The organism is Adlercreutzia muris (genome assembly GCF_008831045.1).
Lineage (GTDB): Bacteria > Actinomycetota > Coriobacteriia > Coriobacteriales > Eggerthellaceae > Adlercreutzia > Adlercreutzia muris.
Map to the genome: position 1 here is coordinate 1 of NZ_WAJS01000003.1, position 57671 is coordinate 57671.

General features: G+C 65.2%; 40 protein-coding genes and 1 pseudogene (1 of these 41 running past the window's edge). 20 read left to right on the forward strand and 21 right to left on the reverse strand.

What is annotated here, in order from left to right:
• Positions 1–1943, forward strand: a pseudogene (locus F8D48_RS12070) (N-acetylmuramoyl-L-alanine amidase family protein); the annotation flags it as partial.
• A gap of 123 nt (positions 1944–2066) precedes the next feature.
• On the opposite strand, the gene ngr reads toward F8D48_RS12070, so the two are convergent.
• Entirely contained in the window at positions 2067–2675 is a 609-nt protein-coding gene (gene ngr, locus F8D48_RS01385) for a nigerythrin (RefSeq protein ID WP_016309632.1), read from the reverse strand.
• Positions 2676–2948: 273 nt separating this feature from the next.
• On the opposite strand from ngr, the gene F8D48_RS01390 reads away from it, so the two are divergent.
• A complete protein-coding gene (locus tag F8D48_RS01390) occupies positions 2949–4421 on the forward strand; it encodes an aminopeptidase (RefSeq protein ID WP_151429662.1) in 1473 nt (490 codons plus the stop codon).
• Between the two features lie 167 nt (positions 4422–4588).
• Here the strand turns inward: F8D48_RS01390 and F8D48_RS01395 are convergent, their stop codons facing one another.
• Both F8D48_RS01395 and F8D48_RS01400 read right to left on the reverse strand, forming a co-directional pair.
• Positions 4589–5386, reverse strand: coding sequence for a hypothetical protein (locus F8D48_RS01395; protein WP_151429663.1), 798 nt, complete (start codon positions 5384–5386; stop codon positions 4589–4591).
• A 1032-nt stretch (positions 5387–6418) separates the two neighbouring features.
• A complete protein-coding gene (locus tag F8D48_RS01400) occupies positions 6419–6724 on the reverse strand; it encodes a YerC/YecD family TrpR-related protein (RefSeq protein ID WP_151429664.1) in 306 nt (101 codons plus the stop codon).
• A gap of 294 nt (positions 6725–7018) precedes the next feature.
• On the opposite strand from F8D48_RS01400, the gene F8D48_RS01405 reads away from it, so the two are divergent.
• On the forward strand, positions 7019–8335 hold the full coding sequence (locus tag F8D48_RS01405; protein WP_151429665.1) for an ATP-binding protein: 1317 nt from the start codon (positions 7019–7021) through the stop codon (positions 8333–8335).
• A gap of 81 nt (positions 8336–8416) precedes the next feature.
• On the opposite strand, the gene F8D48_RS01410 is transcribed toward F8D48_RS01405, so the two are convergent.
• On the reverse strand, positions 8417–9796 hold the full coding sequence (locus F8D48_RS01410) for an MFS transporter (RefSeq protein ID WP_170272686.1): 1380 nt from the start codon (positions 9794–9796) through the stop codon (positions 8417–8419).
• 366 nt (positions 9797–10162) lie between these two features.
• Positions 10163–11728 carry a helix-turn-helix transcriptional regulator gene (locus F8D48_RS01415; protein WP_151429667.1) on the reverse strand — a complete coding sequence of 522 codons (1566 nt, stop codon included), beginning with the start codon at positions 11726–11728 and terminating at the stop codon, positions 10163–10165.
• 220 nt (positions 11729–11948) lie between these two features.
• Here F8D48_RS01415 and F8D48_RS01420 point away from each other — a divergent pair, with 220 nt between their 5' ends.
• From F8D48_RS01420 to F8D48_RS01450, 7 genes are all read left to right on the forward strand, one after another.
• Positions 11949–12614, forward strand: coding sequence for a 4Fe-4S dicluster domain-containing protein (locus F8D48_RS01420; protein WP_016309639.1), 666 nt, complete (start codon positions 11949–11951; stop codon positions 12612–12614).
• A complete protein-coding gene (locus F8D48_RS01425; RefSeq protein WP_170272687.1) occupies positions 12607–13599 on the forward strand; it encodes a 4Fe-4S binding protein in 993 nt (330 codons plus the stop codon). The genes F8D48_RS01420 and F8D48_RS01425 overlap by 8 nt, the downstream gene beginning before the upstream one ends.
• Entirely contained in the window at positions 13586–14320 is a 735-nt protein-coding gene (locus tag F8D48_RS01430) for a hypothetical protein (protein WP_151429669.1), read from the forward strand. Before F8D48_RS01425 ends, F8D48_RS01430 begins: the two co-directional genes overlap by 14 nt.
• Before the next feature lie 40 nt (positions 14321–14360).
• Complete coding sequence (locus F8D48_RS01435) at positions 14361–17249, forward strand: molybdopterin-containing oxidoreductase family protein (RefSeq protein ID WP_151429670.1); 2889 nt, start codon at positions 14361–14363, stop codon at positions 17247–17249.
• On the forward strand, positions 17250–17837 hold the full coding sequence (locus tag F8D48_RS01440; protein WP_016309643.1) for a 4Fe-4S dicluster domain-containing protein: 588 nt from the start codon (positions 17250–17252) through the stop codon (positions 17835–17837).
• Between the two features lie 2 nt (positions 17838–17839).
• Positions 17840–18724 carry a DmsC/YnfH family molybdoenzyme membrane anchor subunit gene (locus tag F8D48_RS01445; RefSeq protein WP_151429671.1) on the forward strand — a complete coding sequence of 295 codons (885 nt, stop codon included), beginning with the start codon at positions 17840–17842 and terminating at the stop codon, positions 18722–18724.
• A gap of 114 nt (positions 18725–18838) precedes the next feature.
• A complete protein-coding gene (locus F8D48_RS01450; RefSeq protein WP_151429672.1) occupies positions 18839–19519 on the forward strand; it encodes a TorD/DmsD family molecular chaperone in 681 nt (226 codons plus the stop codon).
• A gap of 250 nt (positions 19520–19769) precedes the next feature.
• Here F8D48_RS01450 and F8D48_RS01455 read toward each other — a convergent pair whose 3' ends face one another.
• The 4 genes from F8D48_RS01455 to F8D48_RS01470 all read right to left on the reverse strand — a co-directional run bounded on the left by F8D48_RS01455 (position 19770) and on the right by F8D48_RS01470 (position 24100).
• Positions 19770–20486 (reverse strand): carbohydrate-binding domain-containing protein, encoded by a 717-nt coding sequence (locus tag F8D48_RS01455; RefSeq protein ID WP_151429673.1) that lies wholly within the window; start codon positions 20484–20486, stop codon positions 19770–19772.
• The gene (locus tag F8D48_RS01460; protein ID WP_170272688.1) at positions 20402–22048 is read right to left on the reverse strand and encodes a carbohydrate-binding domain-containing protein; all 1647 of its coding nucleotides are present in this window, start codon (positions 22046–22048) and stop codon (positions 20402–20404) included. The genes F8D48_RS01455 and F8D48_RS01460 overlap by 85 nt, the downstream gene beginning before the upstream one ends.
• Before the next feature lie 71 nt (positions 22049–22119).
• Positions 22120–22815 carry a DUF4956 domain-containing protein gene (locus F8D48_RS01465; protein WP_151429675.1) on the reverse strand — a complete coding sequence of 232 codons (696 nt, stop codon included), beginning with the start codon at positions 22813–22815 and terminating at the stop codon, positions 22120–22122.
• 154 nt (positions 22816–22969) lie between these two features.
• Positions 22970–24100 carry a VTC domain-containing protein gene (locus tag F8D48_RS01470; RefSeq protein WP_151429676.1) on the reverse strand — a complete coding sequence of 377 codons (1131 nt, stop codon included), beginning with the start codon at positions 24098–24100 and terminating at the stop codon, positions 22970–22972.
• A 151-nt stretch (positions 24101–24251) separates the two neighbouring features.
• On the opposite strand from F8D48_RS01470, the gene F8D48_RS01475 reads away from it, so the two are divergent.
• Both F8D48_RS01475 and F8D48_RS01480 read left to right on the forward strand, forming a co-directional pair.
• On the forward strand, positions 24252–24929 hold the full coding sequence (locus F8D48_RS01475) for a response regulator transcription factor (RefSeq protein WP_151429677.1): 678 nt from the start codon (positions 24252–24254) through the stop codon (positions 24927–24929).
• Positions 24926–26581, forward strand: a complete 1656-nt coding sequence (locus F8D48_RS01480; protein ID WP_151429678.1) for a sensor histidine kinase — start codon at positions 24926–24928, stop codon at positions 26579–26581. Before F8D48_RS01475 ends, F8D48_RS01480 begins: the two co-directional genes overlap by 4 nt.
• Before the next feature lie 218 nt (positions 26582–26799).
• Here F8D48_RS01480 and F8D48_RS01485 read toward each other — a convergent pair whose 3' ends face one another.
• A complete protein-coding gene (locus F8D48_RS01485) occupies positions 26800–28236 on the reverse strand; it encodes a hypothetical protein (protein WP_151429679.1) in 1437 nt (478 codons plus the stop codon).
• Positions 28237–28560: 324 nt separating this feature from the next.
• Between F8D48_RS01485 and F8D48_RS01490 the strand changes: the two genes are divergently transcribed.
• The gene (locus F8D48_RS01490) at positions 28561–29850 is read left to right on the forward strand and encodes an ATP-binding protein (RefSeq protein ID WP_151429680.1); all 1290 of its coding nucleotides are present in this window, start codon (positions 28561–28563) and stop codon (positions 29848–29850) included.
• 163 nt (positions 29851–30013) lie between these two features.
• Here F8D48_RS01490 and F8D48_RS11875 read toward each other — a convergent pair whose 3' ends face one another.
• From F8D48_RS11875 to F8D48_RS01525, 6 genes are all read right to left on the reverse strand, one after another.
• Positions 30014–31321: a 4Fe-4S binding protein gene (locus F8D48_RS11875; protein ID WP_240806166.1), complete on the reverse strand. Its 1308-nt coding sequence runs from the start codon at positions 31319–31321 to the stop codon at positions 30014–30016.
• Between the two features lie 352 nt (positions 31322–31673).
• Positions 31674–32654 (reverse strand): 4Fe-4S binding protein, encoded by a 981-nt coding sequence (locus tag F8D48_RS01505; protein ID WP_151429681.1) that lies wholly within the window; start codon positions 32652–32654, stop codon positions 31674–31676.
• 9 nt (positions 32655–32663) lie between these two features.
• Complete coding sequence (locus tag F8D48_RS01510) at positions 32664–33374, reverse strand: 4Fe-4S dicluster domain-containing protein (protein WP_151429682.1); 711 nt, start codon at positions 33372–33374, stop codon at positions 32664–32666.
• Between the two features lie 208 nt (positions 33375–33582).
• Positions 33583–34497 (reverse strand): dimethyl sulfoxide reductase anchor subunit family protein, encoded by a 915-nt coding sequence (locus tag F8D48_RS01515; protein ID WP_151429683.1) that lies wholly within the window; start codon positions 34495–34497, stop codon positions 33583–33585.
• Positions 34498–34503: 6 nt separating this feature from the next.
• Positions 34504–35163, reverse strand: a complete 660-nt coding sequence (locus F8D48_RS01520) for a 4Fe-4S dicluster domain-containing protein (protein ID WP_016309656.1) — start codon at positions 35161–35163, stop codon at positions 34504–34506.
• Positions 35164–35181: 18 nt separating this feature from the next.
• Entirely contained in the window at positions 35182–38826 is a 3645-nt protein-coding gene (locus tag F8D48_RS01525; RefSeq protein WP_135971044.1) for a molybdopterin dinucleotide binding domain-containing protein, read from the reverse strand.
• 331 nt (positions 38827–39157) lie between these two features.
• On the opposite strand from F8D48_RS01525, the gene F8D48_RS01530 reads away from it, so the two are divergent.
• Together F8D48_RS01530 and F8D48_RS01535 are read left to right on the forward strand one after the other, a co-directional pair.
• Positions 39158–40111 (forward strand): hypothetical protein, encoded by a 954-nt coding sequence (locus F8D48_RS01530; protein ID WP_151429684.1) that lies wholly within the window; start codon positions 39158–39160, stop codon positions 40109–40111.
• A 9-nt stretch (positions 40112–40120) separates the two neighbouring features.
• Positions 40121–42076 (forward strand): UvrD-helicase domain-containing protein, encoded by a 1956-nt coding sequence (locus tag F8D48_RS01535; RefSeq protein ID WP_151429685.1) that lies wholly within the window; start codon positions 40121–40123, stop codon positions 42074–42076.
• 249 nt (positions 42077–42325) lie between these two features.
• Here F8D48_RS01535 and F8D48_RS01540 read toward each other — a convergent pair whose 3' ends face one another.
• Both F8D48_RS01540 and F8D48_RS01545 read right to left on the reverse strand, forming a co-directional pair.
• Positions 42326–43021, reverse strand: coding sequence for a TorD/DmsD family molecular chaperone (locus F8D48_RS01540; protein ID WP_240806167.1), 696 nt, complete (start codon positions 43019–43021; stop codon positions 42326–42328).
• Positions 43022–43024: 3 nt separating this feature from the next.
• Positions 43025–43855, reverse strand: coding sequence for a hypothetical protein (locus tag F8D48_RS01545; protein ID WP_151429686.1), 831 nt, complete (start codon positions 43853–43855; stop codon positions 43025–43027).
• 239 nt (positions 43856–44094) lie between these two features.
• Here F8D48_RS01545 and F8D48_RS01550 point away from each other — a divergent pair, with 239 nt between their 5' ends.
• Together F8D48_RS01550 and F8D48_RS01555 are read left to right on the forward strand one after the other, a co-directional pair.
• Positions 44095–44610 carry a LisH domain-containing protein gene (locus tag F8D48_RS01550; RefSeq protein WP_151429687.1) on the forward strand — a complete coding sequence of 172 codons (516 nt, stop codon included), beginning with the start codon at positions 44095–44097 and terminating at the stop codon, positions 44608–44610.
• A 171-nt stretch (positions 44611–44781) separates the two neighbouring features.
• Positions 44782–46686: a response regulator transcription factor gene (locus tag F8D48_RS01555; RefSeq protein ID WP_151429688.1), complete on the forward strand. Its 1905-nt coding sequence runs from the start codon at positions 44782–44784 to the stop codon at positions 46684–46686.
• A gap of 553 nt (positions 46687–47239) precedes the next feature.
• On the opposite strand, the gene F8D48_RS01560 is transcribed toward F8D48_RS01555, so the two are convergent.
• Genes F8D48_RS01560 through F8D48_RS01570 form a run of 3 tightly spaced genes read right to left on the reverse strand, consistent with a single transcriptional unit; the run spans position 47240 to position 51925 of the window.
• Positions 47240–48112 (reverse strand): dimethyl sulfoxide reductase anchor subunit family protein, encoded by an 873-nt coding sequence (locus tag F8D48_RS01560; protein WP_151429689.1) that lies wholly within the window; start codon positions 48110–48112, stop codon positions 47240–47242.
• Positions 48112–48774, reverse strand: coding sequence for a 4Fe-4S dicluster domain-containing protein (locus tag F8D48_RS01565; protein WP_135971597.1), 663 nt, complete (start codon positions 48772–48774; stop codon positions 48112–48114). Before F8D48_RS01565 ends, F8D48_RS01560 begins: the two co-directional genes overlap by 1 nt.
• A 4-nt stretch (positions 48775–48778) precedes the next feature.
• Positions 48779–51925 (reverse strand): molybdopterin-containing oxidoreductase family protein, encoded by a 3147-nt coding sequence (locus F8D48_RS01570; RefSeq protein WP_151429690.1) that lies wholly within the window; start codon positions 51923–51925, stop codon positions 48779–48781.
• A 272-nt stretch (positions 51926–52197) separates the two neighbouring features.
• On the opposite strand from F8D48_RS01570, the gene F8D48_RS01575 reads away from it, so the two are divergent.
• The 3 genes from F8D48_RS01575 to F8D48_RS01585 all read left to right on the forward strand — a co-directional run.
• Complete coding sequence (locus F8D48_RS01575) at positions 52198–53736, forward strand: helix-turn-helix transcriptional regulator (RefSeq protein ID WP_151429691.1); 1539 nt, start codon at positions 52198–52200, stop codon at positions 53734–53736.
• A 133-nt stretch (positions 53737–53869) separates the two neighbouring features.
• Positions 53870–55393: a response regulator transcription factor gene (locus F8D48_RS01580; RefSeq protein WP_151429692.1), complete on the forward strand. Its 1524-nt coding sequence runs from the start codon at positions 53870–53872 to the stop codon at positions 55391–55393.
• A gap of 87 nt (positions 55394–55480) precedes the next feature.
• A protein-coding gene (locus F8D48_RS01585) for an oxidoreductase (protein ID WP_151429693.1) crosses the window boundary here: on the forward strand, positions 55481–57671 show its 5' portion. Its footprint extends 83 nt past the window's final position; only the first 2191 of its 2274 coding nucleotides appear in the window; it begins with the start codon at positions 55481–55483; its stop codon lies beyond the right edge, outside the window.

Genomic DNA, 57671 nt, shown 5'->3' on the forward strand with positions numbered 1-57671 from the left:
GCGGATCCGGCGCCATGCAGACCGGCTGGCAGAAAGTCGGGGGCGCTTGGTACTATCTGAAGTCCTCGGGCGCCATGGCCACCGGCTGGCAGAAGGTCGGCGGAACCTGGTACTACCTGAGCGGATCCGGCGCCATGCAGACCGGCTGGCAGAAAGTCGGGGGCGCTTGGTACTATCTGAAGTCCTCGGGCGCCATGGCCACCGGCTGGCAGAAGGTCGGCGGAACCTGGTACTACCTGAGCGGATCGGGCGCCATGCAGACTAACCGATGGATTGGCAATTATTATGTTGGCTCCTCTGGAGCCATGGCAACAAACGCTTGGATTGGCAACTACTACGTTGGGCCCGATGGAAGATGGGTGCCAGGTTTCAGCAATTCTGACCAGCAGAAGCCTTCTATTCCGGACAACAATTCCGGCACTGATCAGCCGTCTCGCCCAGCACCTACCCCCTCGCAGCAGCTCGTCCAGCGTGTGGGCAGTTACACCTACAAGGTAAGGCCTATTATTAACGGCACACTAAATACTGTCGTCTTCGTGGAAACCAATAACCCTGATCCCGATAGCTTCTGCTTAGTCGACGAATCGAGCAAATATGCCTCTACGGGGCAAGTTGTCCGCTTCGACAGCCTTGAAACAATTTATGCCGATGTTCAATATACGAACAAGAGCACTCGCCGCATCGCCAACAAGGGCTATCTATTCGAAAAGGGGAAGTATGAATCTGACGGAGGCGCCCTCAAAGTAATAGCTCTAACTGATGAAATATATACCGAGGGCTATGGCGCCGGCGATACCGGCATCACAATAGACGTCGGTCCTCTTATGGATGCCGAAGACTACCTTATCAGCACTTACACTAACGACAACGACACTTTCTTCGGAAAGCTAGATGCCGTACAATCTATACTCAATGATCTTGCGATTTACCCGAAAACTTTGCTAAATACGAGTCAACCAAATGCGAATGCGTATCCGGGGCTTCTTGTTGCACGGTACCCCGAACTTGAGTTGAAATCGTATATCGAAGGAATGTACGAACATGGAAGCCTCTTCCTCAACCGCGCTTACGGACTCACCCTCGATTCTCTCGGTATGCCGGGGATGATGGAAGCCGTTGCAAAACGAATTAACCCCTCTTGCGTGATCAAGTCTGGTTCTACTCACGATAAAGTGACCATAAGTTTTAATGGAACTACTAAGACCTATGGCGGCCAGGGCAATGGTGGCCCAGGCGTGCTGTATTCCGATCTTATTCCCTGGCGATTCAAATTTGATGGCACCGACGTTGGGTTTGGCACGAACCTCTCTATGAGCATTCTGCGACAAGCATGGGCTTCCTGTACGGAAAGTTCGGCAGCACGTGCCGAAACATACCTCCATCAGGTCGATGGCGAAAGCATGACTGCCACTGTGGGGGAGGGAGGATGGTTGCGGCTTGGCATAGGCCCACGGCCAGCTGAACGAGCCCTGGGCTATGCCACCATGGGGCCGACGGGTACCGTAGCCATCGTATCGGAAGGCTGGGTTGACGGGCGTTACATAGATGCCTTCGAAAAGTATCGAGCAGGAGCTACGTTTACCGAATTTCCTAAAGCAAATATCGTCGTTCCCAACGTCACATACAAGAGAAAGAGCGGCGACATTACAACGGGAAACGTCACCTATCAATACTTTGCCGAATCCGATGTTTGGTGCGCCCTCGATTTTTATGAGGCCAGAGAACGGTCAGTATTTCTCTGGTTTAAGCAAGAAGTCGAGGCACTGAAAACCGCATCGCCCAATCTGGTACTCACACGCAGTCAAGTAGAGCAAATGGTTGCAGAAGGATCTATCGATGGCAAGACCAACGTCACACCTTCTTGTGGGTATATCTACGACGGCAGCGTCGCCCCCGGCACCTACAGCGACCATTTGACCGACGGCTGCACCATGTACCTCTAGGGCCATCCGGGCCTTCTCATCTACGCCCAGGAAAGCTCTTGAAACGTAAATGCGGCCGTAACAGGCAAAGATGACCGTCCTTCGGGACGGTCATCTTTGCAATGCGCGTTTTCCGCAACAGGTTTAGAACTTGCGGAACTTGTCGGCCGGGGTGAAGCAGATGGGGCACTTCTCGAAGTCGTCGCCCTTGTGGATGTAGCCGCAGATGGGGCACAGGTAGTAGGCCTCGTCGGTGGGAGCGTCGATGTTGTTGTAGGCGTCCATGTACAGCTCGGCGTGCACGGCCTCGGCCAGCTTGGCGCGGGTGAACACCATCTCGGCCTTCTTGTTGCCCTCGTCGATGGCGACCTTGATGAAGTTCGGGTACATGTCGGAGGTCTCGTAGATCTCGCCCAGAGCGCCGGCGATGAGGTTCAGGTCGGTGGCGATGCCCTCGGCCTCGGGGGCGGCGGGACGCTCGTAGCCCGGCTCCATCTCGGCGATCACGCCGGCCTCCAGGCCGATGTGGATCTGCTCGGCGGCGCTGGTGGCCTCGAACAGGCGGGCGATCTGGTCGAAGCCCTGCTCCTTGGCGGCCACGGCGCAGGCGGCGTACTTGGCGGAAGCGCCGGTCTCGCCGCAGACGGCGGCCTTCAGGTTCTCCAGAGTGGTGCCCACCTCGGTAATGGCCTCGGGAACCACGTTGAAGTTGCTGGAGTTCTCAGCGGTAGGAATAACGTCACGCAGATTCATGGAATCGCTCCTTCTGACTCGTCTTCTTGTTTCGGCCACCCGAAAATGGCAGCGATCATTATAGTACGAAGATATTGCGTGAAACCTCAAAGCAACATTTCCCGTCCCCTTTTCACAGGGGGAACACGGGAGCCGCCCGCTGACCGCGCATAGGCTCCGCACCAAAGGCCATTATGGGTGCGCGCCCTGGATTTTCCTTGGGGACATGCCCATCCGTTGCGGTTTCGTAGCATACTGGGCCCAGCATCTGGCATCCGCGAGAAAGAGGCAGCTGTGGAACGAAACGTGGCCTGGAAGCAATACGACGAGACGGCCCTGGCCGAGCTGGAGGCGCTGGCCGCCGACTATATCGACTTCATTTCGGAGAACAAGACCGAGCGGGAATGCGCCACGGCAGCCATCGCCGCCGCCGAGAACGCCGGCTACGACTCCCTGGCCGACTGCATCGCCGCCGGCACCCCGGTGGGCCCGGGCAGCAAGCTGTGGGCTTGCGCCCAGGGCAAGGCCGTCGTGCTCGTGCACGTAGGCAGCGAGCCCCTGGCTGCGGGCCTGAACATCCTGGGAGCCCACATCGACTCGCCGCGCCTGGACATCAAGCAGAACCCGCTGTACGAGGCCAACGACTTCGCGCTTCTGGACACCCATTACTACGGCGGCATCAAGAACTACCAGTGGACGGCCCTGCCCCTGGCCCTGCACGGCGTGGTGGCGCAAACCGACGGCACCGTGGTGGAGGTGAACATCGGCGAGGACCCCGCCGACCCGGTGTTCTGCGTGACCGACCTTCTTCCGCACCTGGGCGCCCAGCAGCTGGATAAGAAGGGCGCGAAGGTGGTGGAGGGCGAGGACCTGGACGTGCTCGTAGGCAACCGCCCGCTGGTGGAGGCGGCGGCCACCAACACGGACACGGATGCCGAAGCTGCCGAGGGCACCGAGCCCGAGGAGGCCGCCGAAGCTACGGGCGAGACGGCCGGCAAGGACCCGGTGAAGGCCCACGTGCTGTCGCTTCTGGCCGACAAGTACGGCATTGCCGAGGAGGACTTCCTCTCCGCCGAGCTGGAAGTGGTGCCGGCCGGCCGTGCCCGCGATTTGGGGCTGGACCGCTCCATGGTCATCGGCTACGGCCAGGACGACCGCGTCTGCGCCTACACGTCGCTGGCGGCCCAGCTGGCCCTGGGCGATGATGTGCCCGCCCGCACCGCCGTGTGCGTGCTGGTGGACAAGGAGGAGATCGGCAGCGTGGGCGCCTCGGGCATGGCATCGATGTTCTTCGAGAACACCATCGCCGAGATCATGGCCCTGGCCGGAGAAGACGGCCCCTTGGCCCTGCGCCGGGCGCTGACCCGTTCCCGCATGCTGTCCTCGGATGTGTCCGCCGGCTTCGACCCGGCCTACGCGAGCGTCTACGAGGCGAAGAACTCCGCCTACCTGGGCCGCGGCCTCGTGTTCAACAAGTACACCGGAGCCCGCGGCAAGAGCGGCTCCAACGACGCCTCAGCCGAGTACGTGGCCCTCGTGCGCCGCATCATGGACGATGCGCACGTGAGCTTCCAGACCGCCGAGCTCGGTCGCGTGGATGCGGGCGGCGGCGGAACCATCGCCTATATCCCCGCGAAGTACGGCATGGACGTCATCGATTCGGGCGTAGCCGTGCTCTCCATGCACGCCCCCTGGGAAGTGACGAGCAAGGCCGACATCTACGAGGCCCGTCGCGGCTACGAGGCCTTCCTGCGCGACGCGTCGTAAGGGCTCGCCCCCCCGCATCACGCGGCGGCGGCCGCTCCGGATTCAACAACCCCGCCTATGCAGAAGGGCTCCCCCACAGGGAGCCCTTCTCGGTTTCATATCGTGACGACGCGCGCCTCTGGCGCTACTGCGCCGCAACGGCCCACGCCCCTACGCAGCCCATGCCCCTATTCCGCAGCCTCCTCGGCCCAGGGGCTCGCGTATACGGCATAGCTGGCGAACTCGGGGGCACCCACGGCGTAGATGTCGTAGCCGGCGGCCTGGCCCGGCTCGGTGTCGACGATCTTGAAGAAGCCGCCCTCGATCTTGCCGTCCTTATCGAGCAGGATCACATCGACTCGCGACTGGGTAGCGCCGTCAAGCTGCTCGCTCGCGGTCACGGTGCCCGTGAACTCCTTGGCGCCGAACTGGGTGTCGGCAGCTCCCCCGTCGGCGACGGCGTACACATCGGCCAGCTTCTGCTCGGTGGCCTGCCAAGAGCCCTCGGGGGTCGTGATGGCGAAGTCCACCGTCGCGGGCTTGGCGCTCGTCGTGGAGTCGGCGCCCTTGCTCGCCGTGGAGCCGGCCACATAGGAATAGTAATAGGTGGAATCCGGCAGCACGCCAGGCGTCTCGATGGTCTCGTCGAAGATCACGTTGCCGGCATCGTCCTTGCCGACCACTTCGATGACGGGATCCACCGCCTCGACGGTCTTGTTCGGATTCTGCACCTTCACGGCAAAGTCGACCATGCCGTTGTCAGCAGCGAACCAGCCGGAATCGACGATCTGGAGTGCGGCGGGGTTGGCTGCTTCCTGTTCGGCCGTGGCCTTGTCCGCCTGCTCGTCGACTGCCGCTTGCTCGGCCGCTGGACCCTCGTCCTGCACCTGCTCGACTGCCCGCTCGGACCCAGCGGGGGCCGCCTGGCCAGTCGGTTCCGCGCATCCGGCCAAACTCAGGGCGAACAAGCCCGCGAAGGCCGCCATGCCTATGTTCCTCAGCTTCATTGTCATCACCATTCTCGCGTCGGCTCTTCTCTTGAAATACCGTACCGGCGCCCGTGTGTCGCGCGCCAACATGCCCAAAGACCCACAGCGGCGCTCTCGCGTGGCCGTAGCATCTCTTGAGCCTGCGAGTAAATGATTACCCCTGCTATGGGCGAATCGGAGGCGCAGGCCCTCTTCGTAGCCCCTGCGCCACGGCATTGTTTCTGTTGAAATCGCCGCGTCAACGGCGGGAAATCTACAGGAGAAAGGTAATGGTTAACGACATGTCAACCTGGATATCACCCCTCCCCGAGAGATGGGGCGCAGGCGCCGTCCCCGAAAAACACGAAAGCCCGCGGGAGGGGGAATCCGCGGGCCTCATGTTGTGGCGACAGCGAGACGAGGAGAAGCTGCGCCACCCAGTAAAACAAGAAGAGAGGAGGTGTCGTCAGGCACGAGGCTCATCGGAAGGCTCTCGCCTTCTCGGAAGTTCCCTGCCCCTTCCGACGAAAGTTATATTACGTTAACTTCTTCTAGGTCGCAAGAGTGTTAGCTATGGTTTACATTTTCTCCACAAGTACCCCGCAACAAGAGTTTCGCAGCTTTTCTCCCCCGCTCTTTCCTGCTGCGGCAGCGATTTGTCACGGGAACATGGACGCTTATTTACGCGACGGTAACTATAGGCTTTGCAGACCTTGTTCCTCAGAGATTGCGCCCTATACTGCGATCAGCGAAACGGAAAAGAGCTGAAATCCTCCTGTATCTTTCCTCTTTCCCTTTCCTTTCCTTCTTCTCTCTTTTGGAAGCGGGCATCCCCTCAACAGGCCCGCTTCCCCGAGAACGAGATCTCCCCAATCCGTTCTCGAACCCCTGCAAGAGGCGGCCCTTCCCAGGCCGCCTCGCTTCTTTTCTATGGGATAAACGGCGCCGGGAATCCAAGGGGGTGGGGCTCCCCGAGCTTGTTCTCAGAGGCACTCTCCATGGGAATACAGCCCGTCCCTTGCTCGGCCACGGCGAGTTCGACGATGCGTGCTACGATGCCTTGACGGGAGGCTCCTCGCCCAGAATGGCCAGGGCCCGCTTGTAGCCGCCGGAACCGTAGCTGAGGCACTTCGACACGCGGGCGATGGTAGTGGCCGAGGCGCCCGTTTCCGCCTCGATGGCCGCATAGGACTTCCCCGCCGCCAGCAGGCGCGCCACCAGCAGGCGCTGGGAGGTCTCGCGAATCTCACGCACAGTGAACAAATCCTCCAGCAGGGCGAAAACGTCATCGGGCTCGTCAAGCGTCGCCAAAACCGTCAGCAGGTCATCCACGTCCGCCGTGCGAATATCAGCCATCGACTTCCTCCCATACCTCGCAAGCCCGCAAGCTTGCCGCCAGCCTTTTATCAGTACAGACCATTGTACTCCAACGCGCTAAAGCGATGGAGCAGGGGACAAGGGACTCCGGAGAAATCAGATGTACTACCCCGCGCCAGCACCTCTGGGCCCTTAACAGCCGGCAAGTACCTTGATGCCACTTTTACGTCGGAATAATTGGCATTTGTGCCACTTTTCAGGCGGAATACTCCATTTCTCCTGGCAAAGCATGCGCGCTCATGGTAACCTCCCTACCATGGAAAGGAGGTCTCTATGGAACGATTCGCCATGAAAGATCTCATCGCCTGGAAAAACTCCCCACGGCGCCGGCCGTTGCTCGTGCAAGGCGCGCGACAGGTAGGAAAGACCTGGCTCATCAAAGAGTTCGGCCGCGCCAACTTCAGCGCCGTAGCCCACGTGAACTTCCTCGAAGACGAAGCCATGGGGCGGCAATTCGATGGCGAGCTGGCCCCATCCCGCTTGCTCGACGCCATAAGCTTGTACACGGGCGTCAATGCCAAAGACCCCGAAACGCTTGTCGTGCTCGACGAAATACAGGAGTGTCCCCGAGCGCTCACCGCCCTGAAAACCTTCGCCGAGCGCAGCCCCAAGACAGCGCTCGTGGCGGCGGGGTCGCTTTTGGGCGTCGCCCTCCACCGAGGCACCTCCTTCCCCGTGGGAAAAGTCGACCATCTGTTCATCTACCCCATGACTTTCGACGAGTACCTGCTGGCGACAGGCAACGAACCTATGCTTCGCGCGCTGGAAGACGCCGACTTTGACTTGGTCGACTCCCTCTCCGAGCGCTATATCGAGCAGTTGCGCAACTACTACTTCGTCGGCGGCATGCCCGAAGTCGTCCAGACGTTTGCGGACACAGGCAGCTTCGGCGAAACGCGCAAGCAGCAGAACCGACTTTTGTTCGACTACGAGCACGACTTCTCCAAATACGCCGACGCCTCTCTGGCGGAAAAGATTCGTCTCGTGTGGAACTCGGCCCCCAGACAGCTCGCCCGCGAGAACAAGAAGTTCGTCTACTCAGCCGTGCGCACGGGAGCCCGCGCCCGCGGCTACGAAGAGGCCATCCAATGGCTCGTCGATGCCGGGCTGCTCCTGCGGGTCAACCGCATCGCGAAGCCGGAGTTGCCCCCGGCCTCCTACGAGGACAGGAACGCCTTCAAAATCTACCTGCTCGACGTGGGACTTCTCGGCGCCGCCAGTCGGCTCGACGCCTCGGTTCTCGTCGAAGGTCACGAGCTTTTCTCCGAGTTCAAGGGCGCTCTTACGGAGAACTATGTGTGCCAGGAGCTGGTGGCTTCGGGGAAGGCAACTCCCTACTACTGGTCGGCCGAGAACTCCTCGGGCGAGGTCGACTTCGTATACGACTACGGCCGCTCGGTTGTAGCAGTTGAGGCGAAGGCAGCTACGAACCTGAAGGCGAAGAGCCTTCGATTGTTCGTGGAGCGCAACCGCCTCGGTCGGGGGCTGCGCCTCTCGCTTTCCCCCTTCAAGGAGCAGGACTGGGTGGTGAACCTCCCCCTCTACGCCGCGGGCCTGCTTCCCGATTGGTTCGCACGATTTGTAAGCTAGGGATGCAGAAGTTTCTCAGAGAACCCCTTCGCAACCTTCGTAAAGCGGTGCGAGGCAGCGTGATCTGTCGCCGTGCCCGCTTTACGCGCGGCGCATGAAGCGGGCGTAGGCGATGGCAGCCGCGAAACCGCAGGCGGCGACGGCAGCGGCGACGGCCATGGCCCAGGCGAATCCCTCGGCGCTCGCCTGGGCCGCAGGAGCGCCGGCGGCAGCGGCCCTTGCGGTGGCAGCGCTCATGACGCCGATGTAGGTGGCCGGCCCCAGGCACGCCGACAGCTGCACGGCCATGGACATGAGGGTGACGCCATGGGAGTCCAGCTCGTCGGGCAGGCGGCGCAGCCCTGCCGTCTGGGCCGGCGAGAGCACCATGCCCGTGCCCAGGTAGCCGAAGAAGATGCCCACCGTGGCCGCCGCCACCGAACCCGCGAGGGCGCCGGCGATGGTCACGGCAAGCCCCGCGGTCGCCAGTCCGAGGCCCGCCGGCAGCACGGGCCATTCCCCGCGCCGGTCGAGCACGCGCCCGGCCACCACGGCCGCGCTCGCGTTCGCCAACACCGGAGCCACCATGAGCAGGCCCGCCGTGCTGGCAGGAAGCCCGGCGGCTTCCTCGAAGTACAGCGGCGCCATCACCGAGAGCGAGAAATACGTCATCATGGTGATCATCACGAGCACCGACGCTGGCCAGAACACCCGGCGATGCAACGGCGCGAGCGACACGAGCGGGCAGGCAAGCTTCTCCTGGCGCCACGCGAAGGCGCCAAGGGCCGCGGCCGACCCGGCCAGCGCCGTCGCTCCCACTGGCGGATGCAGGGCCACTTCCGACAGGCCCACCGACAGCAGCGTCACCCCGAGGGCCACGAGCAGCGCCGAGGGTACATCGAAGCGGCTTGCAACCGGCTCGCGTCCGTCGCGCACCACGAAGGCGCCCGCGCCCACGAGGAGCACGGCGGCAGCCAGCGGCACGAGAAAGACGCTGCGCCACCCCAGACCGCTCACCATGAAGCCGGTCACAATGGGGGCGGTGGCGGGCCCCACGGTAATCATGGCCGAGCCGATGGCCAGGTAGGCTCCCATCTTCTCGTGGGGTACCCGATCGACGATGACGTTCATCATAAGCGGGATGAACACGCCGGTGCCCACGGCCTGCACAAGACGCGCCGCCAGCAGCACCGCGAAGTTGGGGGCGACAAGGCCGCCGAGCGAACCGGCAATACTCAGGGCCGATGCCGCGAAGAACAGCGTGCGCATGGGCAGGCGGCGGTACAAATACGCCATGCAGGTGACCACCACGGTCACCGCGATCATGTAGCCAGTGACGAGCCACTGGGCCGTCACCGCGTCCACCGCGAAGTCGCCCATAATGGCCACGAGGGCCATGTTCACCAGATTCTCGTTGAAGCCGGCCAGAAAGCCGCAGCCGTAGAACACGGCCAGCAACGGGGCCAAAGACGGGGTGCGCATGCCCTTCCTCTCTCGAGTTCGTACCGTGGAGCGCGGCAGAACCGGAAAGGCAGCCGCAGGCAGCGTAGATACGGGAGCACGGGCGCGGCGCACGAGCCGCACGACGGCACTCCCGCCGCGTTCTGCTAGGAAAAGTGTAGCGCATGGGCGCGTTTTTGGCTTGGAAATCACGACTTTGGAACCGATAGGCGGTAATCTCGGCATCGGCGAAATGCGCGACCTGGGGAAACGCCGATCCGGTTGCCCTCAGCGAGCGTCGAAACGGCGTTTTCGGTTCCAAAACCGTTCAAAAGAAGCCAAAAAGCAGCCGGAGCGCCGCCCGTGGGGAGAAACGGCGCTAGGCGACTACCAGAGCAAGCCCGTAAGCTAAAGATCCGAGGCCTTGAACGACCAGCATTCGTCAAAGGCGTCCATGAGCTCCATGCGGGAGTGCACGCCGCACTTCCGGTAGATGCTGTGCACATGGGCCCGCACCGTGGACTCGGCAATGAACAGCTTCTCTGCGGCGAAGCTCGTCGTGCGCCCCGCGAGCAGATAGGACGCCACCTCGGCTTCGCGCCGGGAAAGCCCCTGCTGCTCGGCGAAGGCGGCGAAGGCCTCCTCGCGGGTGGGACCCTCCAAAGCACCCTCGGATAGGGCCCGATCGTCGGCAACGGCGGCGAAGGAGGTCATATCGCGCTCGGTGAACACCAGCGAGACGGAAACCAGAGCCGCGAACAGCCCGAGGGCCACCAAGCTCGACACGCTTTCCGCCGCACCCGCCAAGGAGGCCGCGGCAAACGCCGCCAGCCAGCCTAAGAACATTCCCAGCGTAATGGCCAGCCGGGCCGCCGCCATCACGCGCAGGAGCGACGCGTCGTTGGCCTTCACGATGTTGCAGCAGTCGTTGAGGACCAGCAATTCGAAGAGCACGTAGCCCAGGGCAACGCAGAAGCCGCCTGCCTCGTCGGGAAGGGGCGAGACGGCCATCAGCAAGAACCCAGCCCCGATAAGCGGGGCAACGGCCCGGTAGAGCTTGTAGGGCCGATCGGGCCGATGGTCGAACTTGAAGAAGGCCGCGCAGATAGCCCCCAGCACGATCATGGCCGCCGGCTCCACCGTGAAGGCCCCGATCACTCCCTCCCCGCTGAACAGGGCGATGCCGCACGAGAGGGAAAAGGAGAACGAGTACAGGGCAAGGGCCACACCAATGCGCATTTTCTGGCGCACGGGACTCTCCGCGCCGCCCGCTGCCCCATGGCGAGAGGCCGCAAAGGCGGCGGCCGGCGGCATGCCCCCTCCCGCCTCTCGGGCGTCGTCGCCCGAAACCGGCTCCTCGACGAACAGCTCCTCGCCCGTCCGCGCCTTCATGAGGCGCTGGGAGAGCACGAAGGCCGTTCCCGACAGCACGGGGAACAGCACCGATGCGGCTGCCATGGCGTTGAAGCCCAATGCCGCCGTCAGAAGGAAGAGCACCGAGCCGATGGCGTAGGACCCCACGAGCAGGACGAAGGTCTCGCCCACCTTCATGTACCCGAAAAAGCAGAGCCACAGCAGGAACATGCACACCTCGCCGATGGCGGCCGCCACCGCCGAGGCCGAAGCCGCGCCGGCACCCCCGAGGCCGAGGACAAGCGGGGCCGACGCGGCGCTTGCCGCAACACCGAGCACGAGCAGCCCGCGCTGCCCGGCAACGGAGGCCAGCCGCCGCGAGGCGAGGAGCACGGCCACGAGCACCAGCGCCCGTACCGACAGTTCGACCATCTCGAACGGCGCATTCGCAAAGCAGAGCGGCGCCCCGATAAGCGGAGAGGGCGTCACCCCCGCCAAAAGGAGCCACGCCCAGAAGAACCCGAACCCCAAAAAGCGCACGGGAAAGAGACTCTCCGCCGCCTGGCCCGCTGGGCCGCCCACGCGCCCCTCATTTGATGCATCTTTTCCCACTCCAACCATTACCCCTCTTTTCACCTGCGGAAACACAATCCCTAAGCGTTTTGGTGGAGGCCCGCTTATGGCAATTTACAGCGCTTCGGAGAATGTTCAGCGCGAATGCCGGCCCCTAACCTAGATGCCAACGGGAGGCTCGGCTTTGACGAGTGGATGAGCCTCCCGGAAGTGTAGCAGATTCCCCGCGCCGATAAGGGCGCGGGAAGAGACGAGGAGAGGGGAGAGCGTGAAGACGAGGGAGAAAACGGATTCCGCCGCGAGCCTCCAAGAGGACGGCGGGGCGACACGCCCCCAAAAGCCAGGCCTTAGCCGCCGGTCGCTCATCGGCGGCGCCGCGATGGCCGCAGGGCTTCTGGCCTTCGGGGGCGCCACGGCGGCCTTCGGCGGCGAGACCGATCGCCTGCGACCGCCGGGAGGCCAGGACGCCGACCGGTTCTGGGGCGCGTGCATCCGCTGCGACCGCTGCCGGGCGGCCTGCCCGCTTGCCGCCATCGGCGTGGAGGGGCTCACCCCCGGCATTATCGGGGCGCGGCTGCCGATCATGGACTTCCGCGAGGGCTACTGCGACATGTGCGACGGCGCCTTCCGCTGCATCGCCGCCTGCCCCACCGGGGCGCTTACGGCCTTCGATCCCTACGTGGACAAGATCGGCATGGCCGTGGTAGACGAGGCCGAGTGCCAGCTGTACGGCATCTCGGGCACGTGCAACGCGCCCTGCATCGATGCCTGCGAGTGGGACGCCCTGTCCCTGGACGAGAACGGGCGCCTGGTGGTGGACGAAAAGCGCTGCAACGGCTGCGGCGCCTGCGAGTACGTTTGCCCCACGAGCGCCTATCGCAACTACGACGCCAGCAACAAGCGCGGCATCAATGTGGAGGTGTGGCATGGCTAAGTCGACAACCCCCGAAAACGGCGCCGAGGTTTCCGCGCAGCCGGAGGAGGGCAGCCGCTCGAAGGTGAGTCGCGTGCGTCGGTACGTCCCGGGCATCGTGTTCGCCCTTCTCGTCATCGGCCTGGTAACCGGCATCGGCTCGGGCACCCTGTGCTCGGTGGGCTACGAGTCCATTGCGGCAGTATGCCCCCTCGGCGCGTTGGAATCGCTCTTCGGCGCCGGGACCTTCGTGGCGCGGGCCGTAATCATCCTGGCCGTGGCCGCCGCCGTAGTGCTGCTCGTGGGCAAGGCCTTCTGCAGCTGGGTGTGCCCCATCCCGCCGCTCGACCGGTTCCTGTCGGGCAAGAAGCGCCGCGAGGCCGACAAGGCGGCGCGCATCGAGGCGGCCCATCATGTGAGCGGGCGCCTGGCCGCGTGCGCCGGTTGTGCGGGCTGCGGTGAGAAGAAGCCCGGCGAAAAGCCCCTCGCCCCCGCCGATGGCGCCGCCAAGCGACGGTTCGCGAAGGTGGACGGGCGCCATGTGGTGCTCGGCGGTTCGCTTGTGTCGGCGGCGATCTGCGGGTTTCCCGTGTTCTGCCTCATCTGCCCGGTGGGCCTCACCTTCGCCACGGCCATCGCCCTCTACCGCCTCGTCGGGTTCAACGAGCCCACCTTGGACCTCATCGTGTTCCCCCTCATCATCGTAGCCGAGCTCACCCTGCTACGGAAATGGTGCCACCGCTTCTGCCCCATCAGCGCCCTTATGGGGCTCGTGGCCAACTTCAGCAAGGCCACGCGTCCCAAGATCGACCCCGACCTCTGCCTGCGCAAGGACGGCACGCCCTGCACCGTATGCGCCGCTGCCTGCCCCGAGTTCATCGATCCGGCGGGAGATCTGGGCGACCGGGCCCTGGCCGAGTGCACCCGCTGCGGCCAGTGCGCCGCCGCCTGCCCCGCAGACGCCATCCGCTTCACGAAGAAAGGACTGACCCGTGGAAACCGCTAGCACGCCCGCGCCCTGCGATGCCGCCGACGGCGATCTTGCGCCCAAGGCCGCCGACCCCGCATCGGCACCCGAAGCCGACGCCAGCGCCGAGGCCACCTTCGAGGAAGCCGTGGCCGCCCTTACCGAGACGGTGAACCGGGCGCCCCTGCACCGCGAGATCTTCCTCAAGCTGCTCGCCTTCTGCACCGCCCAGCGCACGCTCGCCGAAGCCGAGGAGGCGGCCCGAACCTGCCCCGAGTTCTCCTCGGTGGCCCAAAGCCCCTACCGGCTCATCCACACCCTCGTGCACGCCGGCGGCCTGTATTGGCTGGAGCTGGACGAGACGGGCCGGCCCCTGACGCCCCAGGCCAAGGCGGGGCTCACTCCCGACGAGATCGAGGATGCCACCTTCGCCTACGCCGTGGTAACCACGCCGGTCGGCGAGCAGGTGGCCGAGGACCTCGCGCCCGAGAAGCGGCTGCAACGCCTCTTCGATCTCGTGCCCCAGCGGCTTACCACCTACTTGGACCTTATGGACTTCTGCCGAGAGCAGCGCACCTTCAAGGAGATCGAGGCGCTGTTGCGCGCCCGGCCCGCCGCTGCCTTCGCGAGCACCACCTCAAGCCAACCCCTGCAGCCGAGCTTCTTCGTGGACGCACTGGAACGCTCGGGCGGCCTTGCCTGGAACGATGGATGGAAGATCACAGAGAGGGGAATGAAGGTATTGCAGCAACTTCGCTAGGAACGCCATTTTGACCGTAGAGAGGAAAGAGAGGACCCCCATGACCAAGGGAACCATCAGCCGACGCGGCTTCATGAAGGCCGCAGCGGCCACGGGCGCGGCCCTGACGGCCGCCGGCTCGATCCCGCTGCTCGAAACGACCGATCAGGCCTTCGCCGCCGGATCCGTGGAGCGCGTGATGCACAAGACCGCCTGCCATGGCTGCACCAACTGCTGCCCGGTGCGCGTGTACACCGAGGACGGCCGCGTCGTGAAGATCGAGGGAGACCCGGACGGCCCGCTGAACAAGGGCGGCGTGTGCCTGAAGTGCCTGTCGCAAATCCAAACCGTCTACAGCCCCCGCCACGTGCTGCACCCCATGAAGCGCGTCGGCGAGCGCGGCGAGAACCGGTGGGAGGCGATCAGCTGGGAGGAGGCCGTGGATTTGGCCGGCGAGCAGATCGCCACGGCCGTGAAGAAGTACGGTCCCTACTCCTACTGGAGCGCCCGCGGAGGCGGCGGCGCCTACATCGAGTGGGAGACCTCCGGTCTCGACTACACCTTCGGCGGCTGCAACTCCCTCGCCTCCGGCGCCTGCCAGTGCGCCATGCCGCGCGACTTCGTCTCCACCACCTCGGTGGGCTTCAACTGCTGCGTTGACATGGACAACGTGGATCGCTGGGTGGGCATCACCGACAACGCCGAGCTGGATGGCACCCGCCGTGACGACACGGAGCGCGTCTTCGTGCTGTGGGGAAGCCAACCGCACTCCTCCAAGGCGGCCCACGGCGGCCACGGGCTGACCGATGCCCGGTCGAACCTCGGCGTGAAGACCATCGTCGTGGACCCCTACATGACCGCCGAGGCCACCAAGGCCGACGTATGGCTTCCCGTGCGCCCCGGCTCCGACTGCGCGCTCATGCTGTCGTGGATTCACCACATCATCGAGAACAACCTGTACGACGAGGCGTTCGTCAAGCACTGGACCAATCTGCCCTTCCTCATCAACCCCGAGACGCGCCTGGCCTATCGCGCCGAGGAGGTATGGCCCGACTACGTGAACCCGGCCGCCGACCCCGCCGGCGTCTACGACACCCCGGCCTACGTGTGCTTCGACGCGAAAACCAACTCCGTCCAGCCCTTCCCCTTCACCGCCCCCGAGAACTGCGCGGTCGACCCGGTTATCTTCGCCACCGCCACCGTGAACGGCAAGGAGGCCAAGACGGCGGGCCAGATTTACAAGGAAGAGGCCGAGCCCTGGACCTTGGAGGCCGCCGGCGAGACCTGCTGGCTCGACCCCGAGCGCATTCGCGAGGCCGTGGAGCTGTACGCCAAGGCCGACTTCGGCGGCTTGTCCAACGGCGTGTTCTCCGACCACCAGGAGAACTCCTCCACCGCCCCCTTGGGCGCGCTCGCCATCGACGCGCTGCTCGGCTACGTGGAGTCCCCCTGCTCCGCCTTCCAGAACCACGGCGCCGCCAGCCGCACCGCCGACCGCCCGACCCAGCGCCTGGGCGTGTTCTCCTCCACCTTCGAGCGCTACGGCCTGGGCTGGACCACCGGTCTCACCAAGGCCGAGAACGATCGGCTTCTGGACGCCATCGTGGCCGACTGGGACGCCAAGGGCCGCGACGGCAAGGAGATGCAGCGCTACTTCTTCCAGTCCCGCTGCGACACCATGGGCGCCAACGAGCACAAGGGCATCCACCAGTGGCAGACCTGCGCGCCGAAGGAGCTGCGGCAGGCCATCACCACCGGCGAGCCCTACCGCCCGCGCGTGATGTACGAGATGTCGGGCAACAAGTACGCCGTCATGGGGCCCTCCCTCGAGTGGAAGAAGGCCTACGACGAGCAGGACTTCGTCATCCAGCAGTACCCGAACATGACCTCGTTCACCGTGCAGACCGTCGACCTGTTCCTGCCCACCACCGAGTGGCTGGAATACGACTCCTACGAGGCGCCGGGCACCCATTTCAACCGCCACTACGCCCGCTGCCAGGTGACGCACCTCGGCGAGACCGTGAACCCCTTCGTGTCGCCCTACCAGGTGGCCGAGGCCGCCGTGGAGAAGCTCGGCGCCGAGAACGTGTTCGACCCCGACGCCTACAAGGTGCCGTTCTTCGAGAGCCTGGAGGCGGCCCGGGCCGCCTGGGCCGAGCAGATGGGCAAGGGAAGCTGGCAGGAAATGCTCGATGACATCGACCACCGCTTCACCGAGGAGCCCATGGACGACTACATGGCCTACTACCAGTACAAGGAGCCGGTGAGCGACGGGCTGCCCCGCGGGTTCGCCACGATGTCGCGCAAGGTGGACGTGTACTCCGAGGCTATGCTGCGCCTGGCCCGCACCGGCTTCCCCTACATGTACCCCTTCGACCAGCCGGGCTGCGACGACTACGACCCCATCTGCACCTTCAAGGAGCCGACGGAAAGCCCCGTCGAGGGCCAGCCGGGCTACGATCCGGAGTACCCGCTCGTCATCACCACGGGGCGCCTCCCCCACTTCCACCACGGCACCATGCGCCACGCGCCCTTCATCCGCGAGGTCATGCCCGCCCCCGAGCTGAAGATCAACCCCGAGACGGCAGCGGAGTACGGCATCGAGCACCTGGACTGGGTGAAGATCACCTCGCGCCGCGGATCGTCCAACGCGCGGGCCTACCTCACCCAGGGCATTGCCCCCGGCGTGCTCATCACCGAGCGCTTCTGGAACCCCGAGTGCTTCGATGAGACCCAGGAGTCCATCACCCCCGGCATCGAGGAGTGCGGCTACAACATCATGTCCGCCGACGAGTTCCAAAACCCCTGCTTCGCCACGAACAGCTACCGTGCCTTCACGGTGAAGATCGAGAAGACCGAGCGCCCCGAGCGCATCTGGATCGAGAGCGAGCAGTTCCAACCGTTCATGCCCACGCTTTCGGGCGAACCTGTCACCGAGGAGGTGTTCTAAATGCGCAAGGGTCTGCTGATCAACCTGGATCGCTGCTCTGGCTGCGACAGCTGCATCGTGGCGTGCAAGCTGGAAAACGACCTGCCCCTGGGCCATTTCTACAACAAGGTGATCGCCGTGGGCCCCACGGGCACCTTCCCCAACGTGGAGAAGTACTGGCTGCCCTCCCAGTGCCAGCAGTGCGAGAACCCGGCCTGCGTGCACGTATGCCCCACGGCCGCCAGCTACCGCGACCCCGAAACCGGCATGGTGCTCATCGACAAGGAGAAGTGCATCGGCTGCCAGTACTGCATCTACGCCTGCCCCTACGGCGTGCGCCAGTTCAACGAGGACGCCGGCGTGGTGCAGAAGTGCACGCTGTGCGCCCAGATCACCGCTGACGGCGACGGCGTGCCGGCCTGCGTTCACAACTGCAACTGCGGTGCGCGTTTCTTCGGCGATTACGACGACCCGGAATCCGATGTGAGCCGCGAACTGGCGAAGTATCCGGAGGAGGCCATCCACACGCTGCCCGATCCCAATGACGCCAAGCCGCTCACGCGCTACATTCTGTCCCCCAAGTTCGCTTCCTGGAAGGAGCTGGTGTAACCATGGCGATTCAATGGCCCCTCGTCCTGTTCTCGCTGCTGGCCGGAGCCGGCGGCGCCACGCTCGCCTTCGCCGGGCTCTCCCAGCTGCTCGGCGGCTCGCGCACGGTGCGCCGCCGCGCCGTCTGGTGCGCACTGGCCCTGTTCGTGATCGGCGGTTTGTGCTCGGTGGCCCACCTGGCCTCTCCGCTGAACGCCATCAGCGCTGTGACGAACCTGCTGTCGTTCTCGGGCATCTCCATCGAGCTGATGCTTCTGGGCGCGAGCTTCATCGCAGGCGCCGCCTACCTGGTGCTCACCCGTGAGGAGGGCCGCGACGGCGCCGTGCGAGTTGTGGCGGTGCTGGCGGTGATCTTCGGTGTGGCCATCGGGTTCTTCTGCGGCCACGGCTACGTGATCGACGCCCAGCCCACCTGGAGCACCGAAACGCTGCCCTTGGCCTACCTGGGCACGTCTTTGGCCCTCGGCGCCTTCGCCTACGCCCTGGTGGCGGCCGCGACCAAGGCGCCAGCCGATGAGGCGGCCAACGGGGCGGCGGCCAGTGCCGTGGAGCTGGGAGGCAAGCTGTGGCCGGCCGTGCTCGTCTGCGCCGTCGTGGACGCCGTGGGCATTCTCGCCTACGGGCTGTTCCTCGGCCTTGACGCGGTCGCGGCCCAAGGAGTCCTGTTCTGGGGCGGGGCCGTGGCGTGCGGCGTCGTCGGCGTGCTGGCCTGCGCCATTGCCGGCATGACCGCGCTGGCCGCGAAGGCACCCGCTCCCCTGGCCGTGGCCGGCGTGGCCTGCGCCGCCATCGGGGGCGTGGCCCTGCGTATGCTCATGTGGGCCTGCGCCACCGGCTACATCGACCTGTTCTCCCACGGCATCCCCAGCGTGATGCTGCACCTGTAGCGTTGTTCCCCGGCCGGGGGAAAGCCCCTTCCCGGTACTTTCCCCCGGCCCCTGCGGGACGGTCCGCCAAGGGAATCGTCCCAACCCACCCACTCGTCACCTAAGGAGACCGCCATGACCGACCTCGCCTGCGCCATCGACCTTCTCGAAGATCGCGCCTCCCTGTACCGCCTGCTCGCCTCGCTGTACTATCAGCCGCTGTCCGAGGAGCAGATCGATGCCCTGGCCGCCAGCGACCTCGCCGGGCTGGCCGGCGACAGCGAATCCCCCTTCGCGCCGGCCTATCGCGACTTGCACGGAGCGCTGCGCCTGCGGCACACGGGCACCAAAGAGGAGCTGGCCGCCGACTTCACCGGTGCCTTCTACGGCATCCGCACCCGTGAGGGCCGCACGGCCCAGCCCTTCGAATCGCTGTTTCGTACCCAGGGGACAGGCCAGCTCATGGGCGAGGCTCGCAGCGAGGTATACCGGGAGCTGCGCGCGCACCAACTGCGCGTTCCCGAGGGCGTCGACCTGCCCGAGGACCACCTGTCGTTCATCTTCGCCTACTTGGGCCGTCTTTGCGACGATGCCGCCGCGGCCCTGCGCGCGGGAAACGAAGGCCAGGCCGCAGAGCTTCTCGAGCGCCAGCGATCCTTCTTCCGAGCCCATGTGGCCTCGTGGGTACGGGATTTTCTGGTCCAGGCGCGGCTGATGGTGGAAACCCGATTCTACCGGGGCGTCCTCGCGCTGACGGAGGCCTTCGTCGCCGAAGAGGAACGCTCCTTCGAAGAGGCGGCATCACTGGCCGCATAGCGATGGGCGCCCCGAATCTGGGCGCCCATCGCGTTCTGCTGGGAAGAGTGTAGGGCATGGGCGCGTTTTTGGCTTGGAAATCACGACTTTGGAACCAATCGGAGGCAATCTCGGCATCGGCGAAACGCGCGACCTGGGAAAACGCCGTCCCGACTACTCTCAGCGAGTGCCGAAACGGCGTTTTCGGTTCCCAAACCGTTCAAAAGAAGCCAAAAAGCAGCCGGAGCGCCGCCCGTGGGGAGAAACGGCGCTAGGCGACTACTTCGCCCTGGGGGCCTCCCGCCGCCGCACTCGATTCCGCGGCGGCGCTTTCTCCCTGACCCTGAGCACGCTCGCCCTGCGCGCCCTCGCCTTGCTGGGCACTCTCGGCGTTTGAGCCGCCGCGGCGACCGCCGAAGCCGCGGCCCTGACCGCCATCGCCCTGCGGTTGCTCGCCATCAGCGAAATCGCCTCGCATGCCGCCGCGCTGGCCGCCCATGCCGCCCGCAGTCGGCGTGGTGGACGCCGTGAACTCAGTTGCCGTTCCGTTGACAGACACCGTGCCCGCATCGCCCTCGGCCAACTGCGGAGCCGAGACAACAACGCACTGGAAGGCGGACGGAGCTGTATAGTCGACCAACGTCGTGCCGGCCGCATCGGCCACCGCAACCTCCGCGCCAGCGGCCCCTTGGGCCATCACCAGCGCGAAGGGCTGCGTGCCCTCGGTAAACGACTCGGCCATCCCGGCCGAGCCAGCCAAAAGCACCGTGCCGCCGGTGATGGTGGCGCCGTACTCGTAGTCAAGCGCACTGTCGCCGTTGCCGGAACTGACCCCGAGCAGCGTGCCGCCTGTCACCTCGATGTACCCGTTGGAGTCGACGGCATCGCCGCCAGCCTGGATAGTCACCGCGCCGCCATTGACCTGGATGAGGCAATCCTCGCTCGCGTTGGCGCCCAGAGGACCGCCTGCGCCGCCCATGTCGGCCATGTCGCCGCGGCCGCCCTGGGCATCTGGCCGCCTTCCGCCCCCTCGGGCCGCTCGGGCATCTGGCCGTCAAACCCCTCGGGAGGCTCCGGCATCTGGCCGTCTTCCGGCATCGTCGGCACCTCACCTTCGGGCAGATCGGGCATGGTACCGTCGGGCATCTGCCCGTCAAAGCCCTCGGGGGGCTCGGGTGCCTGGCCGTCTTGCGGCATCGCGCCATCTGGGGCGCCGTCGGGCACACCGCTGCCATCGGGCGCGCCGTTGCCGTCGGGCGTCTCGCCCTGCGGCTGGGGCTCTCCGCCCTCCGCGCTCATCCCCGCCGCATTGGAAGCTGCCGAAGACCCCTCAGCATCCGCGCTCTCGTCGGAGCGCTCGGCCACCGCGGCGTTGATGCCATCGTCGCTCGCCACGATGTTCAGCTCACCGTCGTTCACGATAACTTCCTCGGCCTCGATGCCCTCCTCGCTTCCCGTCACATTCAGCGTGCCGCCGTCCATGGTGAAGCAAGTCTCGGCGTTCACGCCCTTGCCTCCAGCCTCCACGGTAAACGAGCCGCCCGTCATAGCCGCTTCCACTTCGGAGCGCAACGCATGATCGGCGGCCTTCACGATTCCCTCGCCCCCGGCAATGCGCAGATAGGTGGCCGCCTGCACGCCGTCATCCTGCACATCCATGGCGAAGGTGCCGCCGTCGATGGACACTAAACCGCGCGTCGGGTCCTCATCGTTGCTCGACTTCACCCCGTCGCCTCCGGCCGTCACCGTAAACGAGCCGTCAGCGATCTTCACGCAGTCCTTGCCCCGCAGGCCGTCCTCCTTAGCCGTCACGGTCAGCGTGCCGCCGGTGATAACCAGATCGTCCTTGGAGTTCACACCGTGACGGTAGTTGCCCTCCACCGTGAGGGCGCCGCTTCCGTTGATAGTCAGGTCGTCCTTGGAGAACAGGACCGCGTTCGGCTCGTCCTCGCCATCGGCGAGCGTATAGGCCGCGCCGTCGGCCAGTGTGTTCTGCGAGCCATCGGCCAGCGTGATGAACACCTTGTCGGCCTGCTGCACGTTCAGCGCCGCGCCGTCGGCGTTGCGAATCGTCGCCCCCGCCAGCACCACCTGCACCTTATCCTGATCGGTCGCGCTCACCACAAGAGCGCCGTCGGTAAGCTCGCCGGACACCACATAGGTGCCGGCGGCCGTAATGGTCACCGTGGAGCCGTCCACCGCAGCGCCATCGCCCTCAACAGTCGCGCCCGCGCCCGAAAGCGCGATCTTCGTGGCCGATGCGGTATCGTAGGAGGCATCCTTGTCGCGGTCGGAGTAGGCGAAGTCCATCCCCGCAATATCGATGAGCGCGTCCCAATCGACCGCTTCGGCGCTGGCCGCTGCGCCACCGCCTTCACCAGCCGCGCCGCCCTCGCCGGCCGCCCCGCCGCTTTCAGCAGCATTGTCGCCGTAGGTGCCGCCCGCGCAACCGGACAGCGCCAACGTAGCGGCCAAGGCCGAAGCCAGAGCCCCGCGCGCCCACCGTCGCCGCTGCTCAACCGTGCCGTTCATCATATTCGTCTTCATCATGCACATCCTCCCAGTAACGTATTGCATTTCCATTTCATTCAGGAAACCCTCGAAGCGGCCCCCAGCAGCCGTTACAGCGTTTCCCGCGCCTGGGGCGTCATGCCCAGCGAGATCTTCAGATTCCCGTTCAAGCAACGCAGCTCGTCGATCATGGCCTTCTCCAGCCCCGGCTCGCGCATGCGCAGCTGGTAGGTCAGTTGGAAGAGGCTGCCCATGTTGGTGGTCGTCACCTCCACCAGCTCCAACTCGGCCGCATAACGCCCGAGCACCGCGTCGAACACGCCGTCGTATTCCAAGTCTTCGGGAATGGTGATGCGCAACATCTTGCCCGGTTCGCGCGGCCGGCCGAAGGGAGTGAGCACGAACAGCAGGTTCACCAGGGCCACCACCGCGGTGAACAGCACCGCGAGTCCCAGAAAGCCCATGCCCGTGGCCAGACCCACGGCCATGGCCAGAAACACGCTGCCGATGTCCTTAGCCGATCCGGGAATGGAGCGGAAGCGCACCAGGTTGAACACGCCCATGACGGCGATGCCCGCGCCGAGGTTGCCGTTCACCAGGGTGATGACCATCTGCACGATCAGCGGCAGCAGGGCCAACGTAACCACGAAGTTCTTCGTATAGTTGTGGCGGAACATGTACACGGCCGCGCAGATGGCACCGAGCGCCACCGAGAAACCGCAGCACAGCAGAAAATCAGTGGCCGACACCGCCCCCACAAGAGAGTCGGCCGTACCGAACACAGAACTGAAGGTTGCATCGAACATGAAAATCCTTTCTTTAGGCGAGTACTCTTCCAAAAAGTGGACAAAAAAGCCTCGAGTGAGCCCTCAACCGCCCCCAAAGCCCTATTTCAAGGGCGCGATCCCTGTCGCCAGCCCGAAAATCACAGGCAAAGTTCGTATCACACGATCATTTTGCTCACCCGAGCGAGGCCCGGCTGCTCACTCGACCCACTTTTGTCCATTTTTTCCCATTGTGCCCACAGTGAGCGAGTTGGTAAGCGCTCCCGTACTTGGTGAACGATGCCGAGTAGATGCGATGGGTCGAGAGCATCGTCACGAGCCAGGGCGGATAGGGGCCGGCGCTCTTAATTTCCAGGATGGCCTCGTCGGAGGCGATAATCGGCAGCCAGGGGGCCTTCGGCTGGTGACAGTCGAGGTACACCAGCCCATCGTCGAAGGTGAGGCGCAGACCTGGGTCGAAGACGGGACGTCGGGCTGCATCGAATGCGGAGCGCGGAGCTAGGTCGAAGGAACCAGCCGCTTTGATCCCGCCGCGCCCTCCTGTCCCGTCGCCCCCTTCGAATGCGTCAGCCGCAGCATAGGCCCAGGCCTCGCGGTCGCAGGCGATGCCCATGGATGGCACCAGCGGTAGCCAGCGATCCATTGCGGCCGTCAACTCCCGGGCGATCTGGCGGGCACCGGGCGCGAGGCCTCCCTCCTCGGAGCCGTCGGCCACGGGCCAGCGGGCCCAGGCCTGTTCGTAGGGCAAACCACTCACGAAGGCCAGGGCCGCCGGCAGCGTAAGGGCCAAGCGCCGCTTGTGCACGATGCCCTTGAACTTCTTCTTGATGCCGAAGAACACCGTCGGCGCAGCACTCAAGCCGGCAGCGGCCAGGGCTGAAGCCGCCCGTGCCTCCACCTCGCCGTCCGACAAGGGCGCTCCGCCAGCCTCACGCCTCACCGGTTCCCCGCCGCCGATCTCGCGCCTCACCGGTTCCCCGCCACCGATCTCGTGCCGCACCATTTCCACGCCATCGGGCTCACGCCGGGCCGGGCCGGCGCCGAACGCGGTCATGAGCGCCACGCCAGCCGCCTCGCCGTAGGCCCGCAGGCGCAGTTTCTCCTTGTACAGGGGCTTTTCCACTGACCGGGCGATCATGGCCCGGTCAGGCGTGTCCACATACAGGCTCGTGATGCGGGTGCGACCGTAGGCGTCCACAGCCATGGGGCCGCCTTCCCGGGCAGCCGCCTCCACCGCGCGCCGCTCGGTCGCCCCGAGGCGGTGCTTCTTTTCCACGCGCTTGAACACGCACTGGTAATCGGCCACAGGTCACCTCCTCTCGCTCTTTCCCGGCGGCCATCATAGGGGGACTTCCTGAAAAGTCCCTGAAGCAGGGCGGTCCTTTCAGCTTGCTTTCAGCCGCGGCGTTACAATGGAGGTCGTGGCAAAACGGCCCGGCCTAAGGAGAAGGAGCCCCATGCACATACTGGTGGTGGAAGACGACGTGCGCCTCGCCGAGGCGCTGGCCCGCATCCTGGAGGACAACGGCTACACCGTGGACGCGGTCCACGACGGCCAGGCCGGCATCGACTACGGCGCGACGGGCATCTACGATGTCATCATTTTGGATGTCATGCTGCCGAAGGCCGACGGCTTTACCGTGGCCCAGCACCTGCGGCGTGCCCATGTGAGCACGCCCATCCTGCTGCTCACGGCCCGCGACGCCACGACCGACAAGATCGCCGGGCTCGATTCGGGAGCCGACGACTACATGACCAAGCCCTTCTCGCCGGCCGAGCTCATGGCCCACTTGCGGGCCCTCACTCGCCGTCAGGGCGACGTGGTCTTCGAGACCTTGGTCGCGGGCGATCTCACCCTGAATCTGGAGAGCCTTGACCTCACCTGCGGAGACGCCGCCGTGCGCCTGAGCCAGAAGGAGTTCGCCATCGCCCGCATCCTGCTGGGATCGCCCGGAGCGGTCATCTCGAAGGAGGCGCTCATCACCCGGGCCTGGGGGCCCGATTCCAGCGCCAGCGACAACAACGTGGAGGCCTACATCTCCTTTTTACGGAAGAAGATCGCCCACGTGGGGTCGACGGCCAAGATCGAGACCATCCGCAGCGTCGGCTACCGCTTCGCCGAGGGCGCCCAGTGATCGGCAACGACCCCACCGCCTCGCCGATGACCAACCCTGCCATTGAGGCACCTGCCGCATCCCGCGCCTCCGCCGCACCGGAAGCCCCCCGCGACGCCGCGTCCCCCGCAGCCGGCCGGGGCTCCACAGCGGAGGCCCGCAGTCGCGGCGCCGCGCCGATCCCTCCCGCTGCGGCCACCGGGCCCTCCAGCACGACGACCCCGCCTTTGCTGCGCGGCTTGCGGGCGAAGTTCATCGCCTTGAACATGGGCCTGGCCGCCCTGGTGCTGGCCGGCTCCTTCACGGCCATCTGCTACATGGACTACCGCAGCGATGTGGACGAGACCTACCGCACCCTCGCCCAGGCCCTGAACCCCGCGGGCCATCGGGCCCAACTCGTTCCCGACCGACACCCCCTTACACCCCCTGAAGAGAGCGGTCCGGCGGACGAGGGTACCTTCACGCCCCCGGAGATCGGCGGAGAGCTCCAGGGGACGCCGGACAGCCCCGTGCCCACGGCCGTATACCATTGGGAGGGCGATCTCGTCCAGCCGCTGTTGGAGCAGTCGAGCGCCGTCGTGCCCGAAACAGTGCTGCCCGAAGCGATGCAAGCGGCCCTGACGGCACCGGGCACTCACGGCTACCTAGAGGAGCAGCGCCTGTTCTTCTCGAAGCGGGAAGTGGGGCCCGGATGGCTCGTGGCCTTTGCCGGCGGCGGGGCGGCGAACGCGTGGCAGGGGCTCGCTTGGGGGCTCGCGGGCATCGGCGTTATGGCCCTTGGGCTGTTGTTCCTGCTCAACCTGCGGTTCTCCCGCTGGGCCCTCGGGCCGGTGCAGCGAGCCTGGAACCAGCAGCAGCAGTTTGTCGCCGATGCTTCCCACGAGCTGAAGACGCCCCTCACGGTGATCCTCGCGAACAACGCCATCCTGCGCCGACGGGGCGGCGACACCGTGGCCAGCCAGATGCAATGGGTGGAAAGCACCCAAGTGGAAGCTGAGCGCATGCAGGCCCTCGTGGCCGATATGCTCGATCTGGCCCGCCCGGCCACCGAAGAGGCCGCCGGCGACGAGGCTCCGCTGGTGAACCTCAGCCGCCTCGTGGAAGGCGAGGCGCTCTCCTTCGAGGCCGTGGCCTTCGAGCGCGATATCGCCTGGGAGAGTTCCGTGGCCGCCGGCATCTCGGTGCGCGGAAACGCCACGCGCCTCGAACGACTCGTGGCTGTGCTGCTGGACAACGCCTGCAAGTACACCGAGCCCGGGGGCACCGTGGCCATCCACCTCGGCACCGAGCCGGGCGAGGCCGTACTGGCCGTGCGCAACAGCGGCGAGCCCATCGCCGCCGAAGACCTGCCGCACCTGTTCGACCGCTTCTACCGAGCCGATAAGGCCCGCACCCATGGAACGGCCGCCCTGGCCGGAGGGAACGGCCCGGCGGCTACCGCTGCGGGCATGCCGGCGTTGGCCGGTGATCGAGCCGGTGACAGCGCCGCGTACACCGGTGCTGCGAGTGGGTCCCCGTCGTCCGCCGCAAGCGCCCCGGCACCGACGGCCGACGGCTATGGCCTCGGCCTGGCCATCGCCCAGGACATCGCCCGGGCCCATCGCGGAACCCTCACCGCCGCGAGCACCGCCGAAGCAGGCACCACCTTCACCCTACGCCTCCCCTTGGCCTAGGCTTTCGCCTTCTCCTCTCCCAGGCGCCCACCCCTTCCCCATCCGACTCAGCACCCGCCCCCCTTCGCCAACGACAGAAATGTCGTTTCTCGCCCTCCACTGGGCAGCTCAGCCTATGAAGCGATCCGATCGACCCTTCCCCTACAAACAAAGAGGGATTCCCTCGGCGACTAAGCCAAGGGAATCCCTGCTATCGAATTTCGTCGAGAGAAATCAAGCTACGACCGTTGCCAGCGTGCAATGACCAAGGCCAGGAGAGATACTGCCGCCATCGCAAAAAGGACGGCCCCTCCCGTCACATCGCCCGTTTGCGCCAGGGGTGTCGTAGACGAGGCTGTTTTCTTGGCAACTCGTTCGCCATCTTTCATCGGCTTCTCAGTCTTTCCATCGGCCTCAGGCCCAGTGCCCACCTCATCTTCGGAAGGCCCCGGCTCTTGGCCCGCTTCCTGCTCGGGAATGCCAATCGCGAAGGTAGAGAGATCGCTTACCTCGACGCTCACATGGCCGTCAGCCACCTGAACCCGCTGAGAAGTGATACGACCATCGTTGTGCACGTGCCACAGAACAACCCAGTCTCCATCACGGCCGCCGAACTCCTTGGCCTTAACGGGGAATGTAAGCTTGAGCGTGCCGAAACCGTCGTGAACCTCGCCACCATTCACGGTCATATCGACTTCGTATACGCCGTCCAAAACGCATTTTCCATCCCCGAGGACGACCATGAGCTTGTCATAGTCAGCCCCCGACTCCACCGCCTCGGCATCCACTTTGACATAGCTGCCGTCGGGAACGTTCTCGCCGCTCAAATTTCCGCTGGCCGTGATTCCTGAGCTTCCCCCTACATGGATGGCATCATCTGCGGCCGACTCCTCTTTGACGAGCCACAGAGACACCAAAGCGACATCTGCGGTAATGGGGGTGTTGAAGTCGTAGCGCGGGCTGTTCACCGTGAGCGTTTCCGCCATCAAGTCGAGGCGCCCGTCGGTGGCCCAATCAACGGGAATGGCGGTCCAGCCAATGAACTTCTTCCCCGGACTGGTTTGCCTCGCCTGAAGTTCGGCCACAAGCTCTGGGTTCTCGGCAATGGAGCTCCCCTTCTTCACCTTATGGCGAGAGGGGGCTCCGCCTCCTTCGATCATATCGGGAGCATCAACCGGCCACCAGCCAGACAAAAAGACCGTGCAGGTCTCCTCGGCCGCATCCAGGGTCCTTTCGGACTGGGCCGACGATACCCCCTTGGGAGCAGGGGCATCGGCCTTGGCGTCGGCATTCGGAACAGCGCCCTCCTCGACACCGGCGCTCAGTGCAGGCACCTCATCAGCGGGCTGCTCTGGGGAAACGGCCCCGTTAGAGGCCTCCGGGGAAGGCACTTCGCCCGCGTCCGCTGACCCCCGCGACGGCTCGCCATCGATGGTCGATGCTTCCCCGTCGCTCCTCACGGGCGCCGGGGTCGCGGCATCAGCCGCAGGGACGTCGCCGCTAACGTTCTCGCTCTCGAAGGGAATATCCTGCACCTCCAAAGGCGCTTGAGCAGTCTCGTCACCGGCGAAGGCGCTCGCCGCACCCACCGACGGCAACCCCATACCCGCGACCAAAGCCACGGCGCACAGAAGCGAACCCCACCGGGAAAGACGCTGCTTGCTCTGCTCTCTCACTCTGATCTCCTTTTCTCCACGAAACACTCTCTCCGAGGCATCCGGACAACGGTTCGGCGCCCACCTATTTAAAGTAAAATTATAGGATTGGTGCCCTTCGCCGAGTCCTCCCGAATCTGACATAAAAACGCCCATTTATGCGGGGCGCACGCAAAAGACCCCGAGCCATGAAGAGGATAGAGGCTCGGGGGCGGGGCAGGATGGATGCCGAATAACCGATGTTAACTTGTCCAAATTTACGATATTATGTCTGCCAAATGACTAGTGTTATTATTGCCAAATGACCGAGATTATCGTAAACTTCCTGATTATTAGGAGGTTCCCATGCTTGAATACTATCCTCGCGTTGCCGACTCCCTCCTCAATTTCAAGTTGCAATCGAGCGGAGCCGTGCTCATTCGAGGGCCCAAATGGTGCGGTAAGTCGACGACTGCCGAGCAGAGGGCCCGAAGCTCCGTTTTCATGCAAGATCGCCAAACAAGCGCCCAGAACAGAGAGCTTGCAAAAAACGCGCCCGCCCTCCTGCTGGCCGGTCCCGCCCCTCGGCTCATCGATGAATGGCAAGTGATTCCCTTCATTTGGGATCAAATTCGCTTCGAAGTGGATCAGCGCGGCGAGAACGGGCAGTTCATACTCACTGGCTCAGCCACACCGCTCTCCGATCCGGAAGGTGACGAACCTCATCCTTACGCGCACAGCGGCATAGGCCGCATAAACCCCCTAACTATGAGAACCATGTCGCTATTCGAATCTCGCGATGGCAACGGCAGCGTTTCCCTCGCGGATCTATTCCGCGAAAACGGAGCAATAGCCGCCCAATGCGACCTGACACTGGAGGACTACGCCTATCTCACCTGTCGCGGCGGGTGGCCCCGCGCCCTCGACCTCGATCGAGAGGTCGCCCTCGAACAGGCATTTGTGTTCTATGACGGCCTCGTTCACGAGGACATCAACCGCGTCTTTCGGCGAACGAAGAACCCCGAGCGCATCAAGCGCTTCATGCGCTCCTACTCCCGTGCCGTCGCCACCGAGACTTCGCTGGCCGAAATCCGCAAGGACATGGCCGCCAATGACGAGGCGACGCTGAGTGACGAGACCATCTCGCTCTACATCTCTGCGTTGGAAAAATTGTTCGTCATCGAGAATCTTCCCGCGTGGAATCCGAATCTACGGTCGAAAACCGCCGTGCGAATATCGGCGACGAAGCATTTCGTCGACCCATCCATTGCTTGCGCCGCCCTCGGTCTTGGACCCCGCGATCTCATCAACGACCTCGCGACCTTCGGACTGTTCTTCGAATCTCTCTGCGTGCGAGACCTGCGCGTCTACGCCGAGAGCCTCAACGGTCAGATATACCATTACCGCGACAAAAAGGGCCGCGAGGCCGATGCGGTCATCCACCTGAGAGACGGAAGCTGGGCGCCGGTCGAAGTAAAGCTGGCCAGCCAAGAGCACATTGAGGAGGCAGCGCAGAACCTACTCCGTTTCGCTTCCGATATCGACACCAACAAGATGAAACCCCCGAGCTTCCTCGCGGTCGTCACCGCCACCGGCTATGCCTATCGTCGCTCCGACGGCGTCTACGTCATCCCCCTCGGCTGCTTGCGCCCGTAAGAACCCATCCATGGATTTTAGACGATGAGAAGAAGGGCGCGCCATTATATACTTCGCTCGCCCATCAGGTCAGGTGAAACAAAAGCCCCCGAGCCATGAAGAGGATAGAGGCTCGGGGGCGGGGTAGGGCAGCTGCCAAAGTTACCGGGAGAAAGGCAGCCGTCTACCTCTCGAAAATGTCGCCGTTGAACGTAAGGCGGAAGGTGTCGAGAATCTGATGGGGGTTGTCGGCCAGATCCACCGGCCGCGGCGTCATGGGATAGCGATGGCAGGTGCCATCCACCAGCCAGTCGGTGCGCACCTCGTCGAGGATCGTGATGGCCTGGGTCGGGCAGATGTCCCGGCAGCTGCCGCACTTCACGCAGTCGGCGGGGGTATGGGCCACGCCCAGTGCGCCATCGGCCTCATCGAACTTGGCAATGGCGCCGGTGGGACAGAACGTGGCGCACATACGGCAAGAAACGCACTTCGCGCCATCGATGACCACGGCCCCCGCCAAGCGGCACGCCACCGACGGAGCCGCCGGCTCGCCCAAAGCAGCCAGGGCATCAAGTAAGCGCTCGCGCCGATCGGGAACGAAATGGGGCAGGGTGCCGTCCTTCATGACGTGCAGGGAATGGGACGCGACCTTGCGGCTGTGACCCGAATTCCAGAAGAAGCGCAGGCCCGGGCCCACCGTGGTATCGGCCGCCTCGGCCTCCGGGGATGAGAGGGACACCGGGCCGCGACCGACTGGGCGCGGGCCGCCCTCGGAAACCACCCCGTCAGCCGCAGCGTCCCCTTCGCGCACCACGGGCACGCAAGCGCGTCCCTCGGCGAAGAAGTCGTCGCGGGCCCGGGCCGCCTCAGCGGCCGTAACACCCCCGGTCAGCAGAAACTGCGGCACTTCGTCGGTCACCCGCACGGCCAGGGAGGCACCCCAGGCATCCAGCAGGGTCTGAGCCGTCTCGGCCACGAGCACGGCTGTGGCGGCCCCGTGGCGCTGGGCGCACCGGTCGCATCGGCCGCAGAGCACGGCAGCCTCCCGCACCCCGCGGGCCGCCAGGGTGCACAGAAGCGACTCATCCACGCGCCCGGCGCACACCACGGGAACCACGGCAGCGCTATCCACGAGGCCATCCAGCGCCTCCAAGGCAAGCCCGCAGCCCACGACCACCCGCCCGTCGCGCACGGCGCTCAGGCAGGCGCCGGCCAACTCGGCATCGCTCGGGTTCAGAGATTCCAAAGCGCACGTGGGGCACACCGTGGCACAGGTACCGCAGCCGACGCACCGGGCCGCATCGATAACCAGCTCGCCCTCCACCAGGGCAATGCAACCCGAGGTGCAGGCGGCGGCGCATTTCAGGCACGCCACATTGCGATTGCGCACCTTGGCGCAGCGCTCCCGATGAACGCGAATGGCCGCGCTGTCCACGGCCGTAAAGGCAGCGCCCACATGACGGTGAGCGGCCGCATCGATCTTCTCAACCATAGTTGCTCCTCTTCAAAGGCGGTCGAGCCTCTCCCAAAGCTCTTCCGCTCTTACGACTAAAGCAATGTCTCTTACGTCGGGTTCCGGCGGCCGCCCTCGCCGACCTCTGCGCGCCCTGCACTCTGCTCAAAATGATATCGCGCAGGCGGCCCGCGGAACCCGTGCTCGCCGACCTCTGAGCGCCCTGCGAAGAACGCGGCTCAAAAGAAGCAGATTCCACGCCAGCAGCAGCGATGCGGGGATAGTACCGACTAGCGTGCGTCATCCCCTCTGCTTCTCTCGCCGCGTTCGCAGCAGGAGCAGCGCGAAGCGGGCGGCGAGCACGGGTTCCGCGGGCCGCCGCCCCAAGTTCCTAGTCCAGCTTCGGCTCCAGATCCTCCAGGGCCGGGTCGGCCACCACGACGGTGCCCTTCGCCTTCTTCCCCGCCAGCAGCGGCATAGTGATAGCCTTGGTGGGACAGGCGTCCACGCAGGCACGGCAACGGGTGCAGTCGGCCGTGGTGAGCTCGCCAAAATCGGGGTGGCGCAGGTTGATGTCGAACTGGCACACCTCGGCGCACTTGCTGCACGAGGCGCCCTTGGCGGTTTCCAAGCACTTCTCATCGTCGATAACCGGCACAAAGGTGCGCGAGAAGCGGCCCACCAGGTTCATGAGGGCCGACAGCGGGCAGAAGCGCGTGCACCACTTCCGCAAAAACACGAGCTCCACGATGAGCATGGCCGGGATGAGAATGATGCCGATGGTGGCGTCGCCCGCCGAGAAGGCCCGCCACAGCACGAGCACCGTGGCAAAGGTGAGGCCCACGGGGCACACGAGGCAGAACACCGGGAAGCCGAACACGGCCGTGGACAGAAGCGCGCCGCCGAGCACCGCGTGGCGCGAGTCCAGCTTGCCGTGCTTAACCGGCTGGCACTTCCCGCAGGCACCGCAGGCGTGGCCCTTGGCGTCCTTGGCCGGCTTCAGGCTGTCCAGCTCCTGCTGGGAAATGGCCTTGATCTCGGCGTTCTTCTGCTCGGCCAGGGCCTTGCGCTTCTTGGGCGAGCGGAAGTAGTCGCGGATGCGGTAGATGAGGGTGGTGGGGCACAGCCACGCGCAGAAGGCGCGACCCACGAGCAGCACGAGAGTTGCCATGATGACAAGCGAGATGACCGCCCGGGGAATCATGGTCTTCGTGGCGATCATGGTGCCGAGCGCGCCCAAGGGGCACAGCGCCGCGATGGTGTCCCAGCCGAAGCCGGACAGAGTGCCGGTGCTCACGCCGACCACCAGGCCGATTGCCATCACGCCGAACACAGCGGCGGCAATGATGGTGCGGAGGTTCTTGGTCTTCATAGGTGCCCCCTATGCCTCGATGGGACGCACCACAATGGCGCGCTCGTTGGACTTGATGGAGCCCGAGGACAGCGACAGGCACACGGCCTGGCAGGCACCGCAGCCGTTGCAGCGGTCCTCGATAACGTAGGGAATGGGGTTCGCGCCGCCCTCGTCCTTCAGCTCGATGGCGCCGTACTTGCAGGCATCGTAGCAGTCGCGGCAGCCGGTGAGGCGGTAGGCCAGGCAGGTGCGCGGGTCGATCTCGGCCGTGCCGATGACGATATCGCCCGTCTCGCCGGTCTCGGGGTTGCCCACGGTGTAGGAGGCCGGAAGCTCCAAAGCCTCGGTGGGGCACACGGCCACGCACTGGGGCACGCCGCCGTTCTCCTCGTAGCAGAAGTCGCAGTAGTTCCCCGTGTTGAAGTCGAGCATGGGGCTGCGCATGCCGAGCAGGCCATCCTCGATCTTCGCGGGCACGATCACCTTGCGCGGGCAGGCCTCGTAGCAGCGCTCGCAGCGGATGCAGCCCGACACCAGGTGCGCCTCGTCGGTGCCTCCGGGCGGTCGGTTCAGCGGGTTGTGCCCCGCATAGCGCAGGCCGCCCAGCCCCAATAGGGCCACCGTGGACCCCACGCCGATGAACAGTCCGCGCCGCGAGATACCGCCGCGCTCGGCGCGCTTGGACTCAACGGCGCCATCCCCGGGCACCGCCGTCGCTTCTTTCTTCTCCTCAGCCATGGCTTCTCCTCTTCACTCTCGCTCAAATGGCTTCAAAATCCAGGTTGTGCACAGGCGCAACCTGGATTTTCAAGCCATTTCGGAAACGCTGCCGAGAAGCGAGGCGGGCCGATGCGTTGCCTGCGGGGCTTGTCCGGTAAGAAAAGCCCGCCTCGCTCAAGTTCCTCAAAGGGCGGCCCGTCGACCAGAACGGGCCGCCTCCGTTACGCTAGTTCGCCCACTGGAACTGGATGAGGGCGTTCACGGCCACTTCGTAGAGCAGCACGCGCCACACGATGGTGCCGATGATGGCGCACACGATGGCGATCACGGCGGCCACGAGCACCTTGTCGGCGGCAATCTTGCCGGTCATGGCCAGGAAGGAGACGATGGCCGGGGCCACGCACCCGATGACGATGGCGCCGAGCCAGAAGGCCACGGCATGCTGGCCGGTCATGATGGCGCCGGTCACGGCAGCCTCAGCGCCGCGCATGGGCACATCGGGCAGAGTCGGATCGAAGTAGTACTCCATGGTGGTGTAGGACTCGCCCATGCCGGAGATGGCCACGGCGTACACCACAGTCACGATGGCCACGCACACGGTGCCGATGAAGGCCAGGGTGCTCGACAGCTTCACGGCGTCCTCGGCCTTGGTGGCGCCGGCGATGATCATGGCGGCCAGACCGCCGAGCATCACCGTGGCGGCCACGTAGTACACGGGCAGCAGCATGGTGTCCCACACCGGGATGGCGGCCATGAGGTAGGAATCACCCGTCGCGAACGGCAGGGCCACGGACACCACGATGGCCAGGATGGCACACCACTTGGGGGCCACGCCCTCCTCAGCGCGACGCATCATGAGGAAGTACAGCACCACGGCGATACCGAAGATGATCACGAAGATCAGCTCGATGGTAATGCCCGAGGTGATGTGGCCGAAGCCGTTCAGCATGCGCAGGGGGTTCTCCAGGTGGAAGAACACCGCCAGGCCGCCCACGGCCAAAGCCACGATGGCGCTCACGCAGGAGGCCAGCTGCATGGCCTTGCCCTTGCCCGCCAGGGTCAGGATGCCCTGGACGAGGAAGATGCCGGAGGCCAGGCAGTTAAAGAAGGTGAAGAGAATAAGGGGCCACTGAATTTCCATTGGTAGTTACTCCCTCCACTTGCGGCCCTCACGCAGCAAGTACATGATCTTGGGATCGTTGCCCTTGTTGGTGAGATGGTGAATGTCGTTTTCGGTAAAGGCTTCCACGTAGTCCTTGAGCTTGACGCGGGTCTTGGTCATCTCGTCGTACTGGCAGCCCGGGCTGTCGGGATGGGCCGGCGCCTCGAAGTTCGCCACACCCTGGTCCAGATCGCCGAAGAAGCGGGCGCGGGCGCCGCACTGGGCCACGCACTGGGGCAGCTCGCCCTGGGAGATGCGCTGCTCGCACAGCGTGCACTTCTCCACGACGCGCTCCTCCTCATTCAGGTAGCGCACGCCGTAGGGGCAGGCCATGGCGCAGAACTGGCAGCCGATGCACTTGTCCTTGTCGATCTGGATGGTGCCGTCGGCGGCCACGTGCGAGGCCTCGGTCGGGCACACCTTCACGCACTCGGGGTTCTCGCAGTGCTGGCACTGGACGGGAAGGAAGTACATCTCCACGTCCGGGTAGGTGCCGGAGCCGCCCTCGATGGGGTGAGGACCGACGCGCAGGGTCTTGATCCAGAAATTGCCCACATCGACGCCGTTGATGGCCTTGCACGCCACGGTGCAGGCAAGGCAGCCGGTGCAACGGTTCAGGTCCGTGATGATTGCGTAGTTGGACATAGCTTCTACCTCCTTCCTTTATTCCTTGATAAGGCTGATCGTCTGCAGGCCCTTGGCATCGGACTTCGCATAGGTGAGCTCCACCTTCGAGTCGTCCAGGCGCGGGTCGTTGGCCAGCCATTCCTTCAGACGCGGGTCGTTGGCGTTCGTGATGGCCTCGTTGCCCCACGGGTCGCACGGCACCGGGTTGCCGAACGGCGAGTTCTCCTCGGTGGCCTTGTAGACGACCATCGGGTTGCCGCGCAGCTGGGAGGCGCCGCAGATCCAGCACTGGGCGTACTTGTCCATGGTGCAGTTGATGCCGACGAGCTCGAAGCCATGGGCGGCGTGGTCCATCTCGGGGTACCACCAGGCATGGTTGGCGTTGGTGGTGCCTTCCTTGATGCCGTAGTACAGGTCGGCCACCTCGCGGATGGCGCCCCACGGCGTGCGGACCCAAATCCAGTCGCCCTGCTCGATGCCGAGGCGCGCCGCGTCGTTCGGGTTCATCTCGAAGCGCGGGGACGGCCACAGCTCGCGGCACCAGGGCAGCTGACGGTGCTCGGAGTGGAAGTACACGGGCTGGCGAGCGCCGGAAGTGCAGATGAAGGTGGCTTCCGGGTTCTCCTTCACGGCCTTCTTGTAGGCCTCGAGGTTGTCGGTGTCACCGTTGTCGGTGGCCTGGCCGGTGCCCACGCCCTCGATGAGGTGGTAGGGCTTGTTCAGGTAGCTCTCGCTGTTGTAGGAAGCGCTGTCCACCAGGCTGGCGTCGTACCACTCGGGGTTGGAGACGCGGGAGTTCTTGGCCTCGAACCAGTGCGGGAACTTGTCGATGTCCGGAATGTCGCCAGCGTAGGCGGCACGCTCGGGCGAGCACACCTCGGCGAAGTACGGGGTCTTGTCGCCCACCTTCACCGTGGTGCCCGGCGTCTCCAGCACGTAGGACTCGGTCACCGTGTCGCCGATGTAGGACTCACAGATGGTCGACCAGATCTCAACCTTGCCGGTGGGAGTGCCGAAGGCGCACTTCTCGTCCACGGCAGCGTACAGGTTGTAGCCGGCCTGCTGGCGACGGTAGCCCATCTCCCAGCGACGGTAGGTGCCCCAGCGCTCGGGATGCCACTTGCGGCAGTCGAACCAGCCCTCTTCCTGGAACTTCGCAGCGTACTGCGGGAAGTCGGGGCCATCGGGGTACTCCTCGGTCTTCCACCAGTCGGTGGCGTCCTTGAGCACGCGGTACTCCTGCTCCTCGTAGCCCACGCTTCCGCCAGCCTGGATGAAGTCGTGGTAGTCGAGGTTCAGCCACTCGTCGTACTCGGGATCGCGGTCGTTGAACGGCACGCCCATGGACTTGTGCAGGCACACCACGAAGGTCGGGTCGAAGACCACATCTCCGATGGGCTCCACGCAGCGCTGGCCCGCGCCGAAGATGCCGCCGGCACCCTGGGACACACGGCCGGTGTTGGTCTCCAGCCAGTGGGTGCAGGGGAAGACGTAGTCGGCGGTGCCGTTGTTCGGGCAGGACCACAGGTTGATGTCCACCCAGAAGTCGAGCTGCGTGAGGGCGTCCCATGCTTCCAGCAGGTTGGACTGGTTCATGAAGTCGCCGGACATGCAGATGCCGCCGTAGAGCTTGTAGGGGGAATCGATCTCGCGGATGGCGTCCCAGATGGAGGAAGCGTCGGTCCAGGAGTTCCAGAAGCGCAGCAGCGGGAAGCGCTCGGCGGAGATCTGGTCCGCGTTGTTCTCGAACGGCGTCTTCAGACCCGGGAAGGCGCGGGAGCCCTTGTAATCGCCGCCCTTGCGCATGGCGATGATACGGGCCTCCTCATCGGTGGGAATGTGGTTGCCGTAGCGCTCCATGAGCGGGGAATTCTCCGCCTGCAGGTACTTCACGAAGTTCTGGATCAGCGGGATCTGGTCCTCGATGGTCAGATCGCGCGGGGTGTTGCCGAGCTCCATGGTGCCGATGCCCTCGCGGATACCCCAGTCGACGGGCTCATGATCGGTCACGATCATGTTGGCGCGGCCGCAGCAGCCGTCCACCTGGGCCTTGGAGGAGCCGCGGTTGCCGGCGGGCTCGTCGGAGTTGCCGGTCAGGCAAGCGATGAGCTGCAGGGCACGGGTGTTCTGCACGGCGTGGCCGGTCTGGTCGGGAGCCAGCTGGTAGTGGATGCCGCCGTTGCCGTGAAGCGGGTTCAGGCGCGTGGTGTAGGTGCGCACCGCCTCCTCGATCTTGTCGGCGGGCACCTCGGTGATCTGGGACACGTTCTCGAGGGTGTACTCCTCCAGGTTGTGCTCCCACTCCTGCCACACGGACTTGGCCTCGATCATGGTGCCGTTCTTCAACTTCACCTGCACGCCGTCGGGCCACAGCTCCGGGTCCTTCGGCAGGCCCTTCGGGTTGGACTTGGCGCCCTTCTCGTTGCCCTCGCCAGTCCAGTAGGCGTCGTAGGCCGGGTCGGCCGGGTCGGCGAACTTGGAGGGGTCGGGCAGCCAGGCATCGGCGATGATGGGCTTGTAGGGGTGCTCGATCCAGGTACCGGTGGTCGGGATCTTGTGCTTCTCGCCCTCCCACTGGCATTCCTCGGCGTCCCAGTAGGTCGGCTTCTCGTTGGCGGCGTCCCAGCAGATGAAGCGGCGATAGGAGTACTGCTCCGGCGCCGGCTCCCAGAACTGGGAGACCCACTCGCGATCAAGGTCAGCCTCGGTGAGAAGACGGCTCGTCATGTGAATGCCGCCGTTCATCTCCAGGAAGTAGCCCTTGTAGGTCTTGCCGTCGGCCTCGGGGTTGTACAGGAACGGACCGTTGGACCAGCGCTTCACGAAGTTCTTGTCGTAGGCGTCGTTGTCCACGATCCACTTCAGCCAGCCCAGCGACAGCGCCAGGTCGGTGCCGACGCGGATGGGCAGCCAGATGTCGGCCTCCTTGCCCAGCGGGCTCATGCGCGGGTCCACCAGGATGTGCTTGTAGGCGCGCTGCGAGCAGTCGACGACGGTACGGTTGGTGGAGTCGTAGTTGGAGTACTCCGACGCGGTGCCCCACTGCACGTACACGATCGGGCCCTGCTCCACTTCCATCCAGGGCGAGCCCTTCTCATCGGTGAGCACGCCGCCGAAGTGGCGGGGGCCCTTGCAGATCTCGTAGGCGGAATGGAAGTTATGGGTGCCGAAGACCGACTTCAGCGTGCCATAGGGCGGCTGCGCCCACACACGCGAGGTGCCGCCCATGGAGAAGATCGACTTCCCGCCGTACTTCTCGATGAGCTCGTTGTACTTGGCGCCGACCTCGTCCATGGCCTCGGCGAAGTTCACACGGACCCAACCGGGATCGTCCTCGCCCTTGGGGTTGGTGCGCTTCATGGTGTAGCGCAGCCGATCGGGATGGTACAGAGCCAGCATGGACGACTGCGACTTGGCACAGCAATGACCGCGGCTGTGCGCGTTGGACTCGTCACCCTCAACCTTGATGACCTTGTTGTCCTGCACGGTGACCCACACACCGCATTCCACTTTACCGCACGCGCGGCAGCAGGAACGGATGCGCTTGACCTCACCAGCTGATTCGTCGACGCCCTCGGCCAAAGCCGCAGACGGAGCGGCGGCAAAGCTCAAGGTGCTCGCAGCGCCCGTGACGGCGGCTGCCTTCAGGAAGCTGCGACGAGTCAGTGAAAGTTTAGCCATGGGTCCCTCCTCTCTCTTAGAGTAGATAGCTTTCAACAAAACACCGGGAGCCGCCGGCGGAGCCTTGGCGGCGCGTCCCTTGGATGGATGGGAGGGATGTCCGCCGCAGCTGTCGGCAAGCTGCCGATGTTTTGTTGCCCAACGGTGGGAAATGATACGGAGCTGTTACGTTTCGCAATCATAAGAGCAGGCCGATTCAGGCCCGCGCAATCATCCGCAAGCTCATCTCTTCAGGATGATTTCCCTGTTCGCGCCCCTCCTATACTGGACAACGAAGAGGATAGGCGGCAGCCAAGATCTACGTCGGCTGCCAACAGGAAAGGAGACCCCGATGGCAAAGCCCCATCCCTCCATGGCGTTGCTGCTCGACTTGGACGAGCGTCTCGTGGACAACGATCTGCGCCTGGAGATCGACCGCTGCTACTCTTATCTGGGAACGCCGGTGGTGCGCACGCACCCGGCGGGCGAGGGAGCGCCGGAAAACACCATCCGCATGATGGTGCGCGTGGGAGCGCGCGAGTACCTGGATTCCACGGCCGAGGGCGCCGATGCGCTGTGGAGCGATTCCATCGAGCACTGGCTTTTGAACCAGGTGCACGCCGTTGAGAACCAGATGAAGATCTTCAACCGCCGCCAGCGCGAGGAGGGCCGCGACGAGCTTTTCTTCACGTGGCTGGAGGTGGAGCTTGCGGGCGGTCGCCTTATGGTGCGCCTGCGCCTGGATTCCTCCTGCGGCATTGATCCGGCCGACAGCGTGTGGGTGACCCGCGTGCGCGCGGCCCTGAACGAAGGCGCCCTCGGCGAGGGCGTGGTAGCTGTGCAGCTGCCCTCCGATGCGTCCTACGAGGAGCAGTACGTCGCCGGTCTTGCAGCCCTCGCAGCCCGCAAGGTGGCCGATGAGGCCGCGGCGCGCGCTGCCGAAGCGGCCGCGGCGGCCGAAGCGGCCGAAGCCGAGGCCGCGGCAGAGGCGACGTTCATGGCCTCGCCGGCCCTGGTGGCCGAAGCCGAGGAGGCGGCCAAAGAAGCCGAGGAGGCCGCCGACATCGTGGTGCAGGCCCGCATTGCCCGCGATCTGGAAGCCGCCGAGCGCGGCGAGCTCGAGAAGACCCCCGAGCAGATCGTAGCCGAGCGCATCGCCGAGGAGGCCCATCTGGGCGAGGACATCCAGAAGAAGTACGCCCTGCCCGAGGCCGACTTCCCCATCGCCTTCGACCAGTGGACGGTCATCTACGCCGACGGCACCACCCGCGATTTCGACGCCACCTGCGGCGTCCTGGCCGAGTAGGAGGCTGCTATGGCCGACGTGATCGCCGAGATCGCGGCCTTTAGCGGCCGCATCGCCAAAATCGCCGGGCCTGTGCGCTCCGGCAAGACCGAGGCTTTGGTGCGCCGCGCCGCTGCCCTGCTGAGCGCCGGAGTCGCGCCCGAGGCCATTCTGCTGGCCACCTCCACGGCCGAGGCCGCCCGCCAGGCACGCCATCGGCTGGCTGAAGCCCTCGCCGCTGCCGGCATGCCCGATGCGGCAGCGCTTGCGGCCCGCGCGAACGTGACCTGCGCCCGCGAGGTGTGCCTGGCCGTGCTGGACGCGCCCGAGGCACGCGCGGTCACCGGGCGCACGCCGCGCGTGCTGGCGCCCTTCGAGTACAACTTCTTCCTGGAGGACATGAAGACCCTGGGAACCCCGGCCCGGCGTTTGCGCTCGCTGCTGCGCCACTTCAAAGAGCAGTGGTGCGCGGGCGCCCCCGAGGAGGAGTGGGTGGTACCCGGCGAGGAGCAGGAGACGCTCGATCTGGCCCGGCGCCTGCTCACCCGCACGAACGCCATGCTGGAAGACGAGGTGGCCTACCTCTGCTGCCGCTACCTGCAAAGCGATGCCGGCGCCGAGGCGCGCCAGCGCTTCGCCCATGTGCTCGCCGACGACTTCCAGAATCTGTCGGCCGCCCAGCAGACCTGCCTGTGCCTGCTCGCCCGCGACCAAGTGATCGTGGCGGGCAATCCCGACGAGACGGTGGCCGCGGCCAGCGACTTCCCCGCACCTGAAGGCTTTGACACCTTCGATACCCTGCGCCGCGGCGTGACCGTGTTCAACCTGGAAACGGCCTTCGGCAACCCCGACATCACGGGCTTCTGCGATGCTGTGCTGCGCGCAGGCAACGAGGACGCCCTTGCCGCCGGCGAGCGCCGAGGCGAGATCCGCGACATTGCCACGGTGAAGTGGAACACCCCCGATGAGGAGTTCAACGGCCTGACGCGCTACCTGTTCGCCCTGAACGCCGAGAACCCCGAGGCCATCCAGGCCGAGACATGCATCGTGGCCCCCAACAAGCAGTGGGCCCACGCCTTCTCGCAGATGCTCGCCAAGCGCGGCTTTTCCGTGTCGTCTTTGGGCTTCGAGCGCCTGGCCGGCGACCCCCGCGATATGAGCCGCGCCAAGGCCCTTGCGGCCTACACGGCGCTGAACCTTATCGCCGACCCGGATGACTTGTTCGCCTGGCGCGCCTGGCTCGGTTTCGGAAACTACCTCACGCTGTCGGATGGCTGGAAGTTCCTGCTGGAGTGGTGCGACGAGCACGACGCGACCATCTTCGATGCCCTGGACGCCGCCAGCGCGGCACGCGCCGCCGGCGAGGCTGAGCCCTACCCCCGCGCCGAGCGCCTGGCCGAGCGCTACGATGCCGGCCGCACGCTCATCGAGGCCAACCGCGCCCGTCGCGGCCATGCCTTGCTCGCGGCCGTGGGCGCCGAGGGCCTGCGCGATTTCGCGGCCCTGGCCGACCGCATCGTGGGCGACGAGGATGCGGCGGCCCTGTACGCCGCGGCCCGCGCCACCCAGTTCGCCCCGGTGCACGAGGACAACCCCCGGGCGGTGCGCGTGAGCTCCTACGAGCAGATGTGCGGCTGCTCGTATCGCGCCGTGTACGCTGTGGGCTGCGTGGACGGATTCGTGCCGGCCCGCGACGCCTTCGAGGTGGTCTCCACTGACGCCGACCGCGCCCGGGTGCGCGAGACCGGTCGGCGCGCCTTCGCCGCCGCAGCCGGCAAGGCGAGCGACGCGCTGATGTTCTCCACCTTCAGCAAAGCGCCGCTCGAGCTGGCCGAGCGCACGAAGATGCAGGTCTCCCGCGTACGCATGGAATCCGGCGAGCGCGTGGCCACCTTGCGCCCCACCTGTTTCTTAGGGGAAGCCGGCGGGGCGGCCCCCATTACCTTGGGCGGCCAGGCCCTCTTGGCCGACATGGGCATCGACTAACCTCCCCCCTGCCCAAATCGCCAGAAAAGCCCCTTATCGGGGCTTTTCTTTTGCCAAAGTAATTCCGATAGCTTCCGACTGCTTCTGGCCATGATCCACCGCCCTTGCGCTTGTCACCTCCAGATATGCGTCGACCCCGCGTAGGGGGAGGCGGAGTCGACTCGAAAGGAGGGGAAAGAGAGGGGTTGGTAAGGGATGGGGCCGCAGCGAGGCGCGCGATCGCGACGCCTCCCGAGCTGCCCAGGGCCGTTAGGCCTCCACGGAATCCAGAAGCTCGCGCAGGACGGCCTCGTCTTCCTGAATGGTGCCCAAGGTGAGCTGGCCCAAGCCCTGATAGAACAGGGTGCGGGCGTGCATGCGCATATCGGTCACCATCATGGGAACCCAGTTGATGAGGTGGTTCTCCAGGAAGTCATAGGAGGTGCGCAGATAGGCCACGGCCTCGTCCTCGGCATCTTCGGCCAAGGCCTCGGCGGCGCGCAGGGCCATGCGCTGCATGAACTCGAGTTCCAGGGCAATGTGATCCTCGGCCTCGTTCCAGTCGCCGCGCTTCAGCTCGTTCTCGCGCAGGGTGGCCAGCACCTCGGCCCGGGCCTCCTGCATAAGCAGGCGCCGCTCGGAGGTGTACACGCTCTCGTAGGGGTAGGCCGCCGAGTAGCCGTTCACGCCGTGTCCGATGAAGGTGCTCACGTAGTCCACGGCCAGCTCGGTCACCGAGTCGTCCCAGGCGCGCTTCAGATAGTCGTACAGCTGGTGGTAGCCCTCGTCCACGGCGGCATTGCCCGTGGCCTGGGGAAAGCGCATGCCCTGCAGCTCGCGCAGAGTCGCCAGGTCCACTTCCTCGCGGAACAGGCGGGCGAGCATTCCATAGGAGCGGGCGCGGGCGTTCATCAGATCGACGAGATCCACGTCCCCAGCCGTCTTCACGTCTTCCATCACAGCCATGATCTATGCCTCCTTGCGCGCCTTCAGCTCAGCGAGCATCGCGCGTCCCAGATCGGTCAGGTTCCAGGCGCCCGAGCCCCACAAAATGCAGTCGGTCGCCTCCAGAATGTCTACGAAATGCTGGCCGAAGCGCCGCGGCGACTTCGTGATGTCCATGGTGTCGGTCAGCTCCTCGATGGCCACAAGCTTGCGGGGCGCCTCGGCCAGCGCGTCCATCACGCGCTCGTACACCTCGGCGTAGCGGGACTCGTCCGACTCCAGCACGATGGCGCGGAACTGGGCCCCGCTCATGTACTCCTCGCGCAGCTGGAGGGCCTCGTCGGTGGCGTGCCAGACGGGATCCACCGTCTCCCTGATCTCCAGATAGCTCACGCCCTCCTCGGCGCTCTCCTGCTCTTCGGCGGTCTCGGGCATCTCCAAGGTAAGGGCGCCGGCCCGCTCCAGCATGCGGCACAGCGTCATAGGGGCGTACACCGACCAGTTGTCGCGCTGCCATTCCTCCACGTGCTCGGAGATGACGCTGGAGGCGCAGCCGCCCTCGGCGAGGCCGATGATGTTCAGCAGCACCGGACGGCGGTTGGGGTTGCGCACGATGAGCGCCTGCAGGGCCGCCCGGGCACTTCCCTGGCGCTCGGGCGAGTACACCGGGTCGCGATGCACCGTCTCGGGCATGTTGCGCATCGTGGGGTAGTCGATGGTGTCGTAGGGGTTCTCGTCGTCCATCCACTCTTGGTCGATGATCGAATCGTCCACCGCCAAGGGGTCGAACTCGTCGTCGAAGGCGAGCAAGTCGAGGGTGTCCTCCCCTGCCGTCCTCGCTGCAGAATATGCCATGGGGCGCCTTCCTTTCTTCTATCCTCTTCGCCATCTATTGTAGGAAGATGGCCGGGGGCATCTTCATACGGCCAGGTCGTATCTGGAGGTCACGGCATCATCCTCTCGTGATGATTTGCGAAGCAAGCGAGGATGATTCCGCATGACAGGACCCCTTTTCGCCTTGACGTTTCGCGCGGGCACGCCATAATGGGGGTGCGTTGCGAAACTGCGGGGCTACCGAGTTTTAGGGAGCACTTATGACCAACGCAGCATTCGGCAAGAAGACTCTTGCTATCGCGGTTATGGCCAGCCTCTGTGCGGCCCTGATCGCCGTCCCGGCCTATGGTTTCTACCATGTGCACGACGACGGCGTGTCGGACGGATCGCAGGGCCTGGGTGCCTACGAGGTCTTCATGGTGGTCGACGAGACCGCCGTGGGGGGCGACGTGCACTCCGACCTGATGTTCGTTCCGGCGGGCAGCACGGCCGATGTTGTCCTTGACGAGGGCACCATCTCCAGCGAGAGCCAGGCCGGCCTGGACGCCATCCACAACTACGACGTCCAGTCTGTCGCCGAGTATCTCGCGGCCAACGGTTACAACTACACGGTTGCCGTGTATCCGACCGGGGAGGTTCAGGCCTACAAAGATGCGGAGGGCGCCTACGCGGCCACGTCTCAGAACGTGAGCGAGGCCTACACCGCTGCATCGAAGGGCGACGGCAGCACCGTCGTCGATCGCTACGACAACGTGGTGATCACGGTGACCCAGTAGGTCGCCACCTTCGGGAGGGCCGTCGTCGACCAGCGGCGGCCCTCCCCCTTTTCGCGGGCCGATAAAGCGCGCGGAGAACTTGACGCTGGCCAGCGTGCGATTCTATAATCCGCTGACTCAGCGTTAAGAAGACGAGAAGAGACAGCAGGGGAATCAGCGCCAAGGGGGATCATGGGCTTTCACGTACCGCGCGTCACCATCAGCATCGACTTCGGCAAAGAGGCCTCGTTCGGCGAGCTGAGCCTCATCTCGCTCGGCTACGGGCTGCACCAGGCCTGGATTTACAGCTCCATGTTCGATAAGGGCGGCATCTTCGGCACGGCCCCCTTGGAAGTAAGCCCTCTGAACGAGGAGCTGTCGCTGGCCTACTTCATGTCCATCCTCGTATACGGCGTGTTGCTGCTTGTCGCGAGCGCGCTGGACACGAAGCTCATCCGCTTCTTCCACGCCACGGCGACCCTCGCCAGCGCGGCGGCGCTCGGCGCCGCGGGTACTCTGCTTCTGCTCTTGCCCGCGTCGGCCGGATGGGACACCGAGATGACCCAGATCGTCTCCGGCGTGCTCACCGGTGCGGGCTCCTCGGTACTGCTCATCGCCTGGGGCATCGCCTTCGCACGGCGCGACTCGGCTTCCATCGTCATCAACGGGGCTCTGTCCATCGCCATCGGCTTCGGCATCTACGGCGTGGTGCTGCACCAACTCCCCTTCCCCATCGGCGCTATCGCGAGCGCGCTCATTCCCGTGGCGGAAATGGCGCTTTTGCTCGTGCTGCGCTCTCACGTGAGCCTCGATTTCGACAACCGCCGGCTCGTCTTCAGCCCCCTGCCCATTAACCAAGCGCGCTTCGTGTTCCGCTTCGGGCTGCCGGTGTTCTTCCTCGGCGTGGCCCTAGGCGTGCTGCGCCAAACCTCCATCGAGACGGTGCTGCCCGGTGACGGCTTCGAGGATCAGGCCATCCTCTTCGTCACCGCCTGCTGCGCCATGGTGCTCATCATGGTGACGTTTCTGGCTCTCGGCGGCAACGAGCGCTGGCATACCTTCTTCCGCCCGCTCATTCCCTTCATCGCCGTGACGGCCGTGTTCATCCCCGTATCCGCCGGCTCCGATTCGGTGCTCACCACTTCGGTGGTGCTCATCGGGTACATGACCTTCGAGGCGCTCATGTGGATCTTCTTCGCCGAGCTCTCGCAGCGCTTCCGCCTCTCGCCCATCTTCGTGTTCGGCCTCGGACGCGGCGTGATGGCCCTGGCGACCCTCGGCGGGTCGCTTCTGCCCGTGGCGAGCGCCGCGCTGCCCGGCATTCCGGCCGTAGGCGAGACGGGCCTTGTGATTCTGGTGATCGTGGCCATGATGGTGGCCTATGCGCTTCTGCCCGAGGAGCGCGAGATGATGACCATCGTATCTACCGCGCCCTGTGTGAAACTGGCCGCCCGCACGCCGGGCACGCCGCTCGTGGTGGCGAACTTTGCCGACCGCGGCGAAGGCGAGGCTGCAGAAGCAAGCCCGACGGAAAAGGCGGACGCCGCCACCTCGCGAGCACCGTGGGAAATGACCGCCGCAGAAGAGGACGGGAAGGGAGCCAATCTTGATTCACCAGCGGCCGCCGGCGACGGCGGCGACGGCGGCACAGCGATGCCGACGGCGGCCGCTGCAGCCTCCGCGGAGGGTGCCACCGCCAATGCGGGAAACCCGGCAGCGGTGCCGCTCCCCGTAAGCCCCGAAGCCGACCTGCCCGACCCGGCTCCCACGGCCCTGGCGGATTCTGCGGACGGTACCGCCCCGATATCCGAAGCGCGGCGCACCATGCTCGGCGAGACGGTCGAGAGCGACGACGGAGACGCTCGCATGGGTCGCTTCCGTTTGCGCTGCGAGGCCGTGGCCAACACCTACCTGCTGTCGCGCCGTGAAAGCGAGGTGCTCTATTACCTGGCTCGTGGCTACAAATCGGCTTCCATCCAGCAGCAGCTCTACATCTCCGAGGGCACGGCGAAGACCCACATCCGCCACATCTACCGCAAGCTGAACGTGCACAACCAGCAGGAGCTCATCCTTCTCATCGACGAGGTGGAGCTGTAGGGCGCGAATCGACGATATGACCGCTCACATCGTCGATTCGCGTCACTTTTGGCTCAGAAATCTCTAACGAGACCTGTTTTCTGTCGCAAACCAACGGTATGCTCAGTCACATCGCCAATTTGGGGCACTTTTGATTCAGAATTCTCCATTGCGAACCGTTTTCCTGCCGAAAAATCATGCTTTGCACGTTCACATCGTCAGTTTGCGCCAACCAATAGCACGGAAAGCCCCCGGTGGGGGCGATTCGCGTTTGCAAGGGGTTTGGGGAAACGAATCGCACCCACCGGGGGCTTTCTATTTGTGCGAGATCCTTCGACTGCGCGCTTCGCGCTCCGCTCAGGATGACGCAAGGTGACTCAACAAAAGCTGAGCGTAGAGGAGACGCGGGCATTCCAGCCGAGCGCAGTTCACCCTAAGGGTACTTCCTCGCTTCGCTCGGGCGCCGACACGCGACATTCCGTGCACGCGAAGACTGTCGAGCGAATTGGAATACCCAGCGGCTCTGACCAGCGGGGAGCCGCGAGCCGCAAAGCTCGCAGCCCCCCTTCCCCGCTTAGAAGAACGGGTAGATGCTCACACCGGTCATGTAGAACGTCGCACGCAGGGCCAGAGCGCTCACGAGCACGCAGGCCGCGCCCACGGCACCCCAGATTTTCCAGTCGCCCTTGGCCTTGCCCACAAAAGCACTGGCCGCACCGGCCACCGCCGCTACAATGGAGCATACGGCCCAGCCCATGGACGCGCCGGAGAAGGGCGCCGTGGAGCCATCGGGAGTGATGTCCAGCGTCGGCTGGGTGGGGTCGTACCAGAACTCCACGGCGGTGTAGGATCCAGCCGTGGCCTGCATGGCAATGAGGTAGGCCACCACGAGCACCACGTTGGCACACTGGCCGATCACGTTGGCCTTGGCATCCAGGTCGGAAGCTTCATCGCGCACGGCACAGATGACGGCCATGGTCGCCGGGCCGAAGGCGCAGGCCGCGCCCAAAAGCGAGCCGATCTGCAGCAGGGAATCCCAGGCCGGCAGCGAGGCCATCATGTAGGAGTGGCCCATGACGACCACGAGCACCACGGCCAGCACAAGACCGGCCACGGCGAGCCACGCCGGCACCCTGGCCTCATCACCGCTGCGGCGCAGGTACACGAAGTAGACCACCATGACCACCGCGAGCACCACGATGGCAATGAGCTCCTGGGTGATGCCGCTGGTCATGTGGCCGAAGCCGTTGAAGATGCGCTCCCAGTGCTCCAGATGGAAGAACACCGCAATACCGCCGACGGCCAGAAGCGCCACGGAGACGATGAGCGCCGGCATCTGGGCTTTCGCGCCCCGGCCGCGCAGGGCCCACAGGCACTGGGCGCCGAACAGGCCCGCCGCCCACGCGAGCAGCGTCGTAAACAAGATAAGGGGCCATTGCAGTTCCATTATTCCCCACCCTTCCATTCTCTGTCGCGCAGGATGTAGGCGAAGTGCGGGCCGTTGCCCACGTCGGGCAGCCGGTGCACGTCGGCCTCGCCGTACTCCTTGGCCATTTCGCCCAGCTTCACGCGATTGCCGGTGTACAGGTTGTCGTAGGAGCGATCGGTGTCGTAGCCCACGGCCGGCGCCTCGAAGGAGTCGATGCCGGCGTCCAGATCGCCGAAGAAGCGGGCGCGGCCGCCGCACTGGATGACGCACTGGGGCAGGCCGCCGGCGGCGGTGATCTGCTCACAGAGCGTGCACTTCTCGACCACGCGCTCCTCCTCGTTCAGGTAGCGCACGCCGTAGGGGCAGGCCATGGCGCAGAACTGGCAGCCGATGCACTTGGACTTGTCGATCTGCACGGTGCCGTCCTCGCGCACCTGGGAGGCGCCGGTGGGGCACACTTTCACGCACTCGGGGTTCTCGCAGTGCTGGCAGCCCACGGGCAGGTAGTACATCTCCACGTCGCGGGCGCTCGCGGCGCCGGCCTTCTTGCTCGGGCCGATTCTCAGCACCTTGTTCCAGTAGCTGCCGATGGGCACGTTGTTCACGGCCTTGCACGCGACCATGCACGCGAGGCAGCCCACGCAGCGGTTCAGGTCGGTGACGATAGCGTTCGTTGCCATGGCCCTAGGCCTCCTCTCGGATATCGTAGTTGGGCAGCCATGCCTTCAGGCGCGGGTCGGAGGCGTCGCAGATGATCTGGGTGCCGTCCTCGGGCGCGCAGGGGATGACGTTGCCGTCGGGGCAGTTCTCGGGCGTCGCCTTGTAGATCTTCACGGGCACGCCGCGCATGTGGGACGAGCCGATGAACTTGTCCTGGCCGTAGGGATTCCAGATGCACTCGATGTTGGACAGCGTGAAGCCGTGGGTCGGCGCCGGCAGCTCGGGGAACCACCAGGCGTGCTCGGCGTTGGCCCAGCCCGGCGCGATGCCGTGGTAGAGGTCCACGCACTGGCGCACCTTGCCCCACTCGGTCTCGATCCAGGCCCAGTCGCCCTGCTTGAGCCCCAGCTTCTCGGCGTCCTCGGGGTTCATCTCCAGGCGCGGGGCCGGCCACAGCTCGCGACACCAGGGCAGTTGCCGGTGCTCGGAGTGGAAGTACACGGGGATACGGCGGCCGGTGGTGAGGATGATCGGGTACTCCTCCAGGTCGATGGTGCCGCTGCCGGCCGCGGACACGGGCGGCTCGTAGTTCGGCATCATCTCCTTGATGACGTCGAACTTGCCAGGCTCGGCCTCGTTGGCCATGTCGAGGCACAGCGTCTCGAACTGCATGGACCAGAAGCTCACCAAGCCCGTGGGGGTGGGACAGCCGAAGTTGTTCACCGGCTGGCCCGTGGCGGGGTCGGTCGACCAGGGGGCGGCAGTGCAGGCATCCTTGCCCATGCGCATCCAGCCGGTCTCGAAGCGACGGTAGGTGCCCCAGCGCTCCGGCTCTACTACCTTGGCGTTGATCCAGCCATTGTCCTGGAAGTCCTGACGGAAGTCCTCCCAGTGCTCCCACTTGCAGCCCGGGTAGCGATCCGAGAAGCCCGACACCTCGTTATGGGCCTGGAACCAGTCCTCCAAGCGGTCGTCGTGCAGATAGGCACCCGGGGCGTCGCCGGCGATGTTGGTCCAGGTGCCGTTGGGGTTGCCCTGCTTCTCCATGGCCTCGAAGATGAGGCGGTTGATGTCGTAGTCGAACTTCGTGTCGGCCGGCGGCTCGATGGCGCGCTGGGTAAGCCCGATACCGCCCGAGGCGCCCTGGGACACGCGGATGCAGTTCAACTCGGTCCAGTGCTGGCAGGGCAGGATGATGTCGGCCATCTCGGTGCCGGGGTGGTGGAACATGTTGATGTCCACCCAGAAGTCCAGCTGCGAGAGCGCCTCCCAGGCCAGGTTGGCGTTGGACATGTTCATGAACGAGCCGGACTCGTTGATGCCGCCGCGCAGGCGGTACTCGCCGTTGCCCAGACAGGCCTCCCAGATGAGGGTGGCATCAGCCCACTCGCCGTAGTAGGGCAGCATGGGGAACTTGCTCGCGCCGATCATCTTGCCGTGCACATCGCGCTTGTCCGGAATGTTCATCGGATCGACGTCCACATCGGCAAGGTACATCGGCGGGCACATGGGCTCTCCGGTGAGCGCTCCCATGCCCTTCAGGGTGTACTTCACCTCTTCGGGCATGTTGGTGCCCGGAGCGGCCGTGGACTGCTCGTCCACAGGGGAGCGCGTGAGGCCGCGGTTGCCGGCAGGGCCGTCGAAGTTGCCCGAGGTGTAGATGAGGTTGCAGATGGCACGCACCGTCTGGGTGCAGTTGCCGATCTGGTCGGGGGCCAGCTGCAGGTGGATACCGCCGTTGCCGTAGGTCTGGCCCTCGGGACGGGTCAGCCACAGCACGCAGGTCTCCTCGATCATCTGCGGGTCGAGGCCCGTGATCTCGGCGGCCCACTCGGGGGTGCAATCGGCCACCGAGGCGGCCAGGTAGCTCCACACGGGACGGGCGGCGTGCTTGCTGCCGTCAGCCAGGGTCACCTCGTGGGTGCCCTCCAGATCGAAGTCGATGCCGGCCTCCACGAGCTCGTTATAGGAGATGGGCGGCAGGTAGCCCTCCTGGGAGGTGCCGGCGTACACCACTTCCATCTGATCGCGGGTGGGGGCCACGTGGTTGCAGCCCTGCCACTGGGTGGTGTCGGCGTCCCAGTACACCAGGCCGCCGGCGCCGTCGTTGGCGTTCTTGTTCCAGGCCATGAACTTGTGGGGGCTGCCGCCGGCCACCAGGTCGCTCTCCTTCAGAAGGCGCGTCTTCAGCTTCGTGCCGATGAGATCCTGCAGCGGGGGCACGGCGATGGGGGCCGTCAGATCCAGGTAGCGTCCGCCCGTGGGCTCCATGTCCTCCACCACCAGCAGCGAGGCGTCGGTCCAGCGCTTCACGAACTCCCAGTCCACCAGGTCCTTTTCGATCATGACATGCTGCCAGGCCAGGGCGAGCGCCCCGTCGGTGCCCGGCTCCAGGTTCAGCCAGTAGTCCGCCTCCTTGCCCGAGCCGGACAGGCGCGGGTCGATGCAGATATGGGCCTCGGCATCGGTCATGCGGTCCACGAGGTTGCGGCAGCTGTCGTCGTAGTTGGAGTTCTCCGGCGCGGTGCCCCACTGCACGTAGACGCGCGGCCCGTCGCGCAGGGCCATCCATGGGGAGCCGTCCACGGAGCTGATCCAGCCCATGAGGCGGCGGGGGCCCTTGCAGATCTCCGAGGCCACGTGGGCGTTGGGAGTCTGGAACAGCCACTTGTAGAACGCATAGGGCCCATAGACCCACTGGCGGGACGTGCCGCACATGTTGAAGATGCACTCGCCGCCGTACTGGTCGATGAGCTCCTGGAACTTGGTGCCGATGGTCTCCATGGCCTCGTCCCAGGTGATGCGCACCCAGCCAGGGTCCTCGCCCTTGGGGTTGGTGCGCTTCATGGGATGGTAGATGCGGTCGGGGTGGTAGGCCGCCTGCAGCGACGACTGCGACTTGCCGCAGCAGTTGCCCGACGACTGGAACGACGACTGGTCGCCCTCCACCTTGACGGCGCGCCCGTTCTCCACCGTGACCCACACGCCGCACTCCATCTTGCCGCAGCCGCGGCAGCAGGTGCGCACGCGCTTGACCTCACTGCCCTTGCCCGGCGCCTCGGCATCCTCGGCGAGCGCCGCACCGGGCGCGGCACATCCGATGACCGCCGTGGCGGCCGTGGCCGCGGACAGCTTGGCGAAGGTACGGCGGCTCAGGTTGAGCTTACCCATCTCTCCTCCTTTTGTCTCTCTTCTCTTCTGGAAGCCGCTGGCGCGGTCTCCCACGTTGACATGGTGGCAAAATCGGGGCGCCGTCGCATCATATGTTTGCCATGATTTTTGAGTTTTACCAGTTCAATTCCTTATTTGTCCAGGAAAAAGATGGGCGCTTCCCCAAGCTTTTCCCACTATAATTTTCTCGGGAGAATAGGGTGGATTTCCAGGGGAAGAACACGGTGCCGCCCGCTCGCTCCATGGTTGCCAGTCAAGTCGAGGGGGCTCGCGTGAGATTCGACTACATCGCAGAGAACCTGCGCGCCCGACGCGCGGAAATCGGCTCGCACCCGCTGTCCCCGGATCGCGTGCTCGGCTTCACGCTCATCCGGGGCTGGGTGTACCTCATGTTCGTCGGCGCGGCCGCCAGCTCCATGACGTGGACCGGCGAGGCCCTCCCGCCCGTCTTCTATACCGTCTCCACGGCGAGCCTGTGCGCCGTGCTCCTGGCGAGCGCCCTGGCCGGCAGCCGCTTCGTCCAGCTGATGCTGCACCCTGCCGCCCGGCTCGCCGGGCCCGTGCTCACCAGCGGGGGCACCCTGCTTTTGGCCTCCTCGGTCGGCGAGAGCGGCGCGGCCCTCATGTGCGGGCTTCTGGGAGCCCTCACCACGGGCATCGGCTCGGGCATCATCGATCTGGGCTACGGCGAGCTGTACCGCAACGAGCCACCGGCCCGCACCACCTTCGAGGTGCCCCTGGCCTTCTTCCTAGCCGCCGTGGTGTTCTCCCTCGTCATCGCACTGCCGCCGACCGCGGGCTGCGTCGTCTGCTCGCTTTTGCCGGCCATTTCCGGATGGATCCTCTTCGGCCGCGAGCATGCCTGGTCCCGCAAGCACCGCGCCAGCGTGTTGCCCATCGATTTCGACCTGAAGTCCTTCGCCTGGCGCATCGGCGTGTGCGCCTGTTTGGTGGGCGTGGCCGACGGCATGGTGCGAGCTGCCTTCCTCTCGTCCAACAACCTGAGCATGCACATGTTCCTGCAATGGCCCCTGGCAGGAGCGGGGCTGCTCACCATGGCCATCGTCTACGGTGCCGCCATCTTGAGCTCCGAGCAGAGCGCCCGCACCATCTACAAGGCCGCCATCTTCGTCATGGCCTTCTTCTTCATGCTGCTGCCCGCGTTCACCGGCGCCCAGGATATGGAAAGCGTGCTGGCCCTGGCCGGCTACGGCACTTTCAACGTGCTCATCTGGATGCTGCTGGCGGAAATCTCCTACACCTACCGGCTCTCCTCCACCGAGGTCTTCGGCATCGGCTGGGCCATGGTGACCTTAGGGGTGCTGCTCGGTTCCATCGCCGGAACCATCGTGGATCAGTTCGCCCCGTTCACGCCCCAGTTCTTGAGCCTCATCGCCCTGGTCGCCACCATGGCCGTGCTCCTGTCGTTTCTGTTTGTGTTTCGCGAGAGCGACCTCATCGATCTGACCGAGGAGCCCGACGGCGACAACGCGGGCGCCATCGAGAAGGCCGCGGAAAGCCCGAGCTCCGAGGGGGTCGTCGCAGTGGCCGGCGAGTCGGGCGGCGACGAGGGTCGCCGGCCCCGCTTCCACGACCGCTGCCTGGAGGTGGCCGCCGCCTTCGAGTTATCGCCGAAGGAGACCGAGGTCATGACCTTGTTCGCCAAGGGCCGATCGGCCGCCCGCATCCAAGAGGAGCTGTTCATATCGAAGGGCACCGTGAGCACACATCTGCGCCACATCTACCAGAAGATGGACGTTCATTCCAAGCAGGAGCTCCTCGACGTCATCGAAGACCGCGACCGGAAGTGAGTCCAGGCCGATAAGCCGCGCCGGGAAACCGAGGCGGGCCATGTCCGGACTCGCGCACCCCCGCCCTACGCGAGACCGCCTTTTTCCTTTTTGCGAGCGTTCAGTATAATAGCGGGCTGTAAGGAGAGGGGGTATGGGCTTGAACAGGGAGAGTGCGCACCTGAACGGACGCGGGGCGCTTATTGCCGTAGGCGCCGGCCTGAACCTGAGCACGTACGGACTGGGCGTATGGGGCGAGAACGTGCTGCTGTCGAGTGGGACCTTCGTGGGGCCCGCTCTGGCAACGCTCGCGGAAACCTACCTCCTCTTCGCCGCGCTCGGGCTGTTTGCCGCCCTCATCCTGCGCATCGCCATCGCCGCTTGCACCGGACAGAGCAACCGCTTCTACTTGGTCTGCGGCCTGGGCCCCATGATCGTGGCGGCCGTGCTGTTCGGAAGCGGCCTGTGGAACGCCTCGGGACTGCTCATAGCCCTGGCCGCCTTCTGCACCGGCTGGTCCTTTGCCTGCCAGAGCCTGTTCTGGATGAGCGCCCTGTCTTTCGAGCCAGGCCAGATGCGAACGGTCTTTCCGCTGGAACTCCTGGTCGCGGCCGTGGTGAATGTCGTGTTCGTCGCAGGATTTCTGAACCTGCAGGCCATCTTTCTCGGCGCTGGCATCGCGCTGTCCGCTGCGGCAAGCGTACTGCTGTTGCACGGGGACGCCCAGCGGGAGCACCCTGCCGTGGCGGCACCGAGCAGGGCGCTCCAGAGCCGATACCTGCCCGGGTTTCGCCAACTGGCGGAAGTGCTGTTCTGCGTCGTGGCCCTGCAGACCATCGCGCCCACCCTCAATTACATGGGACTTTCCGGCGCCCTGCCGCCCGAGCAGCAGCAGCTGGCCATCATCGCCGCTAAAATGGCAGCCGCCGTAACTCTCGTGGCCATCCTGCACTGGTCGCGAGCGCCGCTGTACTCGGTGCAGGTGTTCAAGGTGGTCACGCCCGTGCTCATCCTGCTGCTGTTCGCCGTGCCCTTTGCCAGCGCCGGTTACCTGTTCGCGCTGCTCGTAGGCGGCTCCTGCCTGCATTTCATCGTGACCAACTCGCTGTTCTGCATCGATGCCGTGGCCATCGCCCGACGGCGCGGGCTCGTCTTCGAGCTCTTCTACGGCACCGGTTACTTCGCGCTCATGGCCTTCTGCTCGGTACTCGAGAAGGTGATGCCCACCCTGCTGGCCGCCTCGTCGTCAATGGAACTGCTGCTCGTGTTCGGCGTGTTCTTCTGCGTCTATGCCCTCAGCATGGCCTTCGTCGCGGTGCGGCGCCGCCGGCGCGACAGCGGCGGAGACGGCGCCGAGAACACGACCGCTCCCGCTTCCCCGCCCTCCTCCGAGCCGACCGTGACGACTGACGCCGAACGGGTGGCCGCCGTGCAGGCGCACTGCGGCTTGTCTGATCGCGAGGCCGAGATCGTGCTCCTCATGATGCACGGGCGCAACGTGCCGGCCATTGCCGAGGCGCTGGTCATCTCCCAGAACACCGTGCGCACCCACGTGAAGCGCATTTACCGCGCCTGCGGCGTCCACTCCCGCCAAGAGCTCATCGCCCGCTGCGAAACCGAGGAATCTCAGGGTCATAGCGACGGTCCCCCAGCTAAATCACCTAGTAATCCATCATAATCACCCATTTTGAGACACGGCGGCGCCCCCTTCGTGCCCTATGGTTTCCCTGTCGCGGAAAGCGACGAGAGACCAAGGAGGGAACCTATGTCGAAGATCACCCGAGGCGGGCTGTCCCGCCGCCAGTTCCTGACCGGATCGGCGATCACCGCCGGCGCCGTAGCATCGCTCGGTTTGGCTGGCTGCGCCCCGAAGGCCCCAGCCGAGGCACCGGCAGCCGGAAGCGACCTGGCCGCCACCGGCGAGGACGCCGCCAACGTGCGCGCCCATGCGGCCCAGCTCAACCCCCAGGGCGAGCCGAAGCCCGTGCAGAACACCACCTGCCCCTCGCTATTCACCGAATGGAAGATGGGAGCGCTCACCCTGCCCAACCGTGTGGTGAAGTCGGCCGCTGGCTACATCGGCGTGACGAGCCAGGGTATCACTGGCGATTTGCATATGCAGCACTATGGTAAGCTGGCCGCCGGTGGCGCATCAGTGGTGTACTGCGATGACTTCGCAGAACTCTACGATCATTTCCGCGCCATTCCCGACGTGGGCAAGTTCACCGACTGGACCGATGCCGACCTGACCGCCTTCGCCCAGAACATCAAGGACAACGGTGCCGCCGCCGGTTACCAGCTGGCCACCATGGGCCTCGTGTTCAGCGGTTTCGAGCCCGACCCCACGGCCATCTTCCAGTCCTCGGACTGCATGGATATGACGGCCGAGGAGATCCAGAACCTCATCGCCGACACCATCAAGGCCGCCGCCACCCTGAAGCGCTGCGGCTTCGATTGCGTGGAGATCAACGCCGCCGGCGAGAATATCGGCCAGACCTTCATGTCCCGCAACCGCAACAAGCGCGAGGACGACTACGGTCCGCAGACCTTCGAGAGCCGCACCCGCTTCGTCTGCGAGATCGTGCGCGGCATCAAGGCCGAATGCGGTGCCGACTTCCCTGTCCAGGTGCTCATCAACGGCGTTGAGGAGAACGACAAGGCCATCGGCGACTCCGCCCTCTTCACCACCGTGGAGGAGAACAAGGAGATGTGCAAGCTCATCGAGGCCGCTGGCGCCGACTCGCTGCATATCCGCATCGGGCCCTGCGGCCAGCACGTCGCCGAGTTTGCCGGCGACCTGTACTTCTGCGGCACCGGCATCGAGGGCACCACAGGCTACGGCACCCAGTTCGACTTTACTCGCCACTGGCAGGGCATGCTGAAGGCCGATCAGTCGGGCCTCGGCGTCATGGTGCCCGTGGCCGCCGAGATCAAGAAGGCCGTGAGCATTCCCGTGGGCGCGGTCACCTACATGGACCCGGCTCGCGATCCGGAGTATTTCGAGGGGTTCATCGCGGGCGGCGATCTGGACTTCATCCTCATGAACCGCCCGCTTTCCGTGGACTACGACTACCTGCACAAGCTGGAAGAGGGCCGCATCGACGAGATCCGCCCCTGCACCCGCTGCATGCACTGCCATTGGGATGCGGCCGACGACGGAAACCTCACCTTCAGCTGCCGCACCAACGCCGCGCACCCCTTCCGCTTCGTCACCGGCCAGCTAACCGGCGGCTACGACCCCGAGCCGGCCGCGACGGCCAAGAACGTCGTCGTAGTGGGCGCAGGACCCGCCGGCTTGGAGGCAGCGCGTGTGGCCGCCGAGCGCGGACACGCTGTGACCCTCTACGAGAAGAAGGGCTCTGTGGGAGGCCTTCTGGAATTCGCCAACAACGTGAAGGGGCCCCACGAGAACCTGAGCGTGCTGCGCAACTACTTCGAGCGTCAGATGGAGCTACTCGGCGTGAACGTGGTGCTGAACACCGAGGCCACGGCCGACACCATCGCCGAGGCGGCCCCCGATGCCGTGATTCTGGCCACAGGCGGCGTGCGCGACAGCCTGGGCCTCGACGAGACGGCCGGCACGAACGTGGTGGGCATCGATGACTTCATGATGGCCGATATTGCCGAGGAGGTTGTCGTGGTCGGATCGAACGCCCAGGCCATCGACGCGGCCATGTATCTGCTGGCCCAGGGCAAGCACGTGTCGGTGGTCACGCCGAGCGCGGCGGGCACCATCGGCGCCGGCCACTCCTTCTGGGTGAAGACCTTCACCCAGCCCAACATGAAGGCCCTCGGCGTGCGCTTCTGGCCCGAGGCCGAGGTGGTGGCCGTGAACGATGGCACCGTCACCGTGAAGACGGCTACGGGCATCCAGCAGGAGATTCCCTGCGGCACCGTCGTGGAGGCCCTGGACAGCCTGCCCAACGGCTCCCTCGCCGAAGGCCTGACCTGCGAGG

Coding starts and splice junctions, on each gene's coding strand:
- F8D48_RS01540 (WP_240806167.1), bottom strand. CDS start 43,021: ATGGCTGTGATGGAAGACGTGAAGACGGCTGGGGACGTGGATCTCGTC.
- F8D48_RS01410 (WP_170272686.1), bottom strand. CDS start 9,796: ATGCGCACCCCGTCTTTGGCCCCGTTGCTGGCCGTGTTCTACGGCTGC.
- F8D48_RS01465 (WP_151429675.1), bottom strand. CDS start 22,815: ATGTTCGATGCAACCTTCAGTTCTGTGTTCGGTACGGCCGACTCTCTT.
- F8D48_RS01565 (WP_135971597.1), bottom strand. CDS start 48,774: ATGGCAACGAACGCTATCGTCACCGACCTGAACCGCTGCGTGGGCTGC.
- F8D48_RS01520 (WP_016309656.1), bottom strand. CDS start 35,163: ATGTCCAACTACGCAATCATCACGGACCTGAACCGTTGCACCGGCTGC.
- F8D48_RS01505 (WP_151429681.1), bottom strand. CDS start 32,654: ATGAAGACCAAGAACCTCCGCACCATCATTGCCGCCGCTGTGTTCGGC.
- F8D48_RS01395 (WP_151429663.1), bottom strand. CDS start 5,386: ATGGCGGCCTTCGCGGGCTTGTTCGCCCTGAGTTTGGCCGGATGCGCG.
- F8D48_RS01455 (WP_151429673.1), bottom strand. CDS start 20,486: ATGGCCGACATGGGCGGCGCAGGCGGTCCTCTGGGCGCCAACGCGAGC.
- ngr (WP_016309632.1), bottom strand. CDS start 2,675: ATGAATCTGCGTGACGTTATTCCTACCGCTGAGAACTCCAGCAACTTC.
- F8D48_RS01490 (WP_151429680.1), top strand. CDS start 28,561: ATGCTTGAATACTATCCTCGCGTTGCCGACTCCCTCCTCAATTTCAAG.
- F8D48_RS01440 (WP_016309643.1), top strand. CDS start 17,250: ATGCGCAAGGGTCTGCTGATCAACCTGGATCGCTGCTCTGGCTGCGAC.
- F8D48_RS01525 (WP_135971044.1), bottom strand. CDS start 38,826: ATGGCTAAACTTTCACTGACTCGTCGCAGCTTCCTGAAGGCAGCCGCC.
- F8D48_RS11875 (WP_240806166.1), bottom strand. CDS start 31,321: ATGGTTGAGAAGATCGATGCGGCCGCTCACCGTCATGTGGGCGCTGCC.
- F8D48_RS01530 (WP_151429684.1), top strand. CDS start 39,158: ATGGCAAAGCCCCATCCCTCCATGGCGTTGCTGCTCGACTTGGACGAG.
- F8D48_RS01555 (WP_151429688.1), top strand. CDS start 44,782: ATGGGCTTTCACGTACCGCGCGTCACCATCAGCATCGACTTCGGCAAA.
- F8D48_RS01570 (WP_151429690.1), bottom strand. CDS start 51,925: ATGGGTAAGCTCAACCTGAGCCGCCGTACCTTCGCCAAGCTGTCCGCG.
- F8D48_RS01425 (WP_170272687.1), top strand. CDS start 12,607: ATGGCTAAGTCGACAACCCCCGAAAACGGCGCCGAGGTTTCCGCGCAG.
- F8D48_RS01405 (WP_151429665.1), top strand. CDS start 7,019: ATGGAACGATTCGCCATGAAAGATCTCATCGCCTGGAAAAACTCCCCA.
- F8D48_RS01535 (WP_151429685.1), top strand. CDS start 40,121: ATGGCCGACGTGATCGCCGAGATCGCGGCCTTTAGCGGCCGCATCGCC.
- F8D48_RS01580 (WP_151429692.1), top strand. CDS start 53,870: ATGGGCTTGAACAGGGAGAGTGCGCACCTGAACGGACGCGGGGCGCTT.
- F8D48_RS01550 (WP_151429687.1), top strand. CDS start 44,095: ATGACCAACGCAGCATTCGGCAAGAAGACTCTTGCTATCGCGGTTATG.
- F8D48_RS01475 (WP_151429677.1), top strand. CDS start 24,252: ATGCACATACTGGTGGTGGAAGACGACGTGCGCCTCGCCGAGGCGCTG.
- F8D48_RS01515 (WP_151429683.1), bottom strand. CDS start 34,497: ATGGAAATTCAGTGGCCCCTTATTCTCTTCACCTTCTTTAACTGCCTG.
- F8D48_RS01445 (WP_151429671.1), top strand. CDS start 17,840: ATGGCGATTCAATGGCCCCTCGTCCTGTTCTCGCTGCTGGCCGGAGCC.
- F8D48_RS01415 (WP_151429667.1), bottom strand. CDS start 11,728: ATGGTTGGAGTGGGAAAAGATGCATCAAATGAGGGGCGCGTGGGCGGC.
- F8D48_RS01400 (WP_151429664.1), bottom strand. CDS start 6,724: ATGGCTGATATTCGCACGGCGGACGTGGATGACCTGCTGACGGTTTTG.
- F8D48_RS01460 (WP_170272688.1), bottom strand. CDS start 22,048: ATGATGAAGACGAATATGATGAACGGCACGGTTGAGCAGCGGCGACGG.
- F8D48_RS01435 (WP_151429670.1), top strand. CDS start 14,361: ATGACCAAGGGAACCATCAGCCGACGCGGCTTCATGAAGGCCGCAGCG.
- F8D48_RS01545 (WP_151429686.1), bottom strand. CDS start 43,855: ATGGCATATTCTGCAGCGAGGACGGCAGGGGAGGACACCCTCGACTTG.
- F8D48_RS01560 (WP_151429689.1), bottom strand. CDS start 48,112: ATGGAACTGCAATGGCCCCTTATCTTGTTTACGACGCTGCTCGCGTGG.
- F8D48_RS01450 (WP_151429672.1), top strand. CDS start 18,839: ATGACCGACCTCGCCTGCGCCATCGACCTTCTCGAAGATCGCGCCTCC.
- F8D48_RS01510 (WP_151429682.1), bottom strand. CDS start 33,374: ATGGCTGAGGAGAAGAAAGAAGCGACGGCGGTGCCCGGGGATGGCGCC.